General features: G+C 40.6%; 36 protein-coding genes and 1 pseudogene (1 of these 37 running past the window's edge). 27 read left to right on the top strand and 10 right to left on the bottom strand.

The features are described from left to right. The 3 genes in view from rpsD to rplQ are tightly spaced (at most 41 nt apart) and all read left to right on the top strand, a layout consistent with a single transcriptional unit that may run on beyond the window. On the top strand, positions 1-163 hold the final stretch of the coding sequence (gene rpsD, locus BZA03_RS16165) for a 30S ribosomal protein S4 (protein ID WP_012519214.1). Its footprint begins 458 nt before the window's first position; the window shows 163 of its 621 coding nt (coding positions 459-621); the start codon falls outside the window, past its left edge; it ends in the stop codon at positions 161-163. Positions 164-182: 19 nt separating this feature from the next. Continuing rightward, entirely contained in the window at positions 183-1,172 is a 990-nt protein-coding gene (locus tag BZA03_RS16160; protein WP_039226687.1) for a DNA-directed RNA polymerase subunit alpha, read from the top strand. 41 nt (positions 1,173-1,213) lie between these two features. After that, positions 1,214-1,615, top strand: a complete 402-nt coding sequence (gene rplQ, locus BZA03_RS16155; protein ID WP_012519212.1) for a 50S ribosomal protein L17 — start codon at positions 1,214-1,216, stop codon at positions 1,613-1,615. 143 nt (positions 1,616-1,758) lie between these two features. Here the strand turns inward: rplQ and BZA03_RS16150 are convergent, their stop codons facing one another. Further along, the gene (locus BZA03_RS16150; RefSeq protein WP_110289340.1) at positions 1,759-2,127 is read right to left on the bottom strand and encodes a hypothetical protein; all 369 of its coding nucleotides are present in this window, start codon (positions 2,125-2,127) and stop codon (positions 1,759-1,761) included. A gap of 246 nt (positions 2,128-2,373) precedes the next feature. Between BZA03_RS16150 and BZA03_RS16145 the strand changes: the two genes are divergently transcribed. From BZA03_RS16145 to BZA03_RS16115, 7 genes are all read left to right on the top strand, one after another. Next, a complete protein-coding gene (locus BZA03_RS16145; RefSeq protein ID WP_110289339.1) occupies positions 2,374-3,726 on the top strand; it encodes a flagellin in 1,353 nt (450 codons plus the stop codon). Between the two features lie 222 nt (positions 3,727-3,948). Next, positions 3,949-5,355 carry a mannose-1-phosphate guanylyltransferase/mannose-6-phosphate isomerase gene (locus BZA03_RS16140; RefSeq protein WP_110289338.1) on the top strand — a complete coding sequence of 469 codons (1,407 nt, stop codon included), beginning with the start codon at positions 3,949-3,951 and terminating at the stop codon, positions 5,353-5,355. Positions 5,356-5,565: 210 nt separating this feature from the next. After that, the gene (locus BZA03_RS16135) at positions 5,566-7,848 is read left to right on the top strand and encodes a glycosyltransferase (protein WP_110289337.1); all 2,283 of its coding nucleotides are present in this window, start codon (positions 5,566-5,568) and stop codon (positions 7,846-7,848) included. Between the two features lie 22 nt (positions 7,849-7,870). Next, positions 7,871-8,833, top strand: a complete 963-nt coding sequence (locus BZA03_RS16130) for a hypothetical protein (protein WP_110289336.1) — start codon at positions 7,871-7,873, stop codon at positions 8,831-8,833. A gap of 45 nt (positions 8,834-8,878) precedes the next feature. Further along, positions 8,879-10,177: a glycosyltransferase family 2 protein gene (locus BZA03_RS16125; protein ID WP_110289335.1), complete on the top strand. Its 1,299-nt coding sequence runs from the start codon at positions 8,879-8,881 to the stop codon at positions 10,175-10,177. 110 nt (positions 10,178-10,287) lie between these two features. Beyond that, positions 10,288-12,054, top strand: a complete 1,767-nt coding sequence (locus BZA03_RS16120; protein ID WP_110289334.1) for a sulfatase-like hydrolase/transferase — start codon at positions 10,288-10,290, stop codon at positions 12,052-12,054. Positions 12,055-12,271: 217 nt separating this feature from the next. After that, positions 12,272-13,249 carry a sulfotransferase family 2 domain-containing protein gene (locus BZA03_RS16115; protein WP_110289333.1) on the top strand — a complete coding sequence of 326 codons (978 nt, stop codon included), beginning with the start codon at positions 12,272-12,274 and terminating at the stop codon, positions 13,247-13,249. A gap of 1,003 nt (positions 13,250-14,252) precedes the next feature. Here the strand turns inward: BZA03_RS16115 and BZA03_RS16105 are convergent. From BZA03_RS16105 to BZA03_RS16090, 4 genes are read right to left on the bottom strand one after another with little or no spacing between them, the layout of a single operon-like run. Next, positions 14,253-15,116 (bottom strand): glycosyltransferase family 2 protein, encoded by an 864-nt coding sequence (locus tag BZA03_RS16105; RefSeq protein WP_110289331.1) that lies wholly within the window; start codon positions 15,114-15,116, stop codon positions 14,253-14,255. 27 nt (positions 15,117-15,143) lie between these two features. Then, positions 15,144-16,313, bottom strand: coding sequence for a polysaccharide pyruvyl transferase family protein (locus BZA03_RS16100; RefSeq protein ID WP_110289330.1), 1,170 nt, complete (start codon positions 16,311-16,313; stop codon positions 15,144-15,146). 30 nt (positions 16,314-16,343) lie between these two features. Further along, positions 16,344-17,591, bottom strand: a complete 1,248-nt coding sequence (locus BZA03_RS16095) for a glycosyltransferase family 4 protein (protein WP_110289329.1) — start codon at positions 17,589-17,591, stop codon at positions 16,344-16,346. Between the two features lie 18 nt (positions 17,592-17,609). Then, complete coding sequence (locus BZA03_RS16090) at positions 17,610-19,391, bottom strand: glycosyltransferase family 2 protein (RefSeq protein ID WP_110289328.1); 1,782 nt, start codon at positions 19,389-19,391, stop codon at positions 17,610-17,612. A 218-nt stretch (positions 19,392-19,609) separates the two neighbouring features. Here BZA03_RS16090 and BZA03_RS16085 point away from each other — a divergent pair, with 218 nt between their 5' ends. The 4 genes from BZA03_RS16085 (at position 19,610) to BZA03_RS16070 (ending at position 30,818) form a co-directional block, all read left to right on the top strand. Beyond that, a complete protein-coding gene (locus BZA03_RS16085; protein ID WP_110289327.1) occupies positions 19,610-22,321 on the top strand; it encodes a glycosyltransferase in 2,712 nt (903 codons plus the stop codon). Positions 22,322-22,511: 190 nt separating this feature from the next. Further along, complete coding sequence (locus BZA03_RS16080) at positions 22,512-25,583, top strand: VCBS repeat-containing protein (RefSeq protein ID WP_110289326.1); 3,072 nt, start codon at positions 22,512-22,514, stop codon at positions 25,581-25,583. A 102-nt stretch (positions 25,584-25,685) separates the two neighbouring features. Next, positions 25,686-26,414: a hypothetical protein gene (locus BZA03_RS16075; RefSeq protein ID WP_110289325.1), complete on the top strand. Its 729-nt coding sequence runs from the start codon at positions 25,686-25,688 to the stop codon at positions 26,412-26,414. Between the two features lie 15 nt (positions 26,415-26,429). Further along, positions 26,430-30,818, top strand: a complete 4,389-nt coding sequence (locus BZA03_RS16070) for a VWA domain-containing protein (protein WP_110289324.1) — start codon at positions 26,430-26,432, stop codon at positions 30,816-30,818. 202 nt (positions 30,819-31,020) lie between these two features. On the opposite strand, the gene BZA03_RS16065 is transcribed toward BZA03_RS16070, so the two are convergent. Continuing rightward, on the bottom strand, positions 31,021-33,117 hold the full coding sequence (locus BZA03_RS16065) for a hypothetical protein (RefSeq protein WP_110289323.1): 2,097 nt from the start codon (positions 33,115-33,117) through the stop codon (positions 31,021-31,023). Positions 33,118-33,438: 321 nt separating this feature from the next. On the opposite strand from BZA03_RS16065, the gene BZA03_RS16060 reads away from it, so the two are divergent. Both BZA03_RS16060 and BZA03_RS20715 read left to right on the top strand, forming a co-directional pair. Beyond that, positions 33,439-37,977 carry an FG-GAP-like repeat-containing protein gene (locus tag BZA03_RS16060; RefSeq protein WP_181417307.1) on the top strand — a complete coding sequence of 1,513 codons (4,539 nt, stop codon included), beginning with the start codon at positions 33,439-33,441 and terminating at the stop codon, positions 37,975-37,977. A 601-nt stretch (positions 37,978-38,578) separates the two neighbouring features. Continuing rightward, positions 38,579-38,741 (top strand): annotated as a pseudogene (locus BZA03_RS20715) (hypothetical protein); the annotation flags it as partial. 206 nt (positions 38,742-38,947) lie between these two features. Here the strand turns inward: BZA03_RS20715 and BZA03_RS16050 are convergent. Beyond that, a complete protein-coding gene (locus BZA03_RS16050) occupies positions 38,948-40,126 on the bottom strand; it encodes a hypothetical protein (protein ID WP_110289320.1) in 1,179 nt (392 codons plus the stop codon). Positions 40,127-40,229: 103 nt separating this feature from the next. On the opposite strand from BZA03_RS16050, the gene BZA03_RS16045 reads away from it, so the two are divergent. The 11 genes from BZA03_RS16045 (at position 40,230) to gmd (ending at position 55,927) form a co-directional block, all read left to right on the top strand. Further along, entirely contained in the window at positions 40,230-40,709 is a 480-nt protein-coding gene (locus BZA03_RS16045) for a hypothetical protein (protein WP_110289319.1), read from the top strand. A gap of 114 nt (positions 40,710-40,823) precedes the next feature. Beyond that, positions 40,824-41,693, top strand: a complete 870-nt coding sequence (locus BZA03_RS16040) for a WcbI family polysaccharide biosynthesis putative acetyltransferase (RefSeq protein ID WP_110289318.1) — start codon at positions 40,824-40,826, stop codon at positions 41,691-41,693. Beyond that, positions 41,683-43,227 (top strand): glycosyltransferase family 32 protein, encoded by a 1,545-nt coding sequence (locus BZA03_RS16035; protein ID WP_110289317.1) that lies wholly within the window; start codon positions 41,683-41,685, stop codon positions 43,225-43,227. The genes BZA03_RS16040 and BZA03_RS16035 overlap by 11 nt, the downstream gene beginning before the upstream one ends. Positions 43,228-43,276: 49 nt before the next feature. Further along, positions 43,277-45,781 (top strand): hypothetical protein, encoded by a 2,505-nt coding sequence (locus BZA03_RS16030; RefSeq protein ID WP_110289316.1) that lies wholly within the window; start codon positions 43,277-43,279, stop codon positions 45,779-45,781. A 19-nt stretch (positions 45,782-45,800) separates the two neighbouring features. After that, positions 45,801-47,381: a hypothetical protein gene (locus BZA03_RS16025; RefSeq protein ID WP_110289315.1), complete on the top strand. Its 1,581-nt coding sequence runs from the start codon at positions 45,801-45,803 to the stop codon at positions 47,379-47,381. Beyond that, positions 47,378-48,517: an FkbM family methyltransferase gene (locus BZA03_RS16020; RefSeq protein ID WP_110289314.1), complete on the top strand. Its 1,140-nt coding sequence runs from the start codon at positions 47,378-47,380 to the stop codon at positions 48,515-48,517. The genes BZA03_RS16025 and BZA03_RS16020 overlap by 4 nt, the downstream gene beginning before the upstream one ends. Positions 48,518-48,525: 8 nt before the next feature. Continuing rightward, positions 48,526-51,378, top strand: a complete 2,853-nt coding sequence (locus BZA03_RS16015; RefSeq protein WP_110289313.1) for a glycosyltransferase — start codon at positions 48,526-48,528, stop codon at positions 51,376-51,378. A 17-nt stretch (positions 51,379-51,395) separates the two neighbouring features. Continuing rightward, positions 51,396-53,372: a glycosyltransferase family 10 domain-containing protein gene (locus BZA03_RS16010; RefSeq protein ID WP_110289312.1), complete on the top strand. Its 1,977-nt coding sequence runs from the start codon at positions 51,396-51,398 to the stop codon at positions 53,370-53,372. Positions 53,373-53,394: 22 nt separating this feature from the next. Beyond that, positions 53,395-54,096, top strand: a complete 702-nt coding sequence (locus tag BZA03_RS16005; RefSeq protein WP_110289311.1) for a sulfotransferase family protein — start codon at positions 53,395-53,397, stop codon at positions 54,094-54,096. A gap of 29 nt (positions 54,097-54,125) precedes the next feature. Next, positions 54,126-54,770: a sulfotransferase family 2 domain-containing protein gene (locus tag BZA03_RS16000; RefSeq protein WP_110289310.1), complete on the top strand. Its 645-nt coding sequence runs from the start codon at positions 54,126-54,128 to the stop codon at positions 54,768-54,770. A gap of 41 nt (positions 54,771-54,811) precedes the next feature. Next, complete coding sequence (gene gmd, locus BZA03_RS15995; RefSeq protein ID WP_110289309.1) at positions 54,812-55,927, top strand: GDP-mannose 4,6-dehydratase; 1,116 nt, start codon at positions 54,812-54,814, stop codon at positions 55,925-55,927. A gap of 97 nt (positions 55,928-56,024) precedes the next feature. Here the strand turns inward: gmd and BZA03_RS15990 are convergent, their stop codons facing one another. Genes BZA03_RS15990 through BZA03_RS15980 form a run of 3 tightly spaced genes read right to left on the bottom strand, consistent with a single transcriptional unit; the run spans position 56,025 to position 57,588 of the window. Next, positions 56,025-56,417, bottom strand: a complete 393-nt coding sequence (locus BZA03_RS15990) for a hypothetical protein (RefSeq protein WP_110289308.1) — start codon at positions 56,415-56,417, stop codon at positions 56,025-56,027. After that, entirely contained in the window at positions 56,414-56,737 is a 324-nt protein-coding gene (locus BZA03_RS15985) for a hypothetical protein (RefSeq protein ID WP_110289307.1), read from the bottom strand. Before BZA03_RS15985 ends, BZA03_RS15990 begins: the two co-directional genes overlap by 4 nt. Before the next feature lie 53 nt (positions 56,738-56,790). Beyond that, positions 56,791-57,588 (bottom strand): hypothetical protein, encoded by a 798-nt coding sequence (locus BZA03_RS15980; protein ID WP_110289306.1) that lies wholly within the window; start codon positions 57,586-57,588, stop codon positions 56,791-56,793. Positions 57,589-57,671: the final 83 nt, after the last annotated feature.

The raw sequence follows: 57,671 nt of genomic DNA, 5'->3' as shown, positions 1-57,671 counted from the left end.
GCGTATCGTTGCTGCTTTGGAACTGGCTGACCAACGTGAGAAGCCAACCTGGATTGAAGTAGACAGCAGCAAAATGGAAGGCACTTTCAAGCGCGTTCCTGAAAGAACTGACCTGTCTGCGGAAATTAACGAACAGTTGATCGTCGAACTTTACTCTAAGTAAAGCTAACTAAAGAGGAAGCATTGTGGGTTCTGTGACTGAATTCCTAAAACCGAGATTAGTTGAGATCGAAAACGTTTCTCCTACTCGTGCCAAAGTAACTTTGGAACCACTAGAGCGCGGCTTTGGCCATACTCTAGGTAACGCCCTACGTCGTATTTTACTGTCATCTATGCCAGGATGTGCAGTTACCGAGGTAGAAATTGACGGCGTTCTTCACGAGTACAGCACCAAAGAAGGTGTTCAGGAAGACGTAATTGAAATCTTGCTAAATCTTAAAGGTTTAGCGGTTCGCCTTGAAGGTAAAACTGAGGCAACCCTAACTCTAGTGAAATCTGGCGCTGGCCCTGTTGTTGCTGGTGATATTCAGCATGATGGCGACGTAGAAATTACAAACCCTGACCACGTTATTTGTACTTTAACTGGCGAAGCTGAAATCAGTATGCGCATTAAAGTAGAAATGGGTCGCGGTTATGTACCAGCTTCTACCCGTCGCTCCTCTGAAGAAGATGATCGTCCAATTGGTCGTTTGTTAGTTGACGCTTCATACAGCCCAGTTGAACGTATTGCTTACAGTGTAGAGTCTGCTCGTGTTGAACAACGCACAGACCTAGACAAACTAATCATCGACATGGAGACGAACGGTACTTTGGATCCTGAAGAAGCGATCCGCCGTTCTGCTACTATCCTAGCTGAACAGCTAGATGCATTCGTAGACCTACGTGATGTGTCTGAGCCAGAAGCGAAAGAAGAGAAGCCAGAATTCGATCCGATTCTGCTTCGTCCAGTAGATGACCTAGAGCTGACAGTACGTTCTGCAAACTGTTTGAAAGCAGAAGCTATCCAGTACATTGGTGACCTGGTACAGCGCACTGAGGTTGAGCTACTTAAAACGCCAAACCTTGGTAAGAAATCGCTAACTGAAATCAAAGATGTTCTAGCATCTCGTGGTCTTTCTCTAGGTATGCGCCTAGAAAACTGGCCGCCAGAGAGCATCGCTGAAAAAGATTAATCAGGTTTTTATCAAACTGATTTGTAGAGAAGGATAAAACTATGCGCCATCGTAAGAGTGGTCGTCAGTTGAATCGCAACAGCAGCCATCGTCAAGCTATGTTCAAAAACATGGCCGGTTCTTTGGTCAAGCACGAAGTGATCAAAACTACGTTACCAAAAGCGAAAGAATTACGTCGCGTAATCGAGCCTCTAATCACTATGGCTAAAGAAGACAGCGTTGCAAACCGCCGTCTAGCTTTCGCCCGCACTGGTGACAAAGAGGTTGTAGGTAAACTATTCAACGAGCTTGGTCCTCGTTACGAAGCTCGTCCAGGCGGCTACACTCGCATTCTTAAATGCGGTTTCCGTGCTGGCGACAATGCCCCAATGGCATATGTTGAGCTAGTTGACCGTCCAGTTGTAGAAGCTGAAGAAGAAGCAGTAGAAGCAACTGAAGAGTAATTAATACTCGATTAGAAAAAGGGGGCCTGAGTGAAAACTCAGGCCCCTTTTTTTGTGTGCACGAATAATGGCTTCGGAAACGTTGCGTTTGGGCCCAGCCACGTACAGTAAGACTAAAAAGACCATTTAACTATTACTCTCTTCTAATAGTTCTCGGCCAGTTCTGAATAGCGCTTACAAGCCGTTGTTTCCTCATCAGAGTTAAGTAGTGCATCGCAGCCTTGATTGGCCATTGAATTAAGGCATTCTGTAGCGGGCTCAATAAGTTCATGCTCGTCGCCTAAATCAGCAATGCTCATATATTGGCCACATATCTCTTCTACCATATTCGACAACATGGCTTTCATTTTAGGTGAAAACTCGTCGTTAGCACTCATCTCTTGCCCAATGCACATTTTACTCTTATCACATAATTTTGTGGCCGCATTGTTTAACGCCTCGCTATCCGCTAAAACACAAATCGAATATCCAGTTAAAACTAGGGCCAGAATAATTTCCTTCTTATTCACCATAAGGTGTGACTCCATAGTATCAATTAGGTTGTATTAAATTTATACAGCTATATCACATTACCGAACATATATTTAAAGTCTAGCGTTGAACGCGCTGTTTTAGGTAAGTGCCGGAAGCTATTTGGAATAAAGTTAGATTAACGTTCTTAGCGCGTGTAAGGGGTTTGTTGGCGTGCTTATTGCTGAAACCTACATATAAACTATGCCAATTTAATTTAACTAAGATAAAAGCGTAAAGGAAATAACGTGCTATCGGTTTCAGGAAATTACCAGTCTCTAGGTCTTTCAACTTTACAAAATACAGCACTATCCACCCGTCTAGAGCGTTTAAGTTCAGGTCTAAGAATAAACAGCGCTGCTGACGATAGTGCTGGTCTTCAGATATCCAATAGACTTGCCTCAGAAAAAAGAGCCTACACGCAACTGAACCGTAACTTGAATGACGGTATAAGCTATGCGCAAATTGCAGAGGGTGGACTGCAAGAATCTGCCGCTATACTGCAACGAATGCGGCAACTGGCAATACAGTCGCAAAACGGAATTAATAGCGTAAGTGACCGTGCCGCATTAGATAAGGAATTTCAGCAACTAAAAAACGCACTAAATGGCATTGCCTACAATACCGAAGCATTTAATCGTTTACCGCTAGTGGATGATAGCGATCTGCTTTCAGCTAACGTTCCATCTATAAGCGATACATTTACAAACGGCGTAAATCAAAGTATGACCAGCGGATTGCGCTCTATCGCTTATATTCCCGCAGGCTCTACGAACATACAGATTAACTTAAACGACAATGGTGCTAATGACGATATTCAAGTGTTTACTGTAGACGGTAAACACTTAGCAGGCACCCCTTTGTCTGCTGGCACATGGAATAGTAACGGCATTTCAAATAGTACTTCCATTGAAAGTACTTTCTTTTTACCAACCAATGGGTATGAGCCAACAGCGAGCTATGATGACAGCAATTTGCTAACCATAGGTTCAGCAACGATAGATGGAAATAGTATCTCATTCACTGGAGATCAAAACGCAAGTGGTAACCTTAATGAAACCCTTACTATCGCTAGTAATGCTCAGCCGTTAATCATCTCGGTTATTGGCTCTGGTGCCTTCAACGTAACTGCGTCGTGGACTTCGCTTGGAAACGAAGGCGGATCAGCCTTTACATTAGGCCCAGTAGACATTACCGCGACAAACCAACTCGGTGTTGGAACGGATTTCATTGAACTCACTAAAACACCTGCGACGCTGACTGACCTCGGTTTAGATGGCACATCACTACAGAATGAAAGCGATGCAGAAAGCGCACTCGAGCGAATAGATAGCGCTTTGCAGTTGGTGAGCGAAAGCCGAGCATTTTACGGCGCGAAAATTAATCAAATGGCATCAGCCATTAGAAACAACGCGATAGGCTTCGAAAATATAAGCCGCGCCCACTCACAAATATCGGACGCAGACTTCGCGTCAGAAACTGCACTACTTACTCAAGCACAAATAGTTGAACAGGCGAGTATATCTGTGCGTGCCCAGGCTAAGTCTAGCGATGAGCAGGTTTTGGGGTTGTTGAATGACACAGTTAATCAAAGTGCATGAATAATGGGATCAGTGTCTCGACTCTGACATCAATACTTGAGTTATGACTATCTTAATCTAAGTGCCATAAACCTAAACCATCAAGCTTTAAGCCACTTTTGCTTCAACTGTAACTCAATACAACTTTGCCATTTAATCGTAATACAAACCTTTGTATACTAACCAGCGAATATATTAAAAACAGGACGTGGGCACAGAACCCACACATCAAGGATATTACAAATGAAACCAGTAGTATTAGCTGGCGGCTCAGGTAGTCGCTTATGGCCAAAATCGCGTGCAGCACTTCCAAAGCAGTTTCTGTCTCTCACATCAGACAGCACCATGCTGCAAGACACGATCACACGCTTAAAAGGTACGCCAGCACAAAACCCTATTTTTATTTGTAATGACGCACACAGGTTTCTTGTAGCTGAGCAGCTTCGTCAAAAAGACATTCAGCATGGCGGCATTCTTCTAGAGCCTGTTGGTCGCAATACAGCACCGGCAATCGCGTTAGCAGCATTGCATGCTACCATTAATGGTGAAGATCCAGTGCTTCTTGTGCTAGCGGCAGACCATCTTATAAAAGACAACCAAGCGTTTCACAATGCTATTGCCAAAGCGGAAAAGCTTGCATCGCAGGGTAAACTCGTCACTTTCGGTATTGTTCCAGATCAGCCCCACACAGGGTATGGCTACATCAAAGCAGGGGAGCAAGCAGGCGATGGTTTTGAAGTTGCACAGTTTGTAGAAAAGCCTGCATTGGAAACTGCGAAAGAATACGTAGATTCTGGCAGTTATTATTGGAATAGCGGCATGTTTATGTTTAAAGCAAGCCGTTATTTAGAAGAGTTAGAAAAATATAACCCTGAAATGCTAGACGTGTGTAAGCGTGCTATCGACACAGAAACACCTGATTTAGATTTCATTCGTGTAGACCACGACATTTTTGCGACATGCCCAGACGATTCAATTGACTATGCGGTAATGGAAAAGACGGATAGCGCAGCTATGGTTCCATTAGATGCGGGTTGGAGTGACGTGGGCAGCTGGTCTTCATTGTGGGAAACTGCAGAGAAAGACGAAAACGGTAATGCTACTGTAGGCGATACTATCTTAGAAAACACAAAGAACAGTTATGTAAATGCTGAGCAGCGTTTGGTTTCTGTAATTGGTTTAGAAGACGTTATTGTAGTAGAAACAAAAGATGCCGTAATGGTTGCTCATAAGGATGACGCGCAAAGCATCAAAACGGTAGTGAATAAACTTAAAGCAGAGCACCGCCCAGAGTTTGAATTCCACCGTGAAGTATTCCGCCCATGGGGAAGCTATGATTCTATCGACAGCGGCGCCCGCTTCCAAGTAAAACGCATTACGGTTAAGCCTGGTGAGAAATTATCGGTTCAAATGCACCATCACCGCGCTGAACACTGGATTGTAGTATCGGGTAGTGCAAACGTAACCATCAATGAAGAAACACAGCTAGTTACCGAAAACGAGTCGGTCTACATTCCCATTGGTGCGGTTCATGCGTTAGAAAACCCTGGAAAGATCCCTCTAGAGCTTATTGAAGTTCAGTCAGGTGCATATCTTGGAGAAGACGATATTGTGCGTTTTTCTGATAGATATGGGCGTGTAGCCAAATAACTTAGAATAAGACTTTGAAAAAGCACCGTAAGGTGCTTTTTTCTTATCCAGAGCACTCTCTAAAAGTGAAAATGACGAATATCCTATGTTGCCACTATTTGAAATAGGTTATTATTAGCGGCAATAGCTGGTTTGCATGCTCAGTAGCTGAACCATGCAATATTAAGGAAAGCAGTTTAGCATTGCATAGGAATAGGGTGTTTACGCATTTTGTTATCAAAAGTACTAAAGCCATCTAATCTCAAACGATTAGCATATCGGCTAGCCAAAAAGTTGATCATTGTCCCTCACCACCAGTTGACTGAAACCACGTCTGAAAATAATGGCTCAAGCTGGGTGACAACCGGTGATGACCCACAGTTTATTATTCATCCTGCTCGCCGAATACCTTCACGAAACTTTTCAAAAGGCTGGTATCTTCTTCGTGTAAAAATCACTGAAGCAAACCATCAGTCGCATGTTGGAAAGCTGTACTCCAACTTACACAAAGGCGAACTAGCCACCGTTGACGTACCTTGGCACAGCACCAAATTCGTGAACCGCCTTTTCTATCTTGAAAGTAACAATAGCATGCTTCGCTTTGACCCCTGTGAGGCGGAAACCGAGTTCACCATGAATACTTTCATGATTTCGAAGGTGCCGTCTTTCATTGCGATGCGACATATGAAACAGCGATTGTATAAGCTGCTCAGCCACTTGGATAATGTGGAAGAATACCTTGATACAAACTTTAAGCTAAACGGCGGAAAGTTAATAGAGACAGTATACGAAGAGTATAATAAAACATTTTCTACCGGCGCTATGGAAAAAAGCTATCCGTTCTGGGTAGAGTTCGACGAGCCGCGCGCATTACAGAAAATGCAGCAAAGCTTCACCCCAGAACAGTCAGAAGTGAAATTTTCTATTATTCTTCCTACCTATAATACTGACCCTATTTATTTAAAAGAGTGTATCGATTCTGTTCTGCAGCAAACTCACAAAAATTGGGAGCTATGTATTGCCGACGATGCGTCGACCAACGCCGATACTATAAGCACGTTAGAGTCGTACGCACAAAAGCACGCCAATATTAAATTGAACCTGCTGAGCGAAAACGGGCATATATCTAAAGCAAGTAACGCCGCTTTGAACATGGTAACTAACGATTACGTTTTGCTGCTTGACCATGACGATACATTACCTGCGCACTCGTTGTCCTTCTTTGCGAAAGCTATAACAGATAACATAAAGGCAAAAGTGCTTTATGGGGACGAAGATAAAATAGATGAACAGGGCAATCGCCATCAGCCGCACTTTAAATCTGGTTGGAACCCTGATTTACTATTAAGCCAAAACTATATATGTCACCCAGTAGTGTACAAAACAAGTGTGCTTAAAAAGATAGGTGGATTTAGGGTTGGTGTCGAAGGTTCGCAAGATCACGATTTACTTCTACGAGCGACTGCCGGCCTTAATCATGATGAAGTTGTACATTTACCTTTCATTCTTTACCACTGGCGTGTTATTGAGAACTCAACAGCCTCGAATGCTTCAGCTAAGTCTTATACGACCGATGCGGGCATTGAAGCTATAAAGTACTTTCTTGACCAATCAGGCCAGAATGCTTCAGTCGAGAAAGGTAAGTACCCAAATACGTATAAAGTTAATTGGGCGCTGCCAGATGAGCAACCACTCGTTAGCTTGGTCATTCCTACAAGGGATGGTTATGATATTTTAAAGCAGTGTCTAGAGTCTATTTACGACAAGACGTCATACAAGAACTTCGAGATTATTGTTGTAGATAACCAAACGACCTGTGACAAAACATTGGGCCTCTTCAGTGAGTACACTAGTACCAAAACTAATTTCAGAGTCTTAAAATGGGACAAAACGTTCAACTATTCAGCAATTAATAACTTTGCAGTTTCGCAAGCCAAAGGTGAAGTAGTTGGTTTAGTTAACAACGATATTGAAGTTATAAACAAAGAATGGCTATCAGAAATGGTTTCTCATGCCTTAAGGCCTGAAATTGGCTGTGTAGGTGCGAAGCTTTACTATCCTAATGACACTATTCAACACGCTGGTGTAATACTTGGCATTGGTGGGGTTGCCGGTCACTCTCACAAGTACTTTCATAAGAGCGAACCTGGTTATTTTACGCGCCTTCATCTTGTCCAAAATATGTCTGCAGTTACAGCAGCATGCTTACTAGTCCGTAAGTCTGTGTTTGAAGAAGTTGGCGGATTAAACGAGCAAGACTTAACAGTGGCCTTTAATGATGTGGATTTTTGCTTAAAAGTTCATACCGCAGGTTACCGAAACTTATTCACACCATGGGCCGAGCTTTATCATCATGAATCAATAAGTCGCGGCGAAGAAGATACGCCGGAGAAGGTGGCGCGATTTAACAAAGAAAGTGAGTACATGAAAGAAAAGTGGAAAAAGCTATTGTGCAATGACACAGCTTATAACCCTAATCTATCCAACACACATGAAAACTTTTCGCTGCGTTAGTCGCTGAACAACTAGAAGTATTATGAACAACTTTCCTCTATTTTTTATCCATATCCCTAAAACCGCTGGTTCGAGTTTTCGTGTGGCGGCGGAACAATATTTTGGTTCGGAAGCTACTTATTTTGACTACGGTAATGGTTCAAAAGAAACTCATCCTGATATTTTAAAGTTCGAATACGAGTCTAAAGATAGGTATCTGGCGGCAAAGAGTATAAAGAAAAATGCAAAATTTTTGTCAGGACATGTCATTTACCCCAAATACGCTCCCTTTTTTCCTGCAAAGAGCGTAGTAACATTTGTCCGTGATCCTGCCCAGCAAGTTCGTTCACACTATGAGCATTTTTCAAGACTTCATGGTTATAATAGTAGTTTCGAAGACTTTATAAAGGAAAACCGCTTCGCCAATATGCAGTCTAAAGCATTAAATGGCATCTGGACTGATGCTATCGGATTTATTGGTATTACAGAGCGCTATAATGAGTCTATAGCCCTGTTTAATAAATACTATGGAACTGATATTAAAGTACTAGATATAAACAAAAACACAGCCAAAGCATCCGGTACTTATACTTTCACAGAAAGTGAAACTTCACTTATCAAAAAAATGAACGCGAAAGACTATGCGCTTTACGATTATGCGCTAATTCGATTTGAGCTACACAAAGAACTTTTAGAAAAAGAACTTCCTTTAGTTCGATTTGGACAGATGAATATTTTGCCGAAAGATAAAGGGAAGCAACTTAACATATGGGCGTGTTGCTACGAGCAAGAAGAAGCATTAGAAGCCGATATCATAGTCGACGGCCAAGTTGTCGAACATGTCAAGTTATCTGACTATCGGGCTCTGGCCTCAGAGAGAAATATTCATCGCGAAGGGTATATAGGGAAGTCTTACAAATATCCAGATACTTTTAGAGAAGGCCAGGCAGTTAAAGTTGTAGAAAAGCAAACGCAGATAGTGATTTTTGAAGATGTTGTTAGCTAAAAAGCAAACTTCCGAAACTGTTAGGTCTATTGAAATAGTCTCAAAATGAAAAAGAAATTACAGCAAAAACACCTTCAAAATCGGGCCGTTGCAACTAAGCAACAAGTGCAGCGTTACGTTAAAGCCATACGTAATAAGGTAACTGGCCAGAACCAGCCTCAGAGCCTTGTAAAAACGAACAGGTTTTGCTTAACAAATATAGAATTAGCCTTTGCCCAACGGGAAATAGAAAAGGGAAATAAAAAGTTAGAGAAGCTTATTGGCTTTAAAAGTAATGAATTAAATAGCGACAGAGAAGTAAGAGTTTCGCTAGATGCTGCCAAGGCGTTAATTGCGAATAGTTTGCCTTCTACAGATATAACCACATTAGTTACTTTTATACTGAATCATGCAGACTTCCCAGTTAGTCAATTCATAATGAATGAAGACCTCTCTCCTGAGGTTTTTAGAGATTTAGCGATACTTTTTAGAAAGGTTAGCAAAAGTACGAGCTTTTATTTGATTGCAAGGGCCAAGATGATTCGGCCTAATGGTCCTATAATCTCTAACCTTTTTAATTCGATAGCAGACGAATACATAGCTACTTTAAATGTAGGCATTGGGGTTATCACATACAATAGAAAAGACCATTTAGCAAAAACTGTCGAAGCCATCAAAGCCTTCACAACAGGTGATTATCAACTTGTTGTTGCTGACGACGGCAGTAAAGACGATACAGTAGAGTGGTGTAAACAGAATAACGTACCTCATACTTATTGTGCGAATAAAGGCGTTGTTCGAAACAAAAACAGGGCTTTGTATTATCTCAACGAAGTCAAAAAAGTTGATGTTTTAATTTTGCTAGAGGACGACTGTCGGCCGAATAAAGAAAACTGGCAAAAAGAGTGGGTGATTGCTGCGCTTTTATGGGGTCACATTAATTATGCGCATAAGCGAATAATAAAAAAAGAAGATGCAGTGGTTTCTGGTACTGGATCGAGTACTTTACCGTATCTTTGCAGGTTGGTAACAGGGCAATGCACAGCTTGTAGCAAGGATGCAATGGATAATATAGGTTACTTGGATCCAAGGTTTAGTGGCTATGGTGCCGGACATGTCGAGTGGACTGAGAGGTTCATCCGGCAGGGGTACAACGGCAGCACGGAAAAACACTGGGTGTACCCTGCAATCAACACTGGCTTAAATTCTGATGACGCACCAACTTTCAAAAATCCCGAGCAGTTAGAAAAAAACAGAGCGCTGAAGAAAAAAATAAGCAAAGATGCTCACAAGCGTGAACCTTGGGTAAATACTGATGAAGAAAATGAGTTTCTTGAAGAAATAGAATCTATTAAAGATCAATAAAACAGCGAATTATTTGTAACTACTATTTTTATTATTGACGCTAGATAATTCGCCAATCAATAATACAAGAATACTGGTGAGGTGTTATTCGCCGAATTTGGAATTAAAGTATGGATGCTGTAACGTTGCGTGGCTTGTTTTTTTTAGTTTTATTATGTGTAGCTTCATGTGGCGGCGACTCCCAATCGTCCTCACCAACGGTGTCTGAACAGGAGCAATTAAGTCGCTCTTATTCAATAACTTTACCACAAGAGATTGTTTCTGATGACACAATCATCTTAACTGTAAACGCCTCTAATAACAGCAATCCGCAAAAGGTTACTGTAGAGTCGTGGAGTACATCATTGGAAGCTTCGCTAAATATAGTGAATACCAGTGAAGGCAAGTTCAGTTTTATTGCGCCCCAAGTACGTAAGCGCACATCATTTAGTATTACAGCAAACCTAGTAAATGAAGCCGGAACGAAATTTAATGTCAGCGCGCAGTCTTTAATACTTCCTTCCAAGCCAAATCTAATTGTCATTTTCACCGACGACCAAGGATATGCTGATATCGGTGCCCATAACATTGTTAACGACATCAACACGCCTAATATAGACAAGCTAGCGGCCAATGGGGTGCTATTTTCTAACGGCTACATAACTGCCCCTCAGTGCACACCCTCGCGAGCGGGAATGGTTACTGGTGTTTATCAACAACGATTTGGAGTAGATGACAACCGATATACACCAATACCTGAAAATGTGGTCACCATGGGAGACCGTTATTCTGACCTTGGTTATACAACAGGAATGGTTGGCAAGTGGCACCTTGAAATAGATCAAAATTCAAAGCCATGGTTTAAAGAAAACTTCCCTGATACACCCATAAGTGAGTTTAATCCAGGAAGGTTACCTTCATCGCTAAAGGAGCGATATTACCCGTCATCAAAAGGTTATAAATACAATTATTTCGGTTACGCAAACCGTTACTGGGCTAACTATGACCTTAAGGGCAATCAAACCCAGTTGGGCTGGAAAAGTAATTCTGACTACAGGTTAGATGTCGTTTCAGACGCAGCGACGCAATTTATAGATATAAATCACGATGAGCCGTTTTATCTTCATGTTGCTCATTACGCACCACATGTACCTTTAGAGGCAACGGAAGATTACTTATCATTGTTCCCTGAGCAGTCATCTAATCGGCGTAGATACGCGTTGGCAATGATGTACGCAGTAGATGCAGGTGTAGGCAGCATAATATCTAAGCTTGAAGAATATGGAATACTGGAAAACACTATTATCGCTTTTATCAGTGACAATGGTGCTCCAATAGGACTCGACTTTACTGATGCTCCCATAACAGAAAAAGAGGCTTGGAACGGTTCATTGAATGCGCCATTGCTGGGTGAGAAAGGTATGTTGACTGATGGGGGGATAAAAGTGCCCTTTATCGTCCATTGGCCCGAAAAGCTTCAAAGCAATACCGTTATAGATGAGCCTGTTATTAGCTTAGATGTGCTGTACTCTGCTATTAAACGTGCAGGTGCTTCTGAAACTGTTTTATCAGAACTCGACGGTGTTGATATTTTTCCAACTCAAGGTTTTGACAAGAGCGCTCTTATGAATCGCCCGCTTTTTTGGCGTTTTTGGAATCAGTCAGCAGTTCGTCTTGGAAACTATAAGTACTTTAAAATGGGCGCAGAGCACGAGTTTTTATTTGATATGGCTTCAGACGAGGCAGTTTCCAGCAATTTAATTTCAGACATGCCAGACAAAGCAGAAGAACTTAAAAACTTGTACGAGGCTTGGAATGCTGAGATGTTTAGGCAGCCCCAGCAAAACAGCCTTAACTCTCAGGAACGGGAGTGGTTGTCCTTTTATTTAACGCCTTAACGCTTTACTTTGGTGGGATATTTGAATTGCGTTTTACATTGCTTTTTTAAAGCCTCATTTTTATTTAAATGGTGTTATAGATTTAACTAAGTTGTAGAACTCTTATGTACATTAGGGTTATGCACTTATTGCGGTTGTCAGTGAGCCTGCAAATGGTAATATTGACCAACATAAACCTTTCAATGCCCACCGAACATTTTCTATTAGATAGGACAAAATGGAAGCAGCAAATTACCCATTATTTTTTATTCATATATCTAAAACTGCAGGTTCTAGTTTCCGCGTAGCGGCCGAGCGCTACTTCGGTAAAGAGCATGTCTTCTATGATTATGGGCCTAAAGCAAATGAGACTAACCCAGACATACGAACGTTAGATTATGAAAAACGTGACCGCTACGCAGCCGGAATGAAGATAGTAGAAAAAGCTAAATTCCTTACAGGGCACATTAATCATCCTAAATATGCGCCATTTATTCCGGCTAAGAATGCAATTACCTTCGTTCGTGATCCTATTCAACAGGTTCGTTCCCATTACGAGCATTTTACCCGCCACCACCGTTATAAACGTTCGTTCACCGAATTCGTAAATGAACCGCGATTTAAAAACGTACAATACAAAGCGTTTCAAGGCACGTGGCCTGATGCTATTGGCTTTATAGGTTTGACAGAACGTTACAATGAATCATTAGCACTCATCAATAAGATGTATTCCATTGATATTCAAGGATTGGATATCAATAAAAATACAGAGAAAAAATCTTCAAGCTATGAATTATCAGGCGAAGAGATTGCGCTTATAAAAAAGCACAATAAAGAAGATTTTAAACTTTATGAATATGCACTTACACGTTTTGAACGGCAAAAGCTGGCTATAGAATCTGATACTCCTTTTATTCGCTTCGGTAAGACAAACATGGCTGCAAGTGATGAAGGCAAAATGATAAAGGGGTGGGCTGCCGATTATAACAGTCAGTCTCCTGTAGTCATTGACGTGCGTGTTGGTAAGAAAAAAATTGCTGAAATACCAGCCAGTGAATACAGAAGTACCGCTAATGAACGAAACATTCATCGAAACGGTTTTGTTGGGTTTAGTTTTACTTACCCTAAAAAGCTTAAGAATGGTACTCAACTTGATTTTGCGGCTAAGGAAACAGGTGAGATATTGCTTAGCGATACAATAGACCGCCAAGTATAGCGGTACATAATATGCCTTACAGCCAGCTTAATAAATCTTAGATGTAGTAAATACAATATACTTTTTATATAACTTCTTCCTAGTAAGCTCGCCCTTTAAGTCAGTAGTTTTTTGATTTGAGCCTGAGTATATGGGCTGTCGTTTGATGCCATAAGCCTTAATGGAGTTAAGATGGAAATAGTAAAGAGAGCTTTATCTCTTACACCTGAAATTCAAATTCATAATAAAGCAGTTGTCGTTCCTATTCAGAATTTAAGAAATGGAGAGTTTCAGGCTTGAGTGATTACTAGTAGCGGGGATTTTTGTAAGTATAGTGTACACATAAAGGCTGGCTTAAATTGTATTCCGCCAAGTGATGACTATTCAGTGAGCAAAAAGTTAGCCGGGAAGCATTTATTCTGTGGGATGTTGCAAAATTCACACTTTGGTCACTTCATGGTTGAGAGTGTATCAAGACTTTGGGCGTCTGGTTTTCTAAAAGATATAGATAGTCTTGTTTTTTATAAGCGCAAAAAAGATCATATTTTTCGATGGTTCAGCATATCACCTCTTTGCAATGGTTGCGCAAGCTACTCAAGATGTTTTCGTTATTTGGAGGCGAAAGAAGCACTTTGATTTTGATTTTCAATTGATATCTAAAACAGGTGAACTAAGTAAAGGTAAGCCGTATTTAAAAGGCTATTGGAAAGCGGCAGGACTTCCTGTTGTATCTTCAACCCAAATTTCCGACTTAGATCATGATAAGCTGCACGAATCATTGGTAGCACACAACTATCATTGATAGAAGTTCAAACTGGGATACACCAGACGAAGAAACTATAGCAAAAGAAGTAGAGGCTATTTCAGCTTATCGAAAAGTCGAGCTGGAATATGAACTCTACTCCATGGCTTAATCATTAAAAATACGCGCCAAAAGAAAAGCTAACCCGTTTTATTCAAGATGTTATTTCTTAAATCAAAACGGGTAGTATTAAACTAACGAGAAATATAGCCTGAATTTTAACTAAACCAGTTTCTTGAAAGATTCTGGAATTTCAAACAACGTATTTGGTGTAAGCATTGGAGGCTTAGTTCTTCCAGTAGAGTCTATCGAAGAACCTTCTCTTAACTGGTCCAAATAGGTAGCGAGAGTTTCATTTATGGAACCGTCTGAGTAAAACAAGCCTTTTTTTAAAAACTTCTCAAAACTTACGAACCATTTCTTCCATGTCTCATCCTCAACTCTTTGATGTTGACCGTCTTTTTCACTTTTCCATTTCATATTTCGAGTTCTGTCGAGCCGTGTCAACCCATACTGAAGATCAAAGTATCTCATGTGGAACATATATATATCGTCGAATACGGTTTCGTGAGTTGAACCGTGAAAACCAGGTGACCAAGTGATAGGTTTGGCGATAATACAAGGTTTACACATTGGTGAGACAAACCGTACGTAAGAGCGTTGTGATAGAACCGGTTTTGAAAAGTCAATAGTGTCTTCTTCACTTGGAAGCTGAGTGACATTTAGACCAATCGCAGTAACTGACTTCCTATTCTTTACCCAGTTAGCAGTATAATCTTTAAGCCCCTGGTATCTTGCTGGGTTAGCAACTATAAACTCATCGACATCGACATGTATAACATGGCTAAAGTAATTAAGAAGTGAACTACAAAACTCGCTCAAAAACTTAGTTCTTTGCTGATTGTCCTTGTACTCTCTAGGAACTCTTATGACATTAACTTCATGCCTGTAGGGATCCAATGACCCATCATTCGAACCATTGTCTACAATATAGCAATTTTCCTTACCAACTTGCTCGCCATAGTATTTTATCCAAAGAGGAATAAATTCAGGCTCATTGTATACCATTGTAACTGCGGCTAACATATTACGTAATCCTTATTTGCCATTAACTTACTGGATATGTTGTTCTGACAGGGCTTTAAGCGATTGGTTATAACTTAACTTATTCTGCTCGAAAAATTGTGCGTATTTTTTGGCGTTATTGAGTCTAATGTTGTCGTAATTATTTGCATCTTCCTGTGTCCATTTGCACCACTCAATCAATTCTTCAGGTGTAGAGTTTTCTACATCTTTGTAGCGTACGAATGGAATACCGGTGGTGCTTGAAAGCTCTTCGGTACGAGAGTCGATAGCAATAACTTTGCCTGGTACTCCTGCTTGGATAGGCAGTGCTACGCCATGATATCGGGGACCAACAGCTAGACTGAACCTCTTTGAGTAATGCATCCAGTTTTGTGCGTCCGCAAAGAGCACGCCGTGGCTTCTAAACCAACTTGTAAGTGTCTCCCAGTCTCCCAAACTGTTGTATACCGTTTTCAGTCTTTCTTGCTGCTTACTATCGATAGTAGAGCCTTCGTTTAAACAGAGTTTGATAAGGCTTTCGGGGTGTTGTATCACATAATCGCCTTGATACTGGTTGACAAGTTCAACTAGCGTTTTTTCGAGCACATAGGACGGGTGCCATGGGTTACCTGCAGCCGTTAGTACTCTAAAATGTTTAGTAGATGTTTGGTGTTCTAAGCACTTTTGGCCTACATTCAGTTCCGTTGAAATAAATTGAGATGGACAACCAAAAGGATTTGAATCTACATCACAAGTTTCGATTACTTCAGATGTAAATGCGCCTCTAGTGATAATGTTTGATACCGAACTATCGGTCCTAAGTTCTTTTGATAATGCTAAAAGGCGTTTAGTTCCTTCTGGAATTTCAGGGTGAGTTCCCACGCTGTTGCTTTGTGCACCCAAACCGATAAACATGGTAGGTAAATCAAATGCTTTAAGCCTATCTGCCCAAGTTCCTAAATCGACATGTGCACCAATTTGATTTGCACAGCAAATAACCAGCATGTCATAGGCTTTATTCACTTGCTCGGGATTGTCTCCCCAATGCACTTCTCTAACTACATCAGCTTTAACTATCTTTTTAACACCTTCAACAAATGCAGTGTTTCCTGTGTTTCCACCTGTTGCCGACATCCATCGTTTCGAATCTGCAAATGCCATCTCCGACTTCACAAACCTGTCGATGTGAATTAAGTTTGTGATAATACCAATTTTCATATCTGTACCATTCTGATTTTAAAGCTAAAATTATCGCGTTTCGAAGAAAGACAAATGTTTTTCAGCGCACTCTGTGTAACTGAGAGGAGACGTTATGTTTTGATAAAAATCATTCCATATTGTTTTGTCAGTTGCCGCGTATTTTAACTTGTTTGCTAATTCTAGAGGGTTTCGGGCACTAAAATGTAAACCATCAACACCATCTTTTACTTTTTCCGCCATTCCACCAATATTTGAAACAATAAGTGGTCTTCCAGCGGTGAAAGCTTCTTGAATAACCATCGGTGAGTTTTCCCACCATACTGATGGAACAATTACCCAATCAAGCTCATTTAATCTTGCTCTTTGCTCTTCTGGCCTGTAAGGGCCGACCCAGCGAAGGCAGCCTTCTTTAATAAGACTTTTTGCTAATTTCTTAATTTTTACTTGAAACTCACCTGACTGGGTTTCTAAGTTCGTCCCGTGAATTTCGACAAGAACAGACTTTCTTTCGTCTTTTGTCATGCTGCGCAAAGCTTCTAAAAGAACGTCTATTCCTTTATATGGGTTAACTTGCCCAAAAAAACCGAATCTATTCCTGGTTTCACCATCTTCAATCGCACGGGGGGCTAACGGAGGTAAGTCGCTCTGACCGTTCTCAATAACAACAATATCATTTTCATCAATACCCCAGTTGATATATCGCTGACGTAAAAATTCGGAGGGGGAAATGAACCCGTCGGCTAGATCAAAAGTAGATTCAAAGTGATGCTTTCTTAGCCAGAAATCTTCGGCAGTATTTTCTGGAAAACAGCCTCTGCACTCATCAAAACTTTCGCTGCTACATAGCTTCATACCTTCGCCCGTCTTGACCATTTGGCCATTGTGTTTACAAATGGCCATGTACTCGTGAAGGGTTAGGTAAACTTTAATGTTGCTATCATACTTTTTAATTGCGCGTATGAACTCAAGCCCGATATGCGCGTAATGATGAATATGTACAATGGTAGGTTTTAATGATTTAAGCAAGTCAACAAACCATGTGGTTACAGATTCTTGATGTGCAGATTTCATTAAATGCCAATCGGCCACACCTTGTTCCCACAGGTATTCGTTGTCACGGCGCTTGTGAATTTGACCTGTAACGCCTCGACCGCGGTCGGCGCGGGCGAGAAACCACGTATCTTCCACATCGTCATTTTTTTTGAATGCTTCATACAAGTTATAAGCTGCAATTTCAGCACCACCCAAACTGAAGTCTGGGTGACCATGAGATACGACTAAAATTCTTTGTTTCATGTGCTTAGTTGCTTCCTTTTAACCTTTGCTAACGCTTTGTTGAAGTAATGAGGCCCATTTATTTTGATGGCGGGTAGCGTTATATATTACCACTTTAGTTCTGAAATCGGGAGCGCCGGTTAAGTTGAACGATTGTCGCTCTAGGTGCGTTAACTCAACAGTGGGAACGTATATGCAATGTTTACCTTGTTCTCTTATCTTGAAACACAAGTCAGAATCTTCGAAGTCGCCTATCAAGTAACCGTCGTCCCAGCCACCTACTGTATCAAATAAGGCGCGAGTCATAAGCATACATGCGCCAGTTACGGCGGGTACTACAGTCGCTTCAGTGTGTGGATCTAAACTCGGGTCAATGCCCATATTCGGATGGTGGTTAGTCCAAATAGACAACTCATTCCTATAAACGAATTCCATACCAGCGTGCTGAATGGAGCCGTCTGCGAACAAAAGGCGAGGAGAAACGACACCAAAGTCTGAGTTACTATTTAAAACATCCGTAAGCTGTTCAACCCAACCTGGATTCGTAGGGAACGCATCGCTATTTAAAAATAGAAGATAATGCGCCGTTGCGTATTCAACACCCAAATTATTTGCGCCTGAAAAACCTCTATTTAATCCACCCCAAACAACTTTGAAAGGTATGCTATAAAGCGCATGGATATCGCTAGATAGTTTTTTAAAAGGCTCAACCAAAGTAGGGTCGTCGATAACGTAAATCAATTCGCAATGATTTTGAATAAAGAGATCTTTTGAGAAACACTGCATTTGCGCTTCTACAAAATCCACTCTGCCGTACAGGGGAATGATTATGCTTGCTTCAGGATTGCTACACTCCCCAAAGCTATATACTTCATGTGGCATAGCAGCGATAGCTTTATTTTTTTGCGCTATGGCACTGGAAATTAAAGGTTCATCAATTTTGCTAATTCGCTTTGGGAGTTCTGATAAGGGCGTATTTATCGTGGCTAAAAATTCAGCCAGTTTTTTTGGCGTAGACTCAATACGCTCAACTTCACACTGAGCGACTTCGTGAGCACCTTCTGAAGATAAAGCGTAAATTTTGAGAACTGTCCCAGGATTACATGCTGTCAACGCTTGAACAAAACCCGCAAGTGGTAACGCTTCAGTCATTTCATCTTCAAATGCGTTGTATACATCCTTACGATACTGGAAAAAAGCGGAACGCATCGGAAGAACTTGTCCTTGATTCGTTTCAAACCATATAAAGGAATTTTGCTTTCGTATAACCCACCCAGAAGTGACTGCTTCACTTCCACTTCCAGTGGCTTTCACTGAATCGATGAAAGCTTTTACATGAGGATGAGGCCCATTTGCTTTCGGTACTATTTTTGTCCAGTTTGCAAAGCGCTCAAAATCGTTCGAAGAGAATTCAGTGCTAGTGCCAAGAATGTCACTCGCTTCTTTAAAATATTTAGAGTTTTCGTACTCTAAATCGGCGAAGTTATTTGTTCTAACTAAAGAACGCAGGTCGTCATTACCTTTTGCGACTAGACCTCCGTTGCGACCCTCGGCTTTTCCGTAATGTAAGTAATGGAAAAATGGATTGACACCGGAAGCGGCTACATCAGGGTAGGCAATCAAGTATTTACTTGTTGAAAACCACTCACATGGATCTAGTCCTTCTTTCCACCCTTCTTTTAAAAAGTGGCTAAGGTAGTCGTCTGTTTCCAAAAACTTATATTTTTTTGCGTAAAACTCAGCATCGAACTCAGTTTCTATGAGGTTTTTTATTGAAGCTTCTGTAATGTTGCCTTTATTTTTCTTGAAAACGCTAAGCACCTACTTCTCCATGTGAGGATTGTCATCATTCGATAATTTGCATGAGATGTTACTACAACCGCATTATCTGGTGCAAAGTATAGAGAAAACCAATATTGTAGATTGTACTATTTGAGGTCTAAAAGTACTTAGATTGAGAACTTGCAGATATCAGGTAATATTGTCTTAAATTTATATTAGATGCATTCAATTGTGCTCAGAGGAAGTTGAGGAAAAATATGTCGGAGCTAGAATCGACCTTGAAGGGCCATATAGACCGTTTTGAAAGCGGCGTGTTACAGGGATGGGCTGCGAGAGTAGGCGACGAATCTCCAATCGAACTGGCGGTGTACGATGACGAGGGGGTACTTCTCGGAGAGGGGGTTGCTGACTTATATCGAAAAGATCTTGAATCTGGGGGTATTAACAAGGGGAATCACGCCTTTTCTTTTGAAGTGAATACCTTACTTATGGAAGCAGGTCGAGCAATTGTTATAAAATGCAAACAAACTGAAAAGGTCATAGCAAGATCTCGTTTTGAAATAGAAATTTCAAAACCATCTGCAAGCGTGACAATTGAAAACCTGTTAGGCAATAAGCTTTCGTTTACAATATATAATCATAGCATCGGCGACGAGAGCAAGATTCTTACCTTTAGCATAGGCAAAGAAAAAATTGGTACCTACGAGTTCAGTAAAAAAGAGAAAATGCACTCATCTCACATCTGGGTTCCAGCAAAATTTCTTGATAATGCATACCATGTCATAAACGTAGGCGTGCAAGGCGAAGTTGCAAGCTATGGAAAGTTGGAAATAAAAGGTGACCCAATCCTCACGCCATGGGAATTTTTAAATCATAGTAGAAAAGAAGCTCATTTCATTTCTAAACCTGCTAGTGCTAATGGTCGTTACGAGTCTTTAACACTTAATCTAAGTGATTCAAATAGAGTAAGCGATATCAAAGATTTGTCTATTGCACATACAGTGTTGGTTGAGGGTTATCAGGGAAGAAAAGTATACCCGTCATTTTCTCTTCCTAAGGTTGAAAACCCTGTAGCTTCTGTAATAATTCCAGCATATAACAAATTTGAGCTTACTTATCACTGCATTGCCTCCGTTTTTCTTGCATACAACAAAACGTCTTTCGAAATCATTTTAGCCGATGATTGTTCTACTGATGAAACAGCAAAAGCTGAAGAAATAATAGGCAATCTGGTCGTGTCTAGAAACGACGAAAATCTACGCTTTCTGAAGAGTTGCAACAAAGCATCTGAGCTTGCGAAAGGCGATTATATCGTTTTCCTAAATAATGACACCGAAGTGAAAAGTCACTGGCTTGACGAACTTGTGGCGCAACACGAAGCAGATGAACATGTGGGGCTTACAGGTTCTAAGTTATTGAATTTAGATGGAACCTTGCAAGAAGCGGGTGGAATAGTATGGGCAACAGGAGAACCTTGGAACGCAGGTCGTGACGGAAATCCATTTGATCCAGCTTGGAACTATGTACGTCAAGTCGATTATGTTACTGGCGCAGCAATGTGTGTGACTAAATCAGTGTGGGAAGAGGTTGGTAAATTCAGTGAAGAATACGCACCATGTTATTACGAAGATACTGACCTCTCATTTAAAGTTCGAGACGCAGGTTATAAGGTACTTTATGTACCGCATTCTGAAGTGATTCATTTTGAAGGTCAGTCTCATGGCACAGACGTAACTAAGGGCTTAAAGCAGTATCAAGTAGTTAACGAAACAACGTTTAGACGAAAATGGTTTAACACTTATAAAAAAGGGGCCAAACCATCTCTTAGTAATTTGCATCTAGAAAAAGATAGAAATGTGGAACAGCGTGTAATGGTTGTAGATTATGCTACACCGATGCAAGGAATGGACGCTGGCAGTCATGCTGCATTACAAGAGATAAAAATGATGCTGGCGTTAGGATTTAAAGTTACCTTCGTGCCAGCGAATTTAGCGCCTATGGGTAAGTACACCAGTGTTTTGCAAAAAATGGGTGTAGAGGTTTTGTATGTGCCGTTCTATTATTCATTGGATGATGTATTACAGCGCCGCTTAGGTGAGATGGATGCTGTTTATATTACTAGATACGATGTCGCACAAAAGTATGTCGATGTAATAAAAGAATCAGGCAAACCAATCCTATTCAATAATGCAGACCTTCATTTCCTTAGAGAAATTCGTGCAGCTTTGGTTCAAAATGATGAGGAGGCTATGGACTTGGCCCTAATAACGAGAGATGAAGAGTTAGAGGTCTGTCAGAAAGTAGACGCCATTCTTACATACAATACTACAGAACAGGCAGTAATTTCGAGCCATATAGCGCAAGAAGCCAATATGCATATTACTCCTTGGATAGTCGAGCCAAAAGATAGCGGCCCCCAATTCCACGAGAGAGAAGGTATTGCATTTCTTGGTGGATACAACCATAAACCGAACACGGAAGCTGTGGAATATATGGTTAAAGAGGTGATGCCGAAACTGAAAGTTCAACGACCTGACATCACCTTTTATATTTACGGCAGTAAAATGCCCGAACATTTCAAGGACTTTGAAAGTGATAATGTTAAGGTAAAAGGTTTTGCAGAAACATTAGATGGCGTTTACCACAATCATAAAGTATTTATAGCGCCTTTACTCTCTGGCGCGGGGATCAAAGGTAAAGTTTTAGACGCTTTAGCATATGCTACACCTACTATCCTTACTTCCATCGCTGCGGAAGGAACTGGTCTCACAAATGGAATTAATACGTTAATTGCCGATGACGTAGACGAGTGGGTTGAGGCAATTATAAAGCTGTACGACGATGACAAACTTTGGAAACAGTTTAGTGAAAATAGCGAAATACTAGCTAAGGAGAATTTTTCTTACCAAAATGGCGTTAAAAAAATGAGAAAAATCTTCGAGTCTGTTGGTATTTTTACATCCTTATAGGACCTTGCAAGTTTGATAAAAGCCACTTTCCAAGTGGCTTTTTCATTTGGTACACGGAAGTAAATCAAATGTTCCGTGAGATAGGCGTAAACATTATTTTTTAGTTTCGTCGTTGAAAAAATGAACAGCGTGCTCTAATGTAATAAAAAATTTATCTATTAGTATTTTAAATTATTGACAGGGACGCCTCATGAGTACCATTCGCTTGGTTCTAGCTAAATGCTTATTAATTGCACTAGCTTCACTTTCTACACAAGTTTGTGCTGCAACTTACCAAAGTTTTCAAGAGTTGATAGACAACGAGTCATTAATTCTCTCGGTTGACAAAACCTCCCTTGATGAATATGGGATTATCGTCGAAGGAATATTAGTCAAGTCAAACTCTGGCTCATGGAGCTTCTCTGATTATACACAAACACAGATTGTTCCCTCCTACGATATTGTTTTTACCGCAGCTGGAAATCAGCTCACCCAAACTTATCTAGACAAATCCCACGGAAGCTCGTCGTTTCAGGAGTATGATGTCTACACCAGTTCGTACCGAGATCGATGGGGCGACCTTGTTGCTGACCAGCTCATCGCAGCATTTGAGCAGGGCTTGATAACACAAACACCATCTTTGCAATGGTCAAGTGTAACTGACAATGTTGTTTACACTATAACCAATGCAGCTGACGGCTATTTCGACCTTACTGCAAGTGTTACAGTAGAGGAAATTCTCTATATCCCAGAAAATGTCGTGAATGGAATTGAGGGGGGCTGGCAAGGTGAGACGGAAATTTCTGCGTTTTCAACAAACGTATATAATGGAGTACGTTTCGAGTTTGGAATAGCAGATAGAGGAATTACGTTTGACGGCTTAGAGGGGATGAGTGCTGCTATTCCAATTGTCGATGAAATCGACTTCCAATTCGGTGACGAAGTAAATTCGATTGTGCATGACATTTTCGAGTTATCGAGCACGCCTGTAACATCAATAAGTCAAGTTCTTGAAGACGCATATACAACTGAACTTAGAAGTAACGAAATTCTAGTTAATATGAATGGAGTTCTGTTTGTTATCACCCCCATACAGAGAGTTAATGAATCGGTGTGGACTGTTCTCGTTGAAGTAAGCGCTGAGGGGGAAACGTATCGCTTTGCTCGTGAACTGGTGGCGATTGATGGCTCGGCTAAAAATTTTGGTTCTGGGTTAGTCTCAAACTTTCCCTTTGTTTATAACGCTAATATTAACGGTCGTATTGACGCTTGGGCGAATGACAATGGTTGGCCTATTTGCGACATGTTATTTGCTTACTCTTTCAACAGTGACGGTACTTTCAATCGAGGTGTTCACTGCACCAATGATACGATCCTAATGGGAGTTTCAGGTTGGACATGGACAGTGTTAGATGGGAAGGTCTCGTTAAACTTTGACTCTAGTTATGCTATTCGAGAGAGAAACTGGATACCGCTAACAACCAACGATAATGGATTAACGTTTGTATTGGAATACAGTACTTACGAAGACGTTTCTAGTGGTACAAGTGGTGTGTGGATTGCTCCTCGTATCAATTACTTGGAGTTAGTAGATCTTAGTCAATATAAAGATGAGTATATCGCAGGTGGATTTGACGGTGATAATGACGGTGACGGAATATCCGACTCTGATGACGACGACGACGATAACGATGGCATGGAAGATTACTTCGAAGAAAGTTATGGTCTTAATCATTTAAATAGCAATGACGCCAATCAAGATGCGGATAATGATGGGTTAACCAACCTTGAAGAGTTTACATTAGGAACGAACCCTACAAATTCTGATACGGATGGAGACCGAGTACCGGACGTAGTTGACGATTTCCCTACAGACGCATCAAGAACAGATGCTTCAACTCAATTGTTTTCATTTACATATACATTTGATGGCAACGCTCGAGGTACTGCTGGGCATGAATTAACTGCTGTAGTAGAAGGTGCGTTGCTTGAAGATAATGACACAATCGTAATTACTAATGTAGTAAGTGCCTCTTTATCAGGTATTGAGTACGACATTACTAGCGACTTAGCAATAAGAGCCGCTGATCCTTCGCACGCCGCTAGGATGAGTATTTCTGGTAATACATTAGATTTTTGGGTCTGTGTACAAGGGTTTACATTTTTAGATAATGGAGGCGATTGCTCCTTTGGGCTAGACGGTGGATTTTTGATTTCTCCTTACCTAGATTTTAATTCTTTAGATTGTATTACTTTGGATCAACAAGGTGACTGTATAAGATGGGCGTGGGCTGGTATTCCGGAGTTGGGAGGTGATTACCGCGATGGGGACGTTCCTTTTAATCCTGCTAACTGGTCAGCACAAGAAATAAGAACCTACACGCCAGTGAATGATCTCAATGCAGATGGTAAATCTGATTTGCTATGGCGTAGTTTCGATAAAGGTTGGAACTTTTTGTGGACAATGAATGGAACTCAAACATCTGCTGCTACCCCAATCAATGTAGTACAAGAGTATACGTGGACAATGGATGGTCTCGGTGATTATGACGGTGATGGTAAATCGGACATTCTGTGGAGAAATAGCGCTACAGGTATGAACTTCATGTATTTGATGGATGGAGCAAGTATTAAGAGTCGATATGCGCTAAATGTCGTAACCGCAGGTAGGTGGGAATTAGTGGGTAACGGTGATTTTAATGGGGATGGTATAGGCGACGTAATGTGGCGTAACGTAGAACGGGGAGACACGTGGTTCTACATGATGAAAGATGGGCTTATTGAAACAAGCCAACCATCTCTTTGGGTAACAGACTTAGATTTCAAAGTAGCAGCGACAGGTGACGTCAACGGAGACGGCGCAGAAGACATAATTTGGCGTCACAATGGTACTGGCCGCAATTACATTTGGATAATGGAAAACGGTGGTATAGCGAGCAGATACAGCCTCAACGTCATCAATACAGATTGGTCTATTGTGGGGGCCGGAGACTTAGACGGCGATGGAACTGATGACATAGTTCTACGCAATCAAGTTGATGGTAGAAATTGGGCGTATTTAATGAAAGATGGTCAAATTGAAACTAGTACTCTCATTAATCAAGTTGCGGATTTAAATTGGGAAATTGGCAATGTTGGCGATTATGACGGCGATGGCAAAGCAGATTTCATGTGGCGAAACGAAACGACAACTCGTAATCTTATCCACTTAATGAACGGAACGACAATCAAAAGTCGCGGAGTATTACGACCGACAGACGATACATGGAAAGTAGCTAAGTAGGTCTACTTACACTAAATTAAAAAGGCGGTTCATGAACCGCCTTTTTTTTATATAAGTTCTATGTTATTTTGAAATAATGTTTTAAGGAAAGGAACTCCGTAAATGAAGCGTATTTCATTTATAACAGGGATGGTCGTCATAAGCGTTGCTAGTGGTTTACTGTACCTAAACACCACACGCGACGAAAAGAAACCCCTTCAAGATACTCACTCTGTCGTCAAACGCGATGAAAAAGAGCTAGATGTTAAATACGGCAACGGTGACCCAAAAGCACCCAGCAGTATATTAAGCAATGTTTCTGAACCCCAAAAAAGCAGGCTGAAAGAACAGCAGTTAGAGCAGGACGAACCCCTGACTACTGATGTTTTTTCATCTACCAGCCGTGACGGGAACGGCCAATCACGTATTAAAGTACAGTTACTAGATGCTAATAAAAACGCTCAAACAGTGACCACGGGCGATATCCATAAGCAACCAACTTCACTACTGAATTACGGCTTTAAACGAACAAAAGACGTTTATTCTGGTATTGATGTTATTGAATATGTTGATGGAGGAAAAGTCGACTTTGATTTCCACGTTACACCCGAAGGTAACATATCTGATATAGAAATGCGCTTTTCGGAAGCATCCACCGTGACTATGGATAGTGAAGGAAACCTTCTTATCACCGCGTATAACGGTACAACACATTATGTAAGTCGTCCTAGAGCGTGGCAAGAAAACGATGGCCAAAGGCAGGTGCTTCAAAGCAGCTATGTAGTCGATGGCAATCTCGTGTCTATTGATGTACCAAATTATCGTTCAGATAAAACACTAGTTATTGATTAATATAAGGATATAGAGGTGAGGAAACTTTACAGTTACTTCTGCATTGGCTTGTTGGCAACAGTTTTCCTACTGTCCAATGCCGCAAATGCTGCGCCAGGAGATATTAAATGGTCTGTCGATTTAAATGCTGGTGATGTTATAACCGTCCCAGCCGTTGCTGAAGATGGCACGATTTACATTGGTACTTACTATGATGGACTAATGGCATATTCTATCAACGGCTCACACCTTTGGACCTATAATTCTTATACAAATTACGGCTCTTCGCCTGTAATAGGTCAGGATGGCACGATATACGTCGGTTCCACTGATAACTCGCTCTATGCAATCAATGCTGACGGTTCGTTGAAGTGGAAATTTACTACAGGTGCCAATGTTTCATCTACACCAGCGCTTGGCTCAGATGGGACGATATATGTAGGCTCTGACGACAATAAATTTTATGCTGTAAATCCAGATGGTACACAAAAATGGGTTTTTCAAGGGAGCGGCGATTTCAGTTCAGGTGCTGCGATAGCTACAGACGGTACAGTATATGTTGTGTCTGAATATCGAGATATTTATGCGTTGAATCCAGACGGTACTTTGAAGTGGCAAGCTGAAACAACAGGTTATAACTACGGTGCACCAGCTATCGACGCAATAGGTACAGTGTATGTCGGTTCAACTGACGACAAGATGTATGCACTCAATCCTGACGGCACGCAAAAGTGGGTTTTTGAAACAGGCAATGACATCAGAGGTTCAGCAGCAATTGATAACGCCGGAAATATTATCTTTGGTTCGGCAGACAACAATGTTTACTCGTTATCCTCAACTGGCAGTATCAACTGGGTCTATACCACAGGTGGTTACGTTTATGGTACCCCAGTAGTTGGAGCAGATGGGTCTATCTACTTTGGTAGCAGGGACAATATGTTTTATGCTCTTAGCAATGCAGGTGATTTTTTATGGAGCTCGAACGAAACGGGTTTTTATGATTTCGATGCGTCTGCAACCTTAGTTTCAGACGGTACACTTTATGTCGGTAACGATAATGACGAGCTAATCGCTTTCGAAACATCGACCTCGCTCGCTGAGTCAGCGTGGCCTAAAGCATACGGAAATGTAAAAAACACGAGTTTGGCCGGCGACGCATCTGGTCAGATTACAGCATCACTAGTGCCTTTGCTTACCAATATCAATACAACCGGTCAATGTCCTGAAATGGAAATGACGGTAACGGTACTAGATTCCTACAGAAACAACATATCAGGCCTTACGGCTGACGATTTTGAAATTTATATAAACGGTGACCCGGTGGAGGTCAACACCGTAAACTTAGTTTCCAACGTACGTTCATCAGTGTTAAATGTCGCTTTCACTTTAGACTACAGCGGTTCAATGAATTCTACTGATATCATCTCAATGGAAGCTGCAGCTACACAATTCGTGTCTTACATGCAACCTGGCGACCAAGCTAGCATAATCAAATTTGCAAGTAGCGTAGACGTCATACAGCCGTTCACTGATGATCTTGCTCTTGTTACAAGTTCAATACCTGAAGATTACGCTGGAAGGGGTGGTTCAACTGCATTGTACGATAGCGTATATCAGGCTCTATCGAATGTATCTGGCCAATCAGGTAGGCAGGTTGTGGTAGCAATGTCTGATGGCTCTGACAATAACTCATCGTTCAATATTGACGAAGTGGTCGATTATGCCAATCGTCTTGGTATTGTTGTTTATACAGTAACACTTGGTTCTGGTGATAGAGATGCCATGAGCACTCTAGCACAGCGAACTGGTGGCCTAAGCTATTATTCTCCAACGTCGACAGAGTTGGAAGACATCTATCAATCAATAGTTACAAGCATTCAAAGTCAGTATGTAGTCACATTTACAGACCCTACAAATGGTGGTTCAGATCACAACATTGAAGTTCAAGTTACTGATGAGAATCAATTCGGTTCAGTGTTTTCTACATATGATAGTTGCCGCGATTACAATACAGGCATCAACCAAATAGTAGAATATCAATGCCCGCTACTTGAAGCGGTGGTGAGTGTTTACGATCAAAATGGTGTGCCTTTAGATGGACTGGGTATAAATAGCTTCGACTTGTACCTTGATGGCACCGCCTCTCCAATTAGTAGCGTCACTCAAGTACAGTCAGCCAATTCAAAAACGACTTTCGCGGTTGTGATGGACTACAGTGCTTCTATGTCGTCTTCTGATATAACTAGTATGCAAACGGCTGCTAAACTTATTATTGAAAATAAGTCGGATGCCGATGAGGGTATGGTTGTTAAATTTTCTGACCAGCCGAATGTCGTACAAGCCTTAACGACAGACACTGCTTTGCTTTATGCTGCTATCGATTCTCCATTCGATAACTACGGTGCAACAGCAATGTACGATGCGATTGATGTAGCTTTAACTGATATTGCTAGTACATCGGGCAGAAAAGCTATTATTGTTCTGACTGATGGTGACGATACAGCCAGTACTGGAACACTCGATTCCGTAATTGCTAATTCTAATCAGTACGACATACCTGTATTTACAATAGGTTTAGGGCAAGCAGATGCTACCGTACTACAAGAATTGGCAAACAGAACTTATGGTATTTACTATTACGCGCCAGATAATTCAGAGTTGGCAAACATTTACGCAACCTTATCTGACGTTTTACAAAGTCAGTACCTAATAACGTTCGCGGATATCTTTGCTGACCAAATGCAGCATACAGCGGTGATTAATACTGTTGTTCAAGGTAGACCTATCGCAAGTTCACAACGTAGCTTTTTAAGCTGCGCTCCTCCATCAACAAGTGCACTAGATTTTGAATCTGGTGACGCAGCACTAAGTTCCTTTGTCCTTACTGGTGACGCAAATTGGGAAATAAGCGATATAGAACCTATAGACGGCTTATATAGTATGAAAGTGCCAGATGCACTAATAGACGGGCAATCCGCAACAGCAGAGTTAACGCTTGAAACTGCTGCTGGTGATTTAAGCTTTGATATGAAAGTTGATTCAGAATCTGGTTATGACTTCTTAAGATTCTACATAGATGATGTATTACAAGGTCAGTGGTCTGGTGTAAGCGCAATTGAAACCGTTGTGTTTCCAATTTCTGACGGCACTCACACCTTTAAGTGGGATTTTTCAAAGGATAGTTCGGTTTCTCATGGTCTAGATTCAGCCTGGGTGGATAACATAGTTATTCCAGGTGTAGACAATGGTAGTGGGGCTGACAGCGATGGTGATGGTGTTATAGATAGCGTTGATGCGTTTCCAAACGACAGATTCGAATGGGTTGATACTGACGGCGACGGCATTGGTAATAATAGCGACCCAGATGATGACAACGATGGCTGGCTAGACACGGTTGATGCGTTCCCTCAAAACCCTGCAGAGTGGCTTGATACTGATGGTGATGGTATTGGCAATAATGCCGATGACGACGATGATGGTGATGGTATTGTCGACCTTGCCGACCCTACGCCACTTGGCTATGCAGCAATAAACGATGTAAACGGTGATGGAAAGTCTGATCTACTATGGCGAAGCTTTGCGAAAGGTTGGAACTTCCTATGGGCGATGGATGGTACCCAGTTGTCTTCAGCTACTCCTATTAACGTCGTGCAAGAATATACGTGGTCCATGGCTGGTCAGGGCGATTATGACGGCGATGGCAAATCAGATATATTTTGGCGAAATAGTGATACAGGTAAAAACTTTATTTACCTGATGGACGGCGCAAGTATAAAAGAGCGCTACGCTTTAAATTATGTGACTGCCGGAATCTGGGAATTAGCTGGTAGTGGTGACTTCAATGGCGATGGTACAGGTGATGTATTGTGGCGCAATACAAGCCGAGGCGATACATGGTTTTACATGATGAATAACGGTTATATTGGAATTAGCCAACCGTCTCTCTGGGTAACTGACCTAAATTATAAAATTGCTGCAACTGGTGACCTAGACGGCGACGGAGATGATGATGTTATATGGCGTCACAGCACAACAGGCGTAAACTACATCTGGTTAATGGAAAATGGCATCATTGCTAATCAATATACGCTTAATACAGTGAATACTAATTGGGATATTGCTGGCACTGGTGACTTAAATGGAGACGGTATCGACGACATCGTTATGAGAAACCAGGTAGATGGTCGAAACTGGGTTTACTTCATGCATGCTGGTTTAGTAAGTACAAGTACTCTCATCAATGAAGTGGCAGACCTGAATTGGCAAATTGCTAACATCGGCGACTATGACGGCGATGGAAAAGTGGACTTTCTCTGGAGAAATGAAGTGACTTCAAGAAATATCATCCATCTGATGGACGGTATTACTATAAAAGATCGCGGAGTCTTGAGGCCAACCGACAACAACTGGCAAGTGGCCAAGTAAATTAAAAAAGAGAGCGTTTGCTCTCTTTTTTCTTTTAGTAGGCTTGTTTTTGTGGTGAAAACAAAGCCTACTTATCTGAATAACTATTAATTTCACTATTTAACTGTAAATCATAAAGTGCTCACGTTTTGAGTATAAAGTTAGCGAAGAGCAATTTAGATAGGTTTGTATAAAGTGTTCTTCAATCACATAGCTTATTAGTTCAACCTAAAATATCCTCCACACCGGGATACTTAGCTAGACCTTTACACTGCGATGTAAGCACTTTTTGAATGTTGCGTGCCTTCTCTTTGTCTCCTAAATAAGCCCAAATGACCATTGAACGAAACTTTGCGCCGGGGTCAGAAATTTGGCTTTCAATGCTGCTAAGTTCCTCACGAATCCCTGCTTTTATCGACCCTGTTTCAAACGTGCGGTTCATTCTAGATATGTGAAGATAAGCGTATAACTGATCAACCATTACCGTGGTGTTTTGGTCAGATCTTTGTGAGATCTTAACTGCATTTTCATAGGCTTCCATTGCTTCTTGTTTCATGTTCTTAGCTAAATATGAATCTCCCAAATTAATCCAAATTGGATAGAGGCCATTACTATTAGTATCAGCCATAGCGTCGAGGCTTTTCAAATTATATCCTATGGCGTCGTCGTATTTCTGCATATAAAAGCTAGCGGTTGCTAGCAGATGATCTGAAATATTGGAGGCACCAAACTCATGTTCCATTGCTTTATAGTTTTGAAAGGCGGCCTCAATGTTTCCGTTGCAAAAATAAATACTGCCTAAGTTACCTAAAACGTTTTGAGTGACCTCAATATCTTTACTCTCTTCGAATTTTTTTAAGGCAAGTGAAGCGTTACCTTCGTAATAATGTAAGCGGGCTTCAATGAATGGAATCATCCAATCGTTGGGGGCCAATCTACTTGCTTTAACAATATTTTCTTTAGCTAACGACATGGCTTTAGAGCTTTTAGTCACCAAAAATTTCTTTAAATAACTTTCTGTCAGGCCTACATATGCGGAAGAATAATTAGGACTTACTTTTAAAACTTCTGAGTAATAAGCGATTGCAGACTCGATGTCATTTTCTCGACGACTTTTTTGTGCCAATGAAAATAACACTTCCGGTTTATCTTTAGCTTGTTCGCTAGCCCGGTTGCAAGCATCGGTGGCGTGTACTAAATAGTTGTCATCCGCTGTTAAATACATTTTTTGAGCATACAAATTACAAAGTTGAGCTAAGGCCAATGGATTTGTTGGCGCAGTCGCTAATATAAGATGAGTTTTCTCAAGAGCAGCATTAACATTACCTTCGTTTAGGCCCTTGTGAAGCAATGCTTGACTAGAAACATAGTTTTTCGTGTTAGTTTCGTCCAACCCCTTATAAGTGTACTCAGGTATAGCTAAATACTGTTTAAGAGCGCTTTCTAGTTTGACAGAGGATTTATCAATAGTTTCTTCTGTAACTATAGTTTCGCTGTCTATCAAAGATGCGAGCAAAGTTTTGTTTGTAGTGGTGTAAGCAAAGCCCAAAAGCGCCTTAAATATACCCTTTTCAACTAATTCTAATGAGATGACTAAATCAACATTATAGCTCTCGGTTAACGAGTACGGCGAGTCATTCGCTGCAATATCAGATATAGAAACGGAAGATATTGTGAAGTCTTTCTTCAGTCTTTTGGTCAGGTTCCTAGCTACTTCTTTTTCTAACTCACTGTTACCTTTTATGATCATTAATGACTGTACATTAGGTATGGACTGAGAAATTGAATCGACAGTAGTTTCGTTAGTGTTCCAGAGTAAAGTTAACGAAATAAGAGCGGCAGAAATAATAAAAAAAGCCACAATATGAGTGGGTCGAAGCGTTCCTGCGTGTCTTTGAGATTTAACTTTAGCTGTTCGGGAAGTCGGTGAAGAGGGAGGTATAATAGCGTTGTTTTTCTCAGAAGCCTCTAAATCTTCTTCTGCATTGTTATCCGCAGGCTCTGATGTGTCGTTATAAATAGTCGAGTCGATTACCGAGGCTGGGTTTAACTCCTCTTCCGACTCTAGCTCATCTTGGGTAAGAAATAGCGAATGAGGGGGGACATCCAGGACAGTGGCAATGCGAGTAATAGTTTGGTGAGAAACCCTTGTTTGACGAAAAGTTCTATTAACTAGGTCTCTAGGGGGAGAGTTGATGTTTTCTTTTTCTGCAATAAGCTTAGCAAGTTCAGACTGAGAACGAATGCCTGCATTAAGCATTGCTACTTCAAGCTTATTTCGTGACGCGATAACACCTCTAACCCGCTTTCTTGTAGCCATTTCTCAAATCCTTTTCAACTGGCATTACAGAAATTCTTAAATGTCTTTATTTACGGCTAAGTACTGCTAACTACGTATTCCTTAAAATATCAAAAACTGTATTGTTTGAAAAGTGAGCAGGTGTGTATTTGGTAGTTACCCGCTCATTTTACAGAAAGGGAAATCTTCTAGGTGAAAGGGCTAGCTCGGCTCAATTCTAAGTTTCCCTTCAATTCCGATTAATAATCAAATTCAATGCAATATTAAGGCGGGTGACACATGGACTGCGGTAACTACAAACCTAAAATAAACATAGCTATATTGTTTTATAGCGCTTTCTTGATGATGATATCGTCAATGGCAAATGCCATGACATTAAGCGTTACAAAAACAACTGACAAAGCTTCAACAGGTGGTTACGTCTACCACAAGATAATTATTTCAAATGATTCAAGCTCTACAAAAAGTGACGTTACTCTTTACGTAAATGTTGGAGAAAACACATTTTTTAGGAATCCATTACCCTCTATATCGGGCGGGTGTAGCGGCGTTTGTGACTACACAGAAACTGCTAGATGGGAATTTGGTGACTTAGCCCCAGGCGCTTTTAAAGTGGTCACGCTCCCTGTTTACTCTTCTAACCTATCAACTGGCGACGAACGCACGTTAACAACCAGTGTAACCTATTCAGGGCAGTCCAATACGCTCGAAGTGCTAAAACCTTCAACAATCAACAACTCTCCATCTGTCGCACTGCACGTTGCTGCCAATTCACAAGTTGTATCTGCCAACGAGAATGTGGATTTTGAGATCTCCTATGGAAATGTGGGTAACACGGGCATCGCCTCACCTTCGATGGAAGTGAATATTCCTGCTGGAATGAGTTTTGTGTCTGCCTCTCATAACGGCACGGTTTCCAACAATAAAATCGTATGGACCTTGCCTGCATTGAACCCAGATGTTGGTAATAAGTATCTATTTACTTTGAAAAAGTCCGGTTCGTCTTCAAATGGCAAAGTGGATGAAGTAAGTGCACAGTTTTTCAATGGCTCTAATGCTATTGTCACTTCGGAAGATGCGGTGGTGACAAGTAACTTGCCGCAATTAAGCTTAACGGTAAGTGCTAATAATGATTATTGGCAAGAGGGATCTTATAATGTGATGCGTTATATTGTTAGTAATAACAGCGGTGTGGCTGTGCCCGAGGTAAGCCTTTTTTCCATGGTCGCTCCTGGAACTGCACATACTCTGGCTAGGCCCTCCATAAATGGTGGTTGCAGTGGTGCATGTGACTCGTCTGAGTGGGGCCGGTGGGAATTAGGAACCATTGGTGCTGGCGAGTCGAAAGTAATAACTGTGCCCACTTATAATACCAATGCCGATTCTGGAGAGCCAATTGAAAGCTTAGTTCAAGTGTTTACGGGCAGCGGAGAATACTTTCTAGGAACGCGCCCTACGGTTATTCGTGCAAACGAATCAACAGTCGATTTAATTATCTCCCCAAATAAAGGTATTGTTGCTAACAACGAATCTATTAAGTATCAAATTACTTATGGAAACCAAGCTACTAGCGCTTACACGCCGATGAAGTTGCTTTTTTCTATTCCCGAAGGATTTGATTACGTTTCAAGTAGCGATGGTGGAGCGGTAGTTGGCTCAAACGTAGAGTGGAATTTAGGCACTATTAACCCTGCTATTGGTGGAACACGGTTCGTAGAAATCAAGCCTTCTACACCTTTATCTAACGGTAACATCGTAAAAACAGAAGCAATACTCCAGGATGAGAACTGGATTCAGCGCTCTACAGACTCTGTTGTTATTAATGGAACGCTAAACCTAGACGTTATTGCCACTATACAAAATGATATGAGCCAAGAAAGTGAATTGACCTTTGTAAAAGTGCTAGTTGCTAACAAAGGTGCATTAGACATCAGTGAGCTCAACTTATCTATGATGGTTCCATCAAGAACAGCCTTTACACTACCTATGCCAGGTATTACAGGTGGTTGTTCAGGGGCTTGCGATTCTGGTGAATGGGCAAGGTGGACATTTCCTGTAATTGGCGCCGGTGAGTCACGCTTTGTTGTTGTTCCTATCTATTACAATCAAATTACAAAGGGTGAGCCTTTAGAAATTCAGCTTCATGTAGACGATGCTACGAAATCATATAACTTAACGCTACAACCCACGTTTGTTGCTAAGAGTGATAATGATATGCAGTTATCACTTGTTTCAGATAAGCAACAAGTTGCTGTAGGCGAGCGTGTGCGCTATGAGATTACGTACGGGCAATTAGGTAGCGATGCGTACACCGACGTTATGTTGAAATTACCTATTCCAGAAAACCTTACTTTTGTTTCAGGGAGCGACGGTGCGTTTATCGCAAATGGCCAGCTACAATGGAATTTGGGAACAGTAAATCCTGGCGATGGAGGTATGCACTATGCGTACTTCGACGTGGATACAGAGCTTACTGAAGGTACGCCAATTTCACTAGAAGCTGCGGTATACAATAGCACTGAACGTGTTCAACGCTCTGCAGATAGCATAGTAATTAAAGAAGACGTGAAGTTAACTGTTACAGCGTCGCGAGCAAGCACATTACACCAGCAAGACCTATACAGTTACCAAAAGTTCGTGGTCGCAAACGAAGGCGCTTTAGACATTTCAGATGTGCAATTACATATTCAAACGGGAACACGTTTGCACCATTCACGCCCCTCTCCCGGAATTTCAGCGGGCTGCAGTGGAGCGTGTGACTATCATGAAAGAGGTCGCTGGATTTTAGATACCCTAAAGGCTGGCGAGTCTAGAACTATATCTATTCCTTTTTACACAACCAATGCAGTATCGGGCGAGCCCTTAGACATTATTGCTTATGCAACAGAAGCTTCTGGTGACTTGCAAGTAACTGCTAGACAATCTTTGTTAACCTCAGCTGTACTGCCGTTAGAAATGGTGCTTTCCTCGCAACGAAGTGTAATAAAAGCGAATGAAATTCAAAGCTTTCAAGTGAGCTATGGTAATTCAAGCGCAACCGCATATCCCAATGCCCTGTTGAAGGTAACCATTCCTGAAGGATACAGTTATCAGAGCGCTACGGGGGTAAATGAAAAGGTAGGCAATGTAATCTACTGGCCCTTAGGAACGATAGAAGCCAGTCATTCAGGTGCGGTAGCTTTTAGCTTGAAAGCGAACTCTACGGTAACTAACGGCCAAACAATGAAAATAGAGGCGGAAATAATTAGCGAGGACAATGCTGATAGCGTAAGCAGAAGCAACCTTGTTACTGCTATACACAACCAAGTGCCTTTCGTTCTAGATGTTGAAAATGTGTACACGACTCCGATAACCAGTGAGTCGACAGCCACGGTAAATCTTGAGCTCGAAGTCACTAGTCCTACCCAAATTGCAGAAGTCAGAGTTACTTCTAATGCGCCGCAATATAGTAGCTATCCAAACAGTACCACTGCTGGTGGATGTTCAGGTGTTTGTGATGGTAGTGAATGGGGCAGATGGGAATTAGGAAGCTTAAACAGCGGTGCCATATCACCTTTAAACTACGTACTTTCCATGGGGTACAACCTTCCTCCAGGTAAGTTACTTATTGGTAATTATGTGGCAAGTTCTACCTCATCACCTGTTTTAATGCAGGCGATTTCAACGGTTATACCTACGGGCACTGCCGTTGTTACATCTCCTAATCACGATAGCGACGGTGACAACATTCCTGACTGGTGGGAGCTTAGATATTTAGGCGCGATGAACTGGTTGTTAGCCGATAGCGATGGTGATGCTGACGGTGACGGTTACACAAATTGGGATGAGTTTAGAAATAACACTGACCCATCAGATAGCGGCAGTACACCACCGGACAACGACGGGGACTTTATCTCTGATTTACTCGATCCAGATGACGACAATGATGGGGTTAACGATGAAGACGATGCGTTCCCGTTTGACCCATCACGTTATAAGCCCACTAAGTTCGATGTAGATGGCGATGGTAATGCGGATCTACTATGGCGAAGCTTCAATAAAGGCTGGAACTTCTTGTGGGCAATGGACGGCACACAAATATCAGAAGCAACGCCAATTAATGTTGTTCAGGAATACACATGGACGATGGATGGCCTTGGCGACTACGATGGCGATGGAAAGTCAGATATCTTCTGGCGCAACAACGACACAGGTAAAAACTTCATTTATCTAATGGATGGCGCCAACATCAAAGACCGCTACGTGCTTAACTACGTTACCGCTGAAACCTGGCAGTTGGTAGGCAACGGTGATTTTGACGCCGACGGTGTTGGCGACGTTATGTGGCGCAACGTTGAACGAGGAGATACGTGGTTCTATTTAATGGAGAATGGTCGTATTGGTGAAAGTAAACCTTCGCTTTGGGTTACAGACCTTAACTTCCATGTCGTCGCTACGGGCGATATAGATGGTGATGGCGACGAAGATATTATATGGCGCAGATCTACCACGGGCTTAGTTTATATCTGGTTAATGGAAGACGGCGAAATCTCAAGCCAGTACAGCTTAATTACCGCAAACACGAACTGGCAAATTGCTGGAACAGGGGATATAAATGGTGATGGAACTGCAGATATTATTTTAAGAAACCAAGCAGATGGAAGAAACTGGGCTTATTTAATGAAAGACGGCCAAATAGACACCAGCACGCTTATCAATGAAGTTGCAGACCTTAACTGGCAAATCGGAAATATAGGTGATTATGACGGTGACGGAAAAGCAGACTTAATGTGGAGAAATGAAGTAACTACTCGAAATATTGTTCATTTGATGGATGGTACTACAGTAAAAAGTCGCGGAGTATTAAGGCCAACGGATAATACTTGGCAGGTGGCTAAGTAATACGTAGAAAATTTACTCCAACACTTTACAGGTAAACACAAAAGCCACTTCTTTATAAGGAAGTGGCTTTTGCATTTTTGTGTACTTAAATCCTATCTTATATGCATATTTTTCATTAGTATTCAGTTAGACACTCAGCTTTAAATCCCATAAGAACAAAGCAAAAAAGGAAACAGAAGTGATCCATAGAATTACAGTAAGCGACGAATTACTGGCCTATTTGAATGAGCATCGCGTTTACTTCACACCATTTGGCAACTGCAAAGTACAAGGACGATTTCGACCAACTGACCAGCTCGTATTTCCCTCTAACGGCCGTATTGAGCCTTATAGTAACTACATCAATGGTAGTTTTTTATTTTCTATGGGCTCGTTTTCATTTACGCGAAGTGTTTTTCCAATAAACACCGTCATCGGCCGGTATTGTTCTATAGGAGCTAGAGTATCTGTGATGGGGATAGACCACCCCATAAGTCGGTTTACAACGGCCAATATTACTTACGACCGCCAGGCTATTACCAACGCACAGTTTTTTAAAGACCATCCCGAAATAGAAAACTTCCAAGTAAATAATCAAGAGCCTAAAAATACCCTTAGTGCGACCATTGGCAACGACGTTTGGATTGGAGAAGATGTAACAATTGCCCGCGGAGTTTCCATTGGCGACGGTGCAATATTGGCGTCAAAAGCTTTAGTAACGAAAGATGTCCCTCCTTACGCTATCGTAGGGGGCGTTCCTGCTAAGATAATTCGTTTTCGTTTCCCTCAAAATGCAATTGATAGGCTTGTTCAACTGAAGTGGTGGAACTACGAGGTTCAGAGTATTCTGTCTGCATCTGCCGATATACCCATCGAAGAATTTGTCGAAATGGTCGAAAATGCAGTAGAAAGAGGTAATGCAAAGCCGTATAACCCTAAGGTGGTAGACGAATCTGTATTAGCCCCATACATTAAATAAAATACTTTTTATCTAATCTTTAATTAATTGCTCGCAGTACGATGAGGTAGTGTTGAATAACGCTACTTCATCCCATGCCGGTGTGGTGATTGGTTTGTTATTTTCATAGCCGCTAAACAGACCGAAAGGCGTTCTATCAGTATCTTTGTCAGGGAATGAAACGTGACGATCATTGCCTGCAGTCCATATAAAATATGCAGCTGTTATAGGGTTCTCGCACGACAATGCATGATAAAAGCCTTTCAAATAAGCAACTCTATCGGCTTCCGTATACTGAACGCTTTCCGATTCGTTGCTTAACCTAAAACCATACTCATCTATCCATAAAGGAAGGTTTGCTTGCTTGTATATAGCTATAAACTCTTTGAGCGCAGTCGAGTAATCACGCCAACTACTGGAAGGCGGAAGAGTACGGTTGTATAGATTAACTGGTAAATAGCTAAGTTGTGGGAAGTGTTTTTTTACCCATTTAACATAGGCCAATGCTTGATCTTTGTTGCGATAAGTTACCGTGTCAAATAAATAGTTCTGAGAAGCTAAACTACTGTATTTGTGATTTAAAAAATGGGGTAAAACCTGAAGAAGCCAGTCAGCTTGGTACTGGGCGTTAGACGGTTGAACATCTCCACCCAATATTATCATGTTTACATGCTCAAGCGGTATGCCAAGCAAAATCGATTCAAAAAACCTTACATCATTTCTAGGGTCTGCGAACCACCTCGTTCCAGACAGTACAAGCTCAATTTTAAGGCCATGCTCTGCCACTTTTCCAACAAGCTGAGCAAGTACAGATAGGTGTTTGTCGGCTAATACAGGATAAATTTCGTCCATACTAAAACCACACCGGGGGGCGTAAATGTTGTAAAAATCTTTGCTTACGAGTAATCGAACCCAGTCAAACCCTGCGCTTTTAATTTCCTTCAAAGAGTTCTCAAAACGTTCTGAAATATCAGCTCTAATGCCTTTACAAGCGTTGTCCCCGAAAAAGAGTTTCTCAGCCACTTGCACGAAGTCTTCTTGATCTCTGCCGTTCAAATAGAAAAAGTTAACTCCTTTCGCGGGGTGGTTTACTAAAGGAAGTACATTGTTCTCTTGTGATTGAACAGTAAATGAGCACATTAAGAGGGCGCTGTAGCCAAGCAGTTGGCGGTAAATAAAAGTTTTATAGAGAAAAATAAATGTTTTTTTCATATCGCCTCTGCTTAAGTAAACTCAAGGTGTTATACCTGTTATTTAGTGGTAGAATGCAAAGCATCAATTGATTGATTTTAGCTTGGCCAAAAAGGAATTAGCGATGAAAACAATAAGCGTTATAACAGGTTTTGTTGTGATTGTAGTTTTTTTCGTCTTGTTTTTCGATTTATTTCCGAATGACAGTGCGGACCAGTCGCTAGAAAACAGTAATACTTCCCCAGTTTCCTTTAGTGAAAATACCCAGAGCGAAAGCATACCTCTACCGCAAGATTCAAATACCGATGATTTGTATCTTGAAAGAAATAATTCTGATGCCGCTAAACTAGGTCTACAAACCGATCCTGAACTCCTTGCTGAAATAGAACGAGAGATGCAATTTTCTGAAGCACCTGAAGGTGACTTGTCTTATATGTCTCCTGAATCTGAAACTTTACAATTAGACGAAGAGTTTCCTGCGGTTGCGCCAGACCCACAGATGACCATGCCTGGAAATATCGCCGCACAAGATGATATTTCATCAAAAGATATTGGAAAGCCGTTAGAAAAAAATACGAAAATGGATGATTTACCGCTTAACTAATTGGTATGGTACAAGGTTACAAAGTTAGAACGGTCTATATAGTGTTATCAATCAAATTTTTTCAACGTACGAAGTCGTGTGTGTGTAGTAAGGCGGTAGTAAGGTGACAGTGGCATGAAATTAGTTGTTATTGGCAATTGCCAGGCTAGGCCCCTTGCTAACTATATCGAAAAGCTTGTACCAACCATAAGCGTAACAGCTACGCCAATTGTTCATTTATTGAAAGATAGCGATGAGGCAGAATATCGCGACGCGCTCAACGATGCAGATGTTATTGTTACGCAAATGATTTCAGATGCTTACCCATGTAAGTTTATTCGAACCAGCGAAATAAAGCGCTTGTATGGCGATAAAACGCATACTATTTTGAACCTTTATTTTAGCGGCTTTACCCCCGATTTGATGTACATTCGCCACCCTGAAGTAACCACACTTAGGGGGCCTCTTGGCGAATATCATAATAAAACTATTCTTGATGGATGGCTGTTAGGGATCAGTCAGCAGCAGGTTGCGAACTGGTTGTCAGACCCGTTCTACAATAAACAAGAATATGGTAAAGAAGATCAAAAGTCGCTTGACGAATTGAAAGCAAGAGATGCAGTAGTAGATGTAAAAATTGCAGATTTTATAGAGTCTACCCGCAAGCAATCGAGAACTTTCTTCACTTTCAATCATCCTGCATCGGTATTGTTGATCGAGTACGCAAAACGAATCTGTGAGCGAATCGTGGGTGAAAGAGGAAGTGATATCGCTATAAACTCACAGTTAGAGCCGTTAAACCAGCTTATTCCTCTTGTTCCCCCTGGCATTCAATGTGTTGAAGTTAGTAGAAAGGAATCAAAAGGAACAAACGTACTATCAATAGACGGGCCCAATGTGGAGCTAGGTGGAACTGCAATGTTCACCAACGAAGAGTTAGTATCTCAGTTTTACGCTATCTACGAACAAAATGCAGCATTTTTAAGATCGAAGTATGACACCTAATACTATTGTTCAGTACTGGAATACGCCAGAGTTACCAAACGATATTGCAGAATTAGTAGAAACATGGAAGAACTACAACCCTTCAATGGAACACAAGCTGTTTGGGTATGAAGAAGCCTGCGCCTTTATTGGTCAGCATTACAACAGTGAAGTAGAAAGCTTGTTCAAGTTAGCGGCACTTCCTGCCATGCAGTCTGACATATTTCGTGTAGCTTATTGTTTAAAAATGGGTGGGTTTTATGTTGATTGCGGTATTAGATGTAAGGCGCCTATACAACCTTTGCTGTCTAGCGACTTACTACTTTTAGTTAGAAAGTGGCATGGCGGTATTATGAACGGCGCAATAGGGTGTCGGGCTGGTCATCCCGCACTAGAATGGATTTGGAATCGCATTTTAAAAAACTTGAAAGAGCGCAATAGTAATGATGTCTGGCGTTTAACAGGGCCATTGTCGTTTAATCAAATGGTAGAAAGTGGCGAGTTTGAAAATAGTTTAAACATTGTGGAACAGGCGGCTACCAAACCCTTCTTTGACATTGTTAATGAGCTAGAACACAAAAAAAAGCACTGGTCTAAAGAGCAAGAAAAGCAAAGCGTGTTTTCGGATGAAGCAGTAAGCGAAGAAACAAATGTTCTGCAAAAACTTGCTCCAGATCATAAAACTAATACATCGTTTCCAATCTCCGAAGTTAAATCCTTTACGGCTAGAGACAGTGTCGACACTTCAAACTGCCAAGTCACTATAAGCGGAGGGTTTGTTAAAGAAAACGTAAGCCGCTTAGTTATGAACGTAAGCGGAATTGTACTTACATCGGGCGAGAGCAAACCGTTTCCTATCATTGTTAATAAGCGTGGTGAAAGAGCGGAAGTAGAATTCTATGCGCCATTGCCTCATCGCTACTTCCCTCTACGTCAGTTTGTAACAAGTGGTAATAACGGCGTTACCGACTACATGCTAGTAATGCCCGAAAACGCTGAAAATAGTGCGTTCTACAAGCTTTCAACCACCGACCAATCTGATTTGATAACTATACTAATGCAGCTGCACATAGCGTTATCGAAACAACAGGCTTTGTTTGAAAATAACGTAATAGAAAGCACTATTGGTGGCTTAGAAATGTGGTGCCAAACAATTGAAACGCTTATTGCCAGGTTATCAGAAGTAAAAACAAAAGAAGTAAGCAATAGTGACACTAGTAGTGCCAGTATAAAAATAGCGGTTAAGAAACTAGCTTTAATAACTAAAACTGACGCCAACAATGCACCTAATAACAAGTTGGCGCTCAGTGGCGAGGCTAACATTGAGGGGGCTGCAAAACCTACATTTTTTAATGTGCTTTTGTCAGCAGACAGTAAAGTAAATAACGTATTATCAGTTAATGTTGACAACCCAGCATTAAAGTTACGTACGGTAGAGTTAACTCAAGCAATCGCAGAAAAAATACACAAAACTGATTGTAAGGGTAAAACCCCTCAATATTCGCTAGAACGCTGGTACTTTGCAATAAAGAGCTTTATTAATGAAAATGGCTAATAGCAAAACAGTAAGTTCATCTTTGAGCAGCACAATTAAGGAATTTTAAGTGGGTCAAACGTTAGTCATTGCACCTAATGAAAGCTTGTTCACTTATGCAGGTATTCAGGGTGAAGAAAAAGAACACCAAATTCAACAAGGGGCGCTCGCTTTAAGCCTAAATTGGTCTGAAGAACAGGAATCGCAAAGCAATGCTGCTGGTTTTATAAAAAGCGTTGTTAATGCAGCCGCGCCAAACCTAAATATAGCGATAAAGCAGACAGGTGAAGATATAAGCAAGGCACAATCGATTACAGCATTGCTTGTTTCGCCAGAAGCTTATGTGGTTGCGCTATTTGCTAGTAGGCCTGTAAAAGAAGCTGAATTATCTAACGCTTTAGAAAACTGGAACAGTTACTTCAAAGCTTTACAGCAGCATCAGTACTTATTGGGCGAGCAATTTTCTATCAAATTGTTAAGTAATTCTGTGTTGTCAAACGAGCAGCAAGCACTAGCTCAAACAGTGCGTTGTGCGCTGAAGGGGAATATTGATTCAAATGAAATACTGCAGCAGTTCGAAGGTTTTAGCGTAGATGATAATACTGAGTCGTGGGCTAAGGTTGTTCACTTCAGTTTGCAGCAGTATCAAAGCCTTATAAGTGCAAAGAATGAAAATGCGAAGAAAGATTTATTATTAAACGCCGCTAAAAACGAAAAAGAAGGCATTGAAAAAGCGCTTAAAGAACAGCACGAAGAAGTGAAGTTAAACAAGCAAAAAATTCAAGTTCTTCAAGGCGAGTTAGAAACAAAGGAAACTGAAGCTAAAAAAAACCAAGCTGCTATTGCCGAACTAACACAGCAAAACCGCGATATTAACTCTGAACTAGCGCAGGCTAGTGGGGAAAACAAAGCACTTGTAGCTGAAAGCAATAAACAAAAAAGCGAGAATGAACTGCTAGTGCTTCAAATTCAGCAGTTGCAAGAAGAACTAGAGGCTGTTTTTACTGATGCTGAAAACAGCAAAGTTACAATTGCCGACTTAGAAGTTAAGTATACCGACATCAATCGCAAGTTGGCCGAAGCTAATTCTGAAACGCAATTTCTAATAAAAGAGAATAAAGTTAACGCAGATGAAAACGCGCTGTTACAACTTCAAATTCAACAGCTTCAAGAAGAATTAGAAGTAACCTTTTCAAAACTAACGCAGGTGCAACAGCAGTTAGAAAACGCAGAGCAAACGAATACGCAATTAAAAGCTGCAACGAAAGAAAAACAGCCAGACCCTGAGGTTGTTAATACGTTAAAAGAAAAATTGTTGGCTGCAGAAGATGAGAACGCGCTCTTAGTATTGCAAATAAGCCAATTGCAAGAAGAGCTAGAAAGTATTTATGTACAATTCGAAGAACATAAAAATACAAGCGCAGGCCTAATAAATAAGCTAGAGGCTAAGTTGTCAAATTCAGAAGGTAATGGGCCAGCATTAAGGAAAGAGTTAGAAAACGCTATGAGTGAACAGGAACTATTACAGTTACAAATAAAGCAGCTTCAAGAAGAGCTAGAGTTTTATTTTACTGAATACCAAAAATTAAAAGGCGAGTCACCCGATAACAAAGCTCTTAGTGAATTTAAGAGCAAAATAGAGGAGCGCTTCCCACATCTGGTACTAAGTGAAGGCGTAACCTTAACCGGTGGTGCAAACCAAAAAGATCTGCAGCGCATAACTGCTCGTTTCACTCAAGTAGAGCACGCCGACAAACACTGGAATGCATTTTCTGTAATTGTAAACGACAGAAAAGGTGTACTAGACGTTGAGTTTCATGCGCCAGATAACAAACGTGTTTACCCATTGTCAAAATTTGTTAAAACGGGCAGCAATAAAGTATGCGACTTTTCGCTACTTAGCCCATTTACTGATGCAGGCAAAAAAGCGTTGGCAGAGCTATCAGCAGAAGATCACCTATTGCTTATAGGAATAGTTGAGGAACTACAAACTAAACTTCAGCAAAGCGACGTGCAACGTACAGATGCCACCGCAAATATAGACATTGCCCCATGGCCAGAAAAGCTATTAAAACTTTCAACTGCACTAAGAAAGCTTACGCCCAGCCCAGCACCTAAACCGCTTAACTTTAAAAAGCTAAGCCTTAAACAAAACATGGTAGGCGCTACAAACGAGCATTTACTTATTTGTATTGAAAACTTACAAGCAAACGGCACTAGCTACCCCGCTTTCGATATTAAAGTTGGCGCAAAGCAAATAAAAGATAAAGTATTCACCGAATACGGAAGCTTGGAGTTTAGAGAACTTGCCAACAACCAAGCGCCACTGGCTAGCTGGCCGCCTGCAATAGAAGACAAGTGGGGGCTAAAACTAGTACTCGATTTACCTGCACAGCTAAACGAGCAGCAGCAAAACGCAATCGACAGCTTAAAAGAAGAAGACAAGTTGTTCATAAAGGAGCTGCTAACCAAGCTAGCTGACAGGCTTCATACGCTCGACCGTAAGAAGCTTAAAGTTAACCAGCCGCTTGAAAACTGGCAGAAGCTGATATCAGGTATGGTTGCAAAGTTCTAAAAGAACGTAAGGAGGGGCTATGAGTGATTTATTACAAATAGTGAAAGGGCTGTCGATGCAACCCAAGTGCGTGTTAGTTCTTGGTGCACGTACTGAAGCTATGCTTAATTGGTTGTTTTCTTTAACAGCAACACAAGTTGTTTTGGTAGAGCCAGAACCTGCAATGTTTGAAAAAGCCACATTACTGCATAACGCTAAAAGCTCGCCTGAGAGTGTGGTAATAAAGCATGGCGTACCAGCGTTTGAAGCTAACCAAAAAAGCATGCGGTGCTTTGTTTCAAATGTGCCGGGCTATTCTTCTGTACTCCCCCCTAATGTGATTAAAAGTATTCGACCTGCACTGGAATTTACTGAACAAGACACCGCAGTTATTGAGCTAAAGCCTTTACTACAGCAGTTTGACATTTCAGAAAGCCGCCCCTGTTTGCTTATTTCGCAACTTAACGGTGCAGAGCAGCAATGCTTGAACAATCAATTATTAAATGCGTTCACCCATGTGGTAATTCAAAGTTCATTAAAGCCTGTTTATGGTGAAAGTAAACCAGCAGAAAAGCTTGAAAAAGAGTTTACAGAATGTGGGCGAGATTACCTTGCATTAGCTGAACCTATGCCACCGTACTCCAATTTCGTGGCGACTAAACAAGTAAATACTAAGCAAGCACTGAGCTACTTTAGCCAAAGGCAGCAGCATAGAGAAATTAAAGCAGAGCTGGAGAGCCAGTTTAATGCCTCTCAAAGCAATGCTAAAATCGTTGATGAAGAGTTACAGCAGACCAAGCAACAGTTGCAAGCAGCTAAACAACAAAGTGAAGAAAAGCAAAAGCAGTTGGGCGACGAATTGCAGCATGCTAAAGAGCAACTTCACGCTGCGAAACAGCAGAGTGAAGAGAAGCAAAAGCAGTTAGGCGATGAATTGAAGCATGCTAAAGAGCAACTGCAAACTGCGCAACAGCAGAGTGAAGAGAAGCAAAAGCAGTTAGGCGATGAATTGCAGCAGGCTAAAGAGCAATTGCAAACTGCGCAACAGCAGAGTGATGAAAAGCAAAAGCAGTTAGGCGACGAATTACAGCAGGCTAAAGAGCAATTGCAAACTGCGCAACAGCAGAGTGAAGAAAAGCAAAAGCAGTTAGGCGACGAATTGCAGCAGGCTAAAGAGCAGCTGAAAACAGCCGAGCAGCGAAGCAGAGAAAATCAAAAGCAGCTAACGGAAGTACAGGAAAACAATACGCGTAAAAATAAAGAACTAGAACTAGACCTATTACAAAAAACAAAATTGCTTGAGGACGAATTACAATCACAAAGTTTAAAGCTAAAGCATGAAGCGCATTGGCATAACGAGCATAAGGTCTGGAACCAGAGTCTTAAGAATGAAAATGATACATTAAAGGCGACATTAGACTCTGAGAAAGAAAAATACAGAGAAATATTGAATAACAATGAGTTTCTAGAGGAAGAACTGTCCCATGCTAATCGCATGCTATTTGTTTTAGAGAAAACTTTAGAGTCAACAAGCTCGAAGTGTGTGGAAGATAAAAAAAATGATAAAAAACATTTGATTCTAAATAAGTTTGGTATTGACGTGAAAGGAAGTGTTGAATGACTTTTAATGTCAAAAAGTTAGAAAAGTTCTCTAAAGAAATCCATTTTGACCTTAATAGTGTCGTCGCCACGCTGCTGTTTAAGAGGGATTTTGAATCGTTAAAGTCATTTCTTATTGATAGTGAAAATATTGCGAGGGAGAACGTTTTTGCCTACGCCGTTTTATCATGTTCACATCTTTATCAAGACGGTGATTACAAGCTTGCTGAGTCAACGCTAGAGCGGTGTTCTGCTCTGGGCTTAGATACTGATACGCTTAATAAAATAGTTATGCACTTTGAATATTTGGAGTCAGAAAACTCACAAATAATCGAAAAGAAGTTAGATAGGAAAAATCTTTCGCTATGTAACCTTGAACATAAGGTTGTAGATGTAAGTCAATATAAAGCTCCTCAAGCGCTATTGGATAAATTAGAAACGTATGATCATGGAGATAGAAGCTTCTACTACCGACATAAGTCCTCAAGTGATGTTAAGGTTTTAGATCAGGTTTTTAATGAGGGAGAGTATGGTATCGATTGGATACCCCAATTTCAACTTCTCAAACGATATGAAAGAAAACTGAACGACAATGGAGTTAATACGCTTATTGTAGATGGGGGCGCCAATATTGGTGCTTCAGCAGCTTTTTTCTGTCAAAAGTTCAATTATTCAAGTGTCATTTCAATAGAGCCGGACGTCAGCAATCGTGAAATCCTAGCTGCCAATACAGCAGGCTTGAATGTTTTCATTTTTGAAGGGGCACTATCTTCAAGAATTGAAACTAGGAGTTTTATAGACCCCAACCATGGTGAGTGGGCTTACAGATTTTGTATGGAGGATTCGGCAGGTAGTGCTAGAGATTTGGGAGAAGTTCAGTGCTTGGGTATTGGTGACATTTTAAATTTATCTCAATTTAAAAACCACAAGCTGTTGATTGTAAAACTAGACATTGAGGGCGGCGAATCGCTTTTATTTGAAGAAAATTTAGAATGGCTAGATGAAACTCCTTTGCTGGTAATCGAACTACATGACTGGATGCTACTAAATAAAAAACCTTCAAGAAGCTTTCAAAACGCAATATTAGGTAAAGATTTTGATCTTTTCACAAAGGGGGAAAACCTCTTCTGTTTTAATCGAAAAATATTAGGTAATTAATAAAGAACATGCTCGAGTTAAAAAAAGATAATTTTTGGGAGTTGATGAGAAAGGTTAGATATTACTTTTCAAAATTGGACTATATTGCTGCGAGCGAAGTGATCGAAGAAATAGAGTCATCACTAAGCCTTAGTGAAAAGGGCCGAATAGAGCTTATTAATAAAACAAAGGCTCTTATTGAATGTAATATTCAGAGACTTAACTGTGAACAAGTAACTAGTGGAGAAGGAGTTGTTTACTCTTTTGTGACATCTGTATTTAATCGCTTTTGGCAATTAAAACAAACTTTGCCAACTAATCTCGAAACTTTACGAAATTTTGAAAGTGCAGAACTTGTTGTGGTTGATTTCGGTGGTGAAGATTCAAGTGATATCCAGAACTTTATAGACAAAAACTTTTCATTTGATCTTTTAACTGGGAAGTTAAAATATTTTCGTATTAAAAAGGCGTGGGCCAAGTTTCATATGGCTGCAGCGAAAAATGCTGCAGCAAGGCTTTCTGTTGGTGAATACATAATTTCACTGGATGCAGATAATTTCGTCAATAAAAGCGATGTTGAACATATTACGAACGCTTTAGATGGCGAAAACAGCATAGTTCATCAAACTACGGGGCCTGCCCCCATGCTCCACAAAGATTGGGAAAAATACGAGCTCTTCCCACAAAATATATATCACAATGAAAATTTAACTTGGGACGGAAGTTGTGGGCGTATAGCGAGCAGTCGTTTAATTTTTGAAAAAATCAACGGATACAATGAGAACTTCATTGGCATGGGAATGGATGATATTGACTTCTTGATCCGATCTGTAAAGTCAGGAGGACAATATAAGCACATTTGTTTGAGTAGAGATGTGGATGCCATTTTTATAGATAATGGAAGTGCAGCGACCGAACACGAGCACAGTGACAATCAAAGCAACTGGGTGTTGATGGAGAAGGCGCTATCTAGGTCAGAAATAAGAGCTACTTACGAAACACAAGTACCTACTTCAGAGTTTTCAAGATATATACCTGAAGCTATTCGACGGACAGGTTCCGTAGATGTGACATTGTTCTCCAGTATTTTCAGGGCCGATGAGTATGCCACTCGTTTTGAAAACGACATTTCTGATATTTTATCTGGGGAAACCTCACCAGTAATAATACTTATGGATGTAGTTGGTAGTCATGATGAAAAAACCTCAAGAAGACTAGCAACATTAGCAGATAAGCACCCAAACGTATACTATTTACCAGTCTTTAAAGACCCGGGACTTTACGATTGTTGGAATGTGGCAATTAGAAACATAAGATCGAAGTATATTGCTAACCTTAACGTAGATGATATCAGGGGGAGGCAGTGGCTAGATACATGCGTAAGAGCGCTAGCGAGTGACATTTGTGATGTAGTAAGCCCTGTTACAGTCCCATTTAATGACAGCAAGATTAATTCATATGATGATTTTTTAGCTAGGAAGTTAAACGGCGAACATTTTGATAAGTGGTTTGACGTAAAAGTAAGTTATAACTATTTTCAAAACGTCGTTAGTTATGAAACATTAAATGCTGGCTATTATGACCATTCAAATATGTTTCAAACGAACTCTGATAGGGTACTAAGAAGCTATTGTATACCAAATGCATCTTCGGTGTGGCGAAGAAAAATTCACGAAGACGTTGGTTACTTTGAAGAGGAAAAGTACGGAGCCTACACCGATTTAGCTCTTTGGATGAATGCATCTTTTACAGGCAGTATTTTTAAGCAAGTTAATTATTCGGCACTTTTTTTCATCAGCGAAAGTCAAGCTCATGCACGCCAAGAATCAAACTACAATACACTCTTAGAATTAGCCGATAAATATGGGGATGCGGAATATAAACTACTTGCGCTAAGTAATAAGTTTGATCTTAGTTTAAATGAAGGTTCGTATGGTGATCATCATCTGCTAGGCTGGAACTGGGTTAGAGACAATGTTAATCAAATGCTTACTCATAACGAGCATGGAGTGTACTTAGATTTATTTATTGAGCGTACTTTTTTTTGGAACAAGGACGACCCTGACCGAACTTTTGTTTTTCGCAAGCCGTGGGTTGCTTTTGTGCATACCACACCGCACAAGAGCAATTCATATGATTTAGAAGCACAAAACTTGGATGCATTATTAGCGGAGCCAAGATTTATAGAAAGTCTAAAGCACTGTCGAGGTTTAATTGTTCTAAGTCAAGAAAACGCTTCTTATTTGAGGCTGGCACTGAAAAAGCTTGGTTATCCAGAAGTCAAAGTTCTAACGACATTCCACCCTAATATCCCCATCACAAGTTCTAATGAAGAGCGAGCTTTGTCAGGTAAAGTTTATCATATCGGTTGGCATCTGAGATCGTTTTCCGATTTTGTAAAATTGGATATTCCAAAAGAGAATAAAGTTTTGTTGATACCCGGTAATCTCGATAGAGACTACTTCATTAATGATGTTGTTAATAAAGAGCTGTCCGAGAATAATTTAGGCGCTATAAATGACTATGTAAGTGAAATGTACACGGCAGATAATGATGAGTATCAAGACATCTTAAAAAATCAGGTAGTGTTTAACAGCTATATTCAACCGGCTGGCAGTAATTTAATAAGTGAATGTATTTCTGCAGGAGCTTGCTTGGTGATAAATAGGCACACTGGTTTTGAAGGTTATTTAGGCGCTGATTACCCATTATTTTACGACGACCTATCACAGGCTAAAGAAAATATTGAAAGAATAGTTAACGAACCAATCCATAGAAACTCTGTTATTAGACACCTTAAAGAGAGAGACGAACGTTTATCAATTTCATCTTTCAAAGGTGAATTGGTAAGTATTTTTAAAGTATTGCTCAAAAACTCTTAATTGCAGGTCGTGCTTCGATGAATAAAAATATAGTTCTTTTAGGGACATCAAATTCTATAAAATCTGGTTCATATTTTAAAGAGTTAGAGTTAAGTCAAGATATAAGTGTAGTCTCTGATGTTCGAGTTGGAGATGTCCCGTCGACCTATTTTCTTTCGGCTGAGAAAAAGTTGAAAAGTTTGGCAGTTGTATCCAAAATCGATGTGATAGTTATAGACTCAATTATAAACGATGTTTTGATGACTGAGTCGGGCGTCTTAGATATAGCATACCTAGAGAAGACATTTTGGGAGCTTGGGAATTTATTTAGAGAGTTTAGTCATGAACTCCCTCATATAGTGCTTTTCAATATCTGCCCTAAAGCAGTAGAGCAATCGAAAAACTTTTGTGACGTAAAAAGGGTACGCAAAGGCTCCTTAATAAAAGCTGGTTTTAATGTGACAGAAGTGGACATATTACATAGCGAGTTTCCGCATGTTTATGAGGATAGTGATCCTCTTCATCATTCTGTTGCTTCATCACAACTGCTTGTTCGAAAGCTATGTTCTGCCATAGAAGTTGAAAGTGAAAAGTGTTCAACGGTGAAGTCGCACTCTACTTCCTCTCGAAAATCAAGATTTTCAGACTTTGGAAAATACCAAAGTCTGAAGACTAGCTCCAACGCAAGTTTCTTTAGTTCGTCTCTATTGACTGAGCCGGTTTGTTTGATTAAACCTGACGAAGAGTTGATAGTTAACTTTGATAGTCCTGTAAATCTACTTGGTTTAAAATTTGTCGCGAGTGAAGATCCCACGTCGTTAATTGAAATTTCAATAGATGACGGTGAATTTTATATCCCTACTGCTAGTGTATATCCTAAACCTCTTATACGTTTTTGCCCGTTTCCTCATGCTATAAATAGCAAAAGTATACAAAAAATAAAACTAAGACTGGTCAATTCAAGCCTAGTAAAGGATTCCAGTTCAATCTTAAATCTGCCAAACGCAAAACTAGAAAATTCATCGTGTTTGACTTCCGATGCAGTGGCACTAGCTGGATTAGTTACTGAAACAAGAGCTTTCGAAAGTGGCACTCGATTAAATGTTGTAAAAAATAATAAAAAGCTCACTATTGGGTTCGACTGCTTTTGGCCGGGTTTTCAGGCTGACAAAGACCCTATTTTTGGTTCGCTATTACAAAAAAATTATGATGTGACTTACACGAGTGATTTGAAAAATGCTGACATTGTTGTCGTAAGTTGGTATTCACCTGATAAACCTAGAAAAGCTAAATACAAAGATCTAAAAAAATCGATAAGAGGAAAACTGGTATATTACTCTGCAGAACATGATGGCGCCGGCTTAGAAGGGGTTAAGCAACTCGACTTCGATATGTTTGACCACATTTTTTCGCATTATGTGGTTGAAAATGAAAATCATACGTGGCTGCCAAACTACGTCAGGAGACACGGCATCAGCGTATTTTCAACTGTTAACAATTATTACAAAAGAAACATCAACAATGTAAAAAGCGCAAATATACAGTTTTGCTACAGTAACGATAATTGTGAGCTTCGCAATAGACTATTTAAGAATTTAGATGCAAAGACCTCAGTCGACGCTAATGGGAGTTTATTCAACACTACTGGTTACAAACTTCCAAGAGAGCACGAACTGTATATAAAAGAACTCGCCAAATATAAGTTCGTTATAGCCTGTGAAAACTCTTCTTTCCCCGGCTATAATACAGAAAAAATTGTACACGCTTTAATGGCTGGAAGTGTTCCTATTTACTGGGGAGATCCATTAATTGGAAGCATATGGAATGAAGAGTGCTTTATTAACTTACATGATATTAGTATGGAGCTTTGCGTGGAATCTATTTCTTGCCGAGGAAACGAAATATTCGAAAACTTTAGAAAAAGAAACGCTATTCCTTTTCCTAATGCGATAGAAATGGAAGAAAAAATGAGCAAGTCGATTTTTGATGCAATTAATAAGTTATCTAACCATTGAGTTGCACTTAGGAGAAAAGTAATTGGATTTATCAAATTTTATATATTTAGAATCAAAGAGTTTTACGTTTGCCTACGTACCAAAGGTGGCTTGTACAAACTGGAAATGTATATTTCGGTATCTGAATGGCGCTGAAGATTATTTGGATAGTGGCTTGGCTCATGATAGGCAGAATTCTGGGTTAACCTATTTGAATAACGTTGATAATGCTCAAGCTATTCTCGAAGATGGGAAGATAAAAAAATTTACTTTTGTTAGAGACCCATATTCAAGAGTATTATCAGCGTATAGAAATAAGGTTGAACCTTTCAATAACGTTGAAAATAGTATGCATGCTCAAGACTTTTGGAACAAAGTCTATTTAAAGATTCAAGAGGAGACCGGTTCAAAAGTAGAAGTTACCTTCAGTACCTTTTTAGGTTGGCTCTTACACTCTGAACATCATTTCGCGAAAAATGAGCACTGGTGCCCACAATCAGATATCGTTCATCCAGATCGAGTAAAATTTGATTTCATAGGGAAGTTTGAAAATATCGAAAAAGATGCCGCATTCATACTCGATGAGATTGGTTGCGATCTTAAGTTCCCAACTCAGAAGCAAGTAAAGTTTCCGGGGACTAATGCTACTTCGTTAGTCGACCAATATTATCAAGCGGACGACATTAACAAAGTTAACGCACTATTTGCTGATGACTTTAAAAACTTTAATTATGCAACAAAGTAACGAATGCTAATACTTAAACTAGGAATATAATGCGCTTCTCATCAACAAAAAAATTTATATATCTTGCGAATCCCAAAACAGGCTCAACGTCGATAAGAAGTTTATTCGATAAATGTAGTGAACACCACAAATTAAAATCTACCGGTGACTTTCATGAGCACTGGACTGCCAAGCAGTATTTTGATGTATTTTGTGAGCGTGGTTGGAAATGGAACGATTATTTTAAGTTTACCACCGTGAGAAACCCATGGGCACGTTACGTTAGCAATTACTATTATTCAAAACCAGATAAGAACGGAAATCCATTTTACGTGACAGAGTACGAAGCTGACAGTGCATTTAAGGTTAGCTTTTCAGATTGGATACAAATTTGGTTAGTTGAAAAGAATAGACACCCGCACGGATACGTCGACATTAAAACTTTCACTACCGATTCAGCTGGAAATTCGCTTGTTGATGAGGTTTATCGTGTAGAGGATTTTGATAAAACTGGACTACCAGAGCTGATAGCTAGAAAAATAGTTGAAGATAATGTAGTAATTCCAAAACTGAACAAGTCTAAAGCAAAAAATTATCGTGAGCATTATAAAGATGCTGACGCGGAGTTAATCGCACATAAATGCAAAGCGGATATTGATGTGGGTGGATACAGTATCGAGGAGCTTTTCGCTTAACTATAGTCGATGATTATATAAATTTACTTTTCGGAAATTTCATGAAAAAAGCACTTATTACCGGTGTAACCGGCCAGGACGGCTCTTACTTAGCCGAATTTTTACTTGAAAAAGGATATGAAGTACACGGTATTAAGCGTCGTGCTTCTTTATTCAACACAGAACGTGTTGACCATATTTATGAAGATCCACATGTAGAAAACGCTAACTTTATTCTTCACTATGGTGATTTGACCGATTCGTCAAATCTAATCCGTATTATGCAAGAAGTACGGCCAGACGAGGTTTACAACCTGGGCGCACAGTCTCACGTAGCGGTATCTTTTGAGGCACCTGAGTACACTGCGGATGTAGACGCTATGGGCACGCTACGTTTGCTTGAAGCAATTCGCTTCTTAGGGCTTGAAAAGAAAACTAAATTTTACCAAGCGTCTACTTCAGAGCTTTACGGTGAAGTTCAAGAAATTCCACAGAAAGAAACGACGCCGTTTCACCCTCGCTCGCCATATGCAGTAGCAAAAATGTATGCCTACTGGATTGCGGTCAACTATCGCGAGTCTTACGGTATTTATGCGTGTAACGGTATTTTGTTTAACCATGAATCTCCACGACGCGGTGAAACATTTGTTACCCGTAAAATTACACGTGGTATCGCCAATATCGCGCAAGGTTTAGAGTCTAAGCTATACCTAGGCAACATGGACGCACTTCGTGACTGGGGTCACGCAAAAGATTATGTACGTATGCAGTGGATGATGTTGCAGCAAGATCAACCTGAAGATTTTGTTATTGCTACTGGGAAGCAAATATCGGTTCGCGAATTCGTGCGTATGTCAGCAGAGAATGCAGGTATTACTGTTGAATTTACGGGCGAAGGCGTGACAGAAGTCGCAACGGTAACAGCGGTAGATAACGAAACTGCGCCAGGTGTGAAAGTGGGTGATGTTATTGTAGAAGTAGACCCACGTTACTTCCGCCCTGCAGAAGTTGAAACGCTACTAGGCGACCCTACAAAGGCAAAAGAAAAGCTAGGTTGGGTGCCAGAAATTACCGTTGAGGAAATGTGCGCAGAGATGGTGGCACACGACCTTGGTAAAGCAAAGCAACATGCTCTATTGAAGCAGCATGGTTATTCGGTGGCGGTTGCCAAAGAATAAAAGTTAAAAAGAAGAAAGCGAGATTAAAGAGCGCACTAGTAAAAACTAGTGTGCTCTTTGTGTATCTATTCGCTTAAATACGATGCCACAACATTTTTTAAGTCTTAGCGGGCGGTTCGGGAGAAGCTGAACCCATTTTAGGTGGTTGTTGAGTCCCACTTTCTGACTCTTTCCCTAGTAAATATCCTGAGATAGCACCGAACAAGCCAACTATTGGTGTTAGTTGATCTTTGTTATAACCAGTGACCAATAAAATTGAAGACATTCCTATTATCGATAGAATTCCAAATAATTTTAAAATTCCAAGCGACGACATATTTTTTCTCCACAAGAGAACGGTGGCAAAAAGCAATGCTAAGATTGTGAAGCTCAAAATAGCGTATGTTAAATGTAAAACAAGCTCAGGTTCCCATGGTTGTGTGAGGGTGTTTGCGGAGTTATTTAACCTTTCAGTTTGTTCTTTTAGTGTTGTTAGGTCATCGTTACTCATAAGGATTCCTTTAAGTTCTCAAGCTCTTTAATTTTATCTTCTAAAGTTCTTACTTTTTTATCTAATTTTTCTATGTACTGAGTTTGTAGTTCTATTACGGCTTGTTGATTGTCAAGGCGCTCAATTATTTTCTCTATATAAGCGCCATTAGGCACTTGAAGAATTGCTCCAGGCACTTGCTTCTCACCTGACGAGGAAGCATTGCCTTTAATTGGTGAAATACATAAAACCAACGCTACTATAATTACGTTTCGGTATCCGTTGATATTAAGTGATTTCACAACGCTTTTTTGCTTCTGTGTGTTTAATATATTTTTCATTCTGAAATCTCCGTTTGATAGCTTTTAATAGTAGTCGGGTATAAGAGTCTGGATTAAACCACAATAACCTTTCGCTCATCGCTGGCATTAGTAAGTGTTATCGTAGTTAAGAACAGTTCTTCGTCTCCTCCCGCGCTTTCCTGAAGCAATAAAAGGAAGCTCAATAGTCGTAAGTTAACGCTCGATTTTGCCCATCCGAATTTTGAGTACAGGTCATCAATAGCATTTTTCACTATGCTGTCTACTTCTACCCAATCATCTAGCTCGCGTTGAAATTTCTTGTTCAACCCCTTCAATGTGGCGTTGAGCTTTTCTAAATCAGCTTTTTGCCCTGATGTCACGATGAAGCTATCTACCGCAGCCTCTATTGCATTAAGTGTGGTTGGTAAGTTTCTAAGCGCGCCCGCCATTTCTGCGTATTTTTCAAGTTTTGAATTAACTCTAAGCCAAAAAAATTTTTCTTTTTTATGCGGTAGTTTCGATTTCCGCTTCATAAGCTTTTTGAAGCTGTCTAAATCTCTTAAATCATTCTTTATTGTGTATAAACTTATATTGGTACTGTTTGGTGAACCAAGTAGAAGTGAAAATAGTTCATTGTAGTCGGCATATTTGGAGTCAAGTTCTTCATAAATTTCTACAATATCTTCCATGGCCTCTTGGTAAAAATCGTCTCTTTTTGTTAAGTAAATTAAGTAGGTCATGGCATTGTTAAATAGGTTGTGACCATTCAAGCCCAGCAGCTTTCGGTAGGCTTGTTTGCTGGCTCGCAAGCTAATACATATTTCGCTAGTGGTGAATTGGGTAGGGGCTTGCGTAACTATCTTGTTGTATTCTGCAATGTAAGCGATCAATATAGACCGTTGTGATTCGTTTAGTGTTTGAGGCTATCTTCGTTTGAGGAGATGCGTTCTATATCTAACCGTGCTTCACAGCC

The organism is Alteromonas sp. I10 (genome assembly GCF_003201515.1).
Lineage (GTDB): Bacteria > Pseudomonadota > Gammaproteobacteria > Enterobacterales > Alteromonadaceae > Alteromonas > Alteromonas macleodii.
The sequence above is the reverse complement of the archived record's forward strand: the minus strand, read 5'-3'. Positions and strand labels throughout refer to the sequence as shown.

What these genes read in the sequence shown, in the direction of transcription:
- rplQ (WP_012519212.1), top strand. Translation starts at nt 1,214, where the DNA reads ATGCGCCATCGTAAGAGTGGTCGTCAGTTGAATCGCAACAGCAGCCAT.
- BZA03_RS16150 (WP_110289340.1), bottom strand. Translation starts at nt 2,127, where the DNA reads ATGGTGAATAAGAAGGAAATTATTCTGGCCCTAGTTTTAACTGGATAT.
- BZA03_RS16140 (WP_110289338.1), top strand. Translation starts at nt 3,949, where the DNA reads ATGAAACCAGTAGTATTAGCTGGCGGCTCAGGTAGTCGCTTATGGCCA.
- BZA03_RS16130 (WP_110289336.1), top strand. Translation starts at nt 7,871, where the DNA reads ATGAACAACTTTCCTCTATTTTTTATCCATATCCCTAAAACCGCTGGT.
- BZA03_RS16125 (WP_110289335.1), top strand. Translation starts at nt 8,879, where the DNA reads ATGAAAAAGAAATTACAGCAAAAACACCTTCAAAATCGGGCCGTTGCA.
- BZA03_RS16120 (WP_110289334.1), top strand. Translation starts at nt 10,288, where the DNA reads ATGGATGCTGTAACGTTGCGTGGCTTGTTTTTTTTAGTTTTATTATGT.
- BZA03_RS16115 (WP_110289333.1), top strand. Translation starts at nt 12,272, where the DNA reads ATGGAAGCAGCAAATTACCCATTATTTTTTATTCATATATCTAAAACT.
- BZA03_RS16105 (WP_110289331.1), bottom strand. Translation starts at nt 15,116, where the DNA reads ATGTTAGCCGCAGTTACAATGGTATACAATGAGCCTGAATTTATTCCT.
- BZA03_RS16100 (WP_110289330.1), bottom strand. Translation starts at nt 16,313, where the DNA reads ATGAAAATTGGTATTATCACAAACTTAATTCACATCGACAGGTTTGTG.
- BZA03_RS16095 (WP_110289329.1), bottom strand. Translation starts at nt 17,591, where the DNA reads ATGAAACAAAGAATTTTAGTCGTATCTCATGGTCACCCAGACTTCAGT.
- BZA03_RS16085 (WP_110289327.1), top strand. Translation starts at nt 19,610, where the DNA reads ATGTCGGAGCTAGAATCGACCTTGAAGGGCCATATAGACCGTTTTGAA.
- BZA03_RS16080 (WP_110289326.1), top strand. Translation starts at nt 22,512, where the DNA reads ATGAGTACCATTCGCTTGGTTCTAGCTAAATGCTTATTAATTGCACTA.
- BZA03_RS16075 (WP_110289325.1), top strand. Translation starts at nt 25,686, where the DNA reads ATGAAGCGTATTTCATTTATAACAGGGATGGTCGTCATAAGCGTTGCT.
- BZA03_RS16065 (WP_110289323.1), bottom strand. Translation starts at nt 33,117, where the DNA reads ATGGCTACAAGAAAGCGGGTTAGAGGTGTTATCGCGTCACGAAATAAG.
- BZA03_RS16060 (WP_181417307.1), top strand. Translation starts at nt 33,439, where the DNA reads ATGATGATATCGTCAATGGCAAATGCCATGACATTAAGCGTTACAAAA.
- BZA03_RS16050 (WP_110289320.1), bottom strand. Translation starts at nt 40,126, where the DNA reads ATGAAAAAAACATTTATTTTTCTCTATAAAACTTTTATTTACCGCCAA.
- BZA03_RS16045 (WP_110289319.1), top strand. Translation starts at nt 40,230, where the DNA reads ATGAAAACAATAAGCGTTATAACAGGTTTTGTTGTGATTGTAGTTTTT.
- BZA03_RS16040 (WP_110289318.1), top strand. Translation starts at nt 40,824, where the DNA reads ATGAAATTAGTTGTTATTGGCAATTGCCAGGCTAGGCCCCTTGCTAAC.
- BZA03_RS16035 (WP_110289317.1), top strand. Translation starts at nt 41,683, where the DNA reads ATGACACCTAATACTATTGTTCAGTACTGGAATACGCCAGAGTTACCA.
- BZA03_RS16025 (WP_110289315.1), top strand. Translation starts at nt 45,801, where the DNA reads ATGAGTGATTTATTACAAATAGTGAAAGGGCTGTCGATGCAACCCAAG.
- BZA03_RS16020 (WP_110289314.1), top strand. Translation starts at nt 47,378, where the DNA reads ATGACTTTTAATGTCAAAAAGTTAGAAAAGTTCTCTAAAGAAATCCAT.
- BZA03_RS16015 (WP_110289313.1), top strand. Translation starts at nt 48,526, where the DNA reads ATGCTCGAGTTAAAAAAAGATAATTTTTGGGAGTTGATGAGAAAGGTT.
- BZA03_RS16010 (WP_110289312.1), top strand. Translation starts at nt 51,396, where the DNA reads ATGAATAAAAATATAGTTCTTTTAGGGACATCAAATTCTATAAAATCT.
- BZA03_RS16000 (WP_110289310.1), top strand. Translation starts at nt 54,126, where the DNA reads ATGCGCTTCTCATCAACAAAAAAATTTATATATCTTGCGAATCCCAAA.
- gmd (WP_110289309.1), top strand. Translation starts at nt 54,812, where the DNA reads ATGAAAAAAGCACTTATTACCGGTGTAACCGGCCAGGACGGCTCTTAC.
- BZA03_RS15990 (WP_110289308.1), bottom strand. Translation starts at nt 56,417, where the DNA reads ATGAGTAACGATGACCTAACAACACTAAAAGAACAAACTGAAAGGTTA.
- BZA03_RS15985 (WP_110289307.1), bottom strand. Translation starts at nt 56,737, where the DNA reads ATGAAAAATATATTAAACACACAGAAGCAAAAAAGCGTTGTGAAATCA.